Source organism: Halodesulfovibrio sp. (genome assembly GCF_025210605.1).
Taxonomy (GTDB): domain Bacteria; phylum Desulfobacterota; class Desulfovibrionia; order Desulfovibrionales; family Desulfovibrionaceae; genus Halodesulfovibrio.
Genome location: NZ_JAOARI010000024.1, coordinates 113486 through 171156 on the forward strand (window position 1 = coordinate 113486; position 57671 = coordinate 171156).

General features: G+C 44.8%; 40 protein-coding genes, 6 tRNA genes and 1 other RNA gene (1 of these 47 cut by a window edge). 29 read left to right on the forward strand and 18 right to left on the reverse strand.

The window, feature by feature from the left end; all coding sequences use genetic code 11:
* Window positions 1-362: 362 nt before the first annotated feature.
* The 3 genes from N4A56_RS09625 to N4A56_RS09635 are packed head-to-tail and all read right to left on the reverse strand — an operon-like array spanning window position 363 to window position 5949.
* A complete protein-coding gene (locus N4A56_RS09625; protein ID WP_295546843.1) occupies window positions 363-1580 on the reverse strand; it encodes a restriction endonuclease subunit S in 1218 nt (405 codons plus the stop codon).
* A gap of 1 nt (window position 1581) precedes the next feature.
* Window positions 1582-3150, reverse strand: coding sequence for a type I restriction-modification system subunit M (locus N4A56_RS09630; RefSeq protein ID WP_295546846.1), 1569 nt, complete (start codon window positions 3148-3150; stop codon window positions 1582-1584).
* An 18-nt stretch (window positions 3151-3168) separates the two neighbouring features.
* Window positions 3169-5949, reverse strand: a complete 2781-nt coding sequence (locus N4A56_RS09635; RefSeq protein WP_295546849.1) for a type I restriction endonuclease subunit R — start codon at window positions 5947-5949, stop codon at window positions 3169-3171.
* Window positions 5950-6384: 435 nt separating this feature from the next.
* Here N4A56_RS09635 and N4A56_RS09640 point away from each other — a divergent pair, with 435 nt between their 5' ends.
* From N4A56_RS09640 to N4A56_RS09665, 6 genes are all read left to right on the forward strand, one after another.
* Window positions 6385-6957 (forward strand): recombinase family protein, encoded by a 573-nt coding sequence (locus tag N4A56_RS09640; RefSeq protein WP_295546852.1) that lies wholly within the window; start codon window positions 6385-6387, stop codon window positions 6955-6957.
* Between the two features lie 440 nt (window positions 6958-7397).
* Window positions 7398-8027, forward strand: a complete 630-nt coding sequence (locus N4A56_RS09645; RefSeq protein WP_293669394.1) for a hypothetical protein — start codon at window positions 7398-7400, stop codon at window positions 8025-8027.
* The gene (locus tag N4A56_RS09650; RefSeq protein ID WP_295546855.1) at window positions 8018-9520 is read left to right on the forward strand and encodes a hypothetical protein; all 1503 of its coding nucleotides are present in this window, start codon (window positions 8018-8020) and stop codon (window positions 9518-9520) included. The genes N4A56_RS09645 and N4A56_RS09650 overlap by 10 nt, the downstream gene beginning before the upstream one ends.
* 83 nt (window positions 9521-9603) lie before the next feature.
* A complete protein-coding gene (locus N4A56_RS09655; protein WP_295546857.1) occupies window positions 9604-10371 on the forward strand; it encodes a DnaB-like helicase C-terminal domain-containing protein in 768 nt (255 codons plus the stop codon).
* A 44-nt stretch (window positions 10372-10415) separates the two neighbouring features.
* A complete protein-coding gene (locus tag N4A56_RS09660; RefSeq protein ID WP_295546859.1) occupies window positions 10416-11063 on the forward strand; it encodes a phage antirepressor in 648 nt (215 codons plus the stop codon).
* 79 nt (window positions 11064-11142) lie between these two features.
* On the forward strand, window positions 11143-11412 hold the full coding sequence (locus N4A56_RS09665) for a KilA-N domain-containing protein (RefSeq protein WP_295546861.1): 270 nt from the start codon (window positions 11143-11145) through the stop codon (window positions 11410-11412).
* A gap of 48 nt (window positions 11413-11460) precedes the next feature.
* Here N4A56_RS09665 and N4A56_RS09670 read toward each other — a convergent pair whose 3' ends face one another.
* From N4A56_RS09670 to rfbB, 5 genes are all read right to left on the reverse strand, one after another.
* Window positions 11461-12921, reverse strand: coding sequence for a site-specific integrase (locus tag N4A56_RS09670; protein WP_295546864.1), 1461 nt, complete (start codon window positions 12919-12921; stop codon window positions 11461-11463).
* Between the two features lie 110 nt (window positions 12922-13031).
* Window positions 13032-13391, reverse strand: a transfer-messenger RNA (tmRNA) gene (gene ssrA / locus N4A56_RS09675).
* 227 nt (window positions 13392-13618) lie between these two features.
* A complete protein-coding gene (gene lpxB, locus N4A56_RS09680; protein ID WP_295546866.1) occupies window positions 13619-14734 on the reverse strand; it encodes a lipid-A-disaccharide synthase in 1116 nt (371 codons plus the stop codon).
* Between the two features lie 12 nt (window positions 14735-14746).
* Window positions 14747-15694 carry a hypothetical protein gene (locus N4A56_RS09685; RefSeq protein WP_293668821.1) on the reverse strand — a complete coding sequence of 316 codons (948 nt, stop codon included), beginning with the start codon at window positions 15692-15694 and terminating at the stop codon, window positions 14747-14749.
* Window positions 15695-16053: 359 nt separating this feature from the next.
* Entirely contained in the window at window positions 16054-17076 is a 1023-nt protein-coding gene (gene rfbB / locus N4A56_RS09690; RefSeq protein ID WP_295546869.1) for a dTDP-glucose 4,6-dehydratase, read from the reverse strand.
* A gap of 364 nt (window positions 17077-17440) precedes the next feature.
* Here rfbB and N4A56_RS09695 point away from each other — a divergent pair, with 364 nt between their 5' ends.
* Both N4A56_RS09695 and N4A56_RS09700 read left to right on the forward strand, forming a co-directional pair.
* A complete protein-coding gene (locus tag N4A56_RS09695; protein WP_295546872.1) occupies window positions 17441-18223 on the forward strand; it encodes a sirohydrochlorin cobaltochelatase in 783 nt (260 codons plus the stop codon).
* Window positions 18224-18246: 23 nt separating this feature from the next.
* Complete coding sequence (locus N4A56_RS09700) at window positions 18247-19539, forward strand: hypothetical protein (RefSeq protein ID WP_295546874.1); 1293 nt, start codon at window positions 18247-18249, stop codon at window positions 19537-19539.
* A 597-nt stretch (window positions 19540-20136) separates the two neighbouring features.
* Here N4A56_RS09700 and N4A56_RS09705 read toward each other — a convergent pair.
* On the reverse strand, window positions 20137-22749 hold the full coding sequence (locus tag N4A56_RS09705; RefSeq protein ID WP_295546875.1) for a pitrilysin family protein: 2613 nt from the start codon (window positions 22747-22749) through the stop codon (window positions 20137-20139).
* Between the two features lie 207 nt (window positions 22750-22956).
* On the opposite strand from N4A56_RS09705, the gene N4A56_RS09710 reads away from it, so the two are divergent.
* Complete coding sequence (locus N4A56_RS09710) at window positions 22957-24603, forward strand: hypothetical protein (RefSeq protein ID WP_295546877.1); 1647 nt, start codon at window positions 22957-22959, stop codon at window positions 24601-24603.
* A 97-nt stretch (window positions 24604-24700) separates the two neighbouring features.
* Here N4A56_RS09710 and N4A56_RS09715 read toward each other — a convergent pair whose 3' ends face one another.
* From N4A56_RS09715 to N4A56_RS09735, 5 genes are all read right to left on the reverse strand, one after another.
* Entirely contained in the window at window positions 24701-24967 is a 267-nt protein-coding gene (locus tag N4A56_RS09715; protein ID WP_295546880.1) for a hypothetical protein, read from the reverse strand.
* Window positions 24968-25173: 206 nt separating this feature from the next.
* Window positions 25174-26271, reverse strand: a complete 1098-nt coding sequence (locus tag N4A56_RS09720; RefSeq protein WP_293668831.1) for a nitronate monooxygenase — start codon at window positions 26269-26271, stop codon at window positions 25174-25176.
* A 128-nt stretch (window positions 26272-26399) separates the two neighbouring features.
* Complete coding sequence (locus tag N4A56_RS09725) at window positions 26400-29297, reverse strand: PD-(D/E)XK nuclease family protein (protein WP_295546882.1); 2898 nt, start codon at window positions 29295-29297, stop codon at window positions 26400-26402.
* A gap of 2 nt (window positions 29298-29299) precedes the next feature.
* Window positions 29300-32500, reverse strand: a complete 3201-nt coding sequence (locus N4A56_RS09730) for a UvrD-helicase domain-containing protein (protein ID WP_295546885.1) — start codon at window positions 32498-32500, stop codon at window positions 29300-29302.
* Window positions 32501-32703: 203 nt separating this feature from the next.
* Entirely contained in the window at window positions 32704-34068 is a 1365-nt protein-coding gene (locus N4A56_RS09735) for an ATP-dependent 6-phosphofructokinase (protein ID WP_293668835.1), read from the reverse strand.
* A gap of 252 nt (window positions 34069-34320) precedes the next feature.
* Between N4A56_RS09735 and pdxA the strand changes: the two genes are divergently transcribed.
* From pdxA to N4A56_RS09750, 3 genes are all read left to right on the forward strand, one after another.
* Window positions 34321-35328 (forward strand): 4-hydroxythreonine-4-phosphate dehydrogenase PdxA, encoded by a 1008-nt coding sequence (pdxA, locus tag N4A56_RS09740; protein WP_293668836.1) that lies wholly within the window; start codon window positions 34321-34323, stop codon window positions 35326-35328.
* Between the two features lie 108 nt (window positions 35329-35436).
* Entirely contained in the window at window positions 35437-37107 is a 1671-nt protein-coding gene (locus N4A56_RS09745; RefSeq protein ID WP_295546888.1) for a hydantoinase/oxoprolinase family protein, read from the forward strand.
* Between the two features lies 1 nt (window position 37108).
* Window positions 37109-38254: a glycoside hydrolase family 3 N-terminal domain-containing protein gene (locus tag N4A56_RS09750; protein ID WP_295546891.1), complete on the forward strand. Its 1146-nt coding sequence runs from the start codon at window positions 37109-37111 to the stop codon at window positions 38252-38254.
* 224 nt (window positions 38255-38478) lie between these two features.
* Here N4A56_RS09750 and N4A56_RS09755 read toward each other — a convergent pair whose 3' ends face one another.
* Together N4A56_RS09755 and N4A56_RS09760 are read right to left on the reverse strand one after the other, a co-directional pair.
* Window positions 38479-39153 carry a VTT domain-containing protein gene (locus N4A56_RS09755; RefSeq protein WP_295546894.1) on the reverse strand — a complete coding sequence of 225 codons (675 nt, stop codon included), beginning with the start codon at window positions 39151-39153 and terminating at the stop codon, window positions 38479-38481.
* Window positions 39154-39244: 91 nt separating this feature from the next.
* Window positions 39245-39970: a glycosyltransferase family 2 protein gene (locus N4A56_RS09760; protein ID WP_293668841.1), complete on the reverse strand. Its 726-nt coding sequence runs from the start codon at window positions 39968-39970 to the stop codon at window positions 39245-39247.
* Window positions 39971-40130: 160 nt separating this feature from the next.
* On the opposite strand from N4A56_RS09760, the gene N4A56_RS09765 reads away from it, so the two are divergent.
* From N4A56_RS09765 to N4A56_RS09815, 11 genes are all read left to right on the forward strand, one after another.
* Window positions 40131-40207: transfer RNA gene (locus N4A56_RS09765), tRNA-Met, on the forward strand.
* 13 nt (window positions 40208-40220) lie between these two features.
* Window positions 40221-40297, forward strand: a tRNA-Trp gene (locus N4A56_RS09770).
* Between the two features lie 151 nt (window positions 40298-40448).
* A tRNA-Met gene (locus N4A56_RS09775) sits at window positions 40449-40525 on the forward strand.
* A 15-nt stretch (window positions 40526-40540) separates the two neighbouring features.
* Window positions 40541-40617, forward strand: a tRNA-Trp gene (locus N4A56_RS09780).
* A 153-nt stretch (window positions 40618-40770) separates the two neighbouring features.
* A tRNA-Met gene (locus N4A56_RS09785) sits at window positions 40771-40847 on the forward strand.
* A 127-nt stretch (window positions 40848-40974) separates the two neighbouring features.
* Window positions 40975-41051: transfer RNA gene (locus N4A56_RS09790), tRNA-Met, on the forward strand.
* Between the two features lie 404 nt (window positions 41052-41455).
* Window positions 41456-43132: an acetolactate synthase large subunit gene (gene ilvB / locus N4A56_RS09795; protein ID WP_295546897.1), complete on the forward strand. Its 1677-nt coding sequence runs from the start codon at window positions 41456-41458 to the stop codon at window positions 43130-43132.
* Window positions 43125-43424, forward strand: a complete 300-nt coding sequence (ilvN, locus tag N4A56_RS09800; protein WP_295546900.1) for an acetolactate synthase small subunit — start codon at window positions 43125-43127, stop codon at window positions 43422-43424. Before ilvB ends, ilvN begins: the two co-directional genes overlap by 8 nt.
* Window positions 43425-43762: 338 nt before the next feature.
* Window positions 43763-45856, forward strand: a complete 2094-nt coding sequence (locus tag N4A56_RS09805; RefSeq protein ID WP_295546902.1) for a hypothetical protein — start codon at window positions 43763-43765, stop codon at window positions 45854-45856.
* 58 nt (window positions 45857-45914) lie between these two features.
* Window positions 45915-46919 (forward strand): glycosyltransferase family 9 protein, encoded by a 1005-nt coding sequence (locus N4A56_RS09810; protein ID WP_295546905.1) that lies wholly within the window; start codon window positions 45915-45917, stop codon window positions 46917-46919.
* Window positions 46920-47091: 172 nt separating this feature from the next.
* The gene (locus tag N4A56_RS09815; protein WP_295546907.1) at window positions 47092-48717 is read left to right on the forward strand and encodes a diguanylate cyclase; all 1626 of its coding nucleotides are present in this window, start codon (window positions 47092-47094) and stop codon (window positions 48715-48717) included.
* A gap of 24 nt (window positions 48718-48741) precedes the next feature.
* Here the strand turns inward: N4A56_RS09815 and nadD are convergent, their stop codons facing one another.
* Both nadD and N4A56_RS09825 read right to left on the reverse strand, forming a co-directional pair.
* Window positions 48742-49425: a nicotinate-nucleotide adenylyltransferase gene (gene nadD / locus N4A56_RS09820; protein ID WP_295546909.1), complete on the reverse strand. Its 684-nt coding sequence runs from the start codon at window positions 49423-49425 to the stop codon at window positions 48742-48744.
* Window positions 49426-49664: 239 nt separating this feature from the next.
* The gene (locus N4A56_RS09825) at window positions 49665-50927 is read right to left on the reverse strand and encodes a glutamate-5-semialdehyde dehydrogenase (RefSeq protein ID WP_295546912.1); all 1263 of its coding nucleotides are present in this window, start codon (window positions 50925-50927) and stop codon (window positions 49665-49667) included.
* Between the two features lie 362 nt (window positions 50928-51289).
* On the opposite strand from N4A56_RS09825, the gene N4A56_RS09830 reads away from it, so the two are divergent.
* The 6 genes from N4A56_RS09830 to N4A56_RS09855 form a co-directional block, all read left to right on the forward strand.
* On the forward strand, window positions 51290-51958 hold the full coding sequence (locus N4A56_RS09830) for a tetratricopeptide repeat protein (protein ID WP_293668850.1): 669 nt from the start codon (window positions 51290-51292) through the stop codon (window positions 51956-51958).
* Between the two features lie 655 nt (window positions 51959-52613).
* Complete coding sequence (locus N4A56_RS09835; RefSeq protein ID WP_293668852.1) at window positions 52614-54152, forward strand: sigma 54-interacting transcriptional regulator; 1539 nt, start codon at window positions 52614-52616, stop codon at window positions 54150-54152.
* A 205-nt stretch (window positions 54153-54357) separates the two neighbouring features.
* On the forward strand, window positions 54358-54585 hold the full coding sequence (locus N4A56_RS09840; RefSeq protein ID WP_293668853.1) for a zf-HC2 domain-containing protein: 228 nt from the start codon (window positions 54358-54360) through the stop codon (window positions 54583-54585).
* Between the two features lie 34 nt (window positions 54586-54619).
* A complete protein-coding gene (locus tag N4A56_RS09845) occupies window positions 54620-55342 on the forward strand; it encodes a flagellar hook capping FlgD N-terminal domain-containing protein (RefSeq protein WP_293668855.1) in 723 nt (240 codons plus the stop codon).
* Between the two features lie 121 nt (window positions 55343-55463).
* A complete protein-coding gene (locus N4A56_RS09850; protein ID WP_295546917.1) occupies window positions 55464-57083 on the forward strand; it encodes a flagellar hook protein FlgE in 1620 nt (539 codons plus the stop codon).
* 87 nt (window positions 57084-57170) lie between these two features.
* Window positions 57171-57671 carry the 5' portion of a flagellar basal body rod C-terminal domain-containing protein gene (locus tag N4A56_RS09855; protein WP_295546919.1) on the forward strand. 1542 nt of this gene lie beyond the right edge of the window, so only the first 501 of its 2043 coding nucleotides appear in the window; it begins with the start codon at window positions 57171-57173; its stop codon lies off the right edge, out of view.

Genomic DNA, 57671 nt, shown 5'->3' on the forward strand with positions numbered 1-57671 from the left:
TCGTGAAAAGCTTAATATTCAGGATGCGGATACTGGCTTTCCAGAGGATTCAAAGTTGGAAATAACAGGTACGAACTGATGGGAGCCATACCCTCGAATTAGGCTTGCTCAACCCATCCGCAGAATTCTGTAAGGGGCGGAATGGTATTGGGCTCATGTCACTCTGGCTCGGTGCTACGTCTTTTTAGGTGGTGTTGCAAAGAACTTCTTAATAGTACCTGCTGTGTTGTGTATAGGCGTTGGCATAAGGGGGGAGCCTTTGGAAGTGAATAAGGTGGTGCTAACAGGCAATAAAAAAGCGTCTGGTAGTAACTCATGTAGCTACAGCCAGACGCATTATGTTTTGTATGGAAATGAGGAAGCTAAACAAACATTCCTTGTAGTAAGCCTTTCTTAAATTCTTTTATAGCTTCGAGTTGCTTGTCGAGAGAGTCAATTTTTTCGTCGATGTCTGAGAGGAAGTTGGTTATTTTTTCCTGCTCTGCTAACATAGGAATTTGTATTGGCATTTCAAGAAATGTTGCAGCATGAATTCTTTTTGCTTTTCGGCTTCCGTCAGCTTTCTCACCGAATTTTTTATAGAAGTTCTTTTGAGAAATTCTTTCCAGTAAAAATGCTGGAGAAGCTAAAGGTGAAATTTCAAAACAAGGCAAATCAACAGTGGATTCATATCCGTCTAATTCTTCGGGGATGATGCCAAAAGCACAGTTTAAGAAGTCCAGTTTGCTATATATGAACTGATTTTTTTTACGGACATAGTATTGTGTGTTTTCACTACCAGCGCGTACTTCATTCTTTGCAAATACACCATTACGCCAGAGCTTAACCGTAAGTTTTCTGGCATTATCTCCGGTACTACCTTTGATTTTACTTTCAGTAAGAATGTCTCCTACCGTTTTTTCTTCCCAATCAGGAAACGCATTGCCGTCATCGTCCTTGAAACGGATTTCTTTCGAGAATAGCTTCTGCATACAGCCTTTCTTGTATTGCTGCATACATTCCTTTTGCTTTGCTAAGTTTTCAATCTTAACATCTACGTCGGACAGGAAGTTTGCAATCTTTTCTTGTTCGAGAAGGGATGGGTGAGTAATTACGAAATTCTCGACATCTGCCTTTGTTATGTTAGGGTCTTTTCGGCTACTAGCCGCTACCCGTCTCCATTTTTTTACGTTGTGGTTGAGATAAGCTAACAGGAATTGGGGGATGATTTTTTTTGTGTCGAGAGTAATTCCTGAGATAGCTTGGTTTATGGCAGCGTCAAAATTTAAAAGCCCAGTACGACCAATTTGATTAAAACCTCCATACATGGCGATTAAGACTGTTCCTTTGGGAAGTAGTGAGCATGATGTTTCTTCAAGACCAAGTTCTGTAAGTGCTTCACTTGTGCTATGAATTATGCCGTTAGTTAGGTCTAGAGTTTTTAGCCAAGGTATCCCTCCTGTCTGAGTGAAGTAGATAGCTCCTTTACTACGAGAGGGAGTGGCACCGGATTTGATTTTTCCTATCTCTTTTATTTTGCTTTTTATCCAACTGTCGTGGAAGAGTGAAAAACGAAGCGAAGGAATATTTTCTTGTCCCATGCTATTCTCCCTTACACATAAATACAGGCGCAGGAATACCAAGCTCCTGACAATTTTTCAGGATACTGCTGTCTAAGTTTGCTGTAGCAGCTTGCAGGGTGTTTAACTCTGCAACTACAGCTGCAAGGTCTACAGGCTCTTCTTCTTCAAAGGTGTCTACGTAGCGAGGAATGTTGAGGTTGTAGTCGTTTTCTGCAATTTCCTCCATTGAGGCTATGTAAGCATATTTGTCTACATCCTTACGTTCTGTGTAGGTCTCAATAATCTTTTCAATATGCTCTGGGAGAAGTTTATTTTGTGTTTTGACTTTTTCAAAGTCATTGGATGCATCAATGAACATAATGTTGTCAGACTGTTCACGGCATTTTTTGAACACAAGAATACAGGTAGGGATGCTAGTGCCAAAAAAGATGTTTGCAGGTAAGCCGATAACAGCATCGAGCCAGTTCTTTTCTGTGATGAGGTATTTGCGGATAACACCTTCAGCAGCTCCACGGAAGAGAACTCCGTGCGGCAGAACTACAGCCATGGTGCCCTTGTCGTCGAGGTGGTAGAGCATATGCTGGACAAAGGCAAAGTCTGCTTTGGTTTTTGGTGCAAGCTTACCGTACTGAGCAAAGCGTTCATCAGAAAGGAATAAGTTAGATGCTGACCATTTTGCAGAGAAAGGAGGGTTGGCAACAACTGCTTCAAACTTCTTAGAGCCATGCAGTGGGTCTTCTAACGTATCCCCTTGCTGAATGTCGAACTGGTCAAACTTAACATCGTGCAGCAGCATGTTCATTCGAGCAAGGCTGTGGGTGGTAGAGTTGTTCTCTTGTCCGTAGAAGTGTCCAACATCTACATGTCCTTCACGGGCAATACGAAGCAGCAAAGAGCCAGAGCCGCATGTTGGGTCATATGCGCTGCTGATACGTGTTTTATTCTGCGTAACGATGCGTGCGAGAATAGAACTTACTTCTTGCGGAGTGTAGAATTCTCCAGCTTTTTTGCCCGCGCCGGATGCAAATTGACCAATAAGGTATTCGTAAGCATCGCCAAGAATATCGGCTTCACTGTCTTCAATGCGGAAGTCCAGTTCTGCTAGCTTAGCAAAAATTTTGCCTATCTTTTTGTTCTTAGCTTCAACGGTCTTACCAAGTTTTACAGAGGTAAGGTCTACATCATCGAAGAGTCCCATAAAGTCGTCTTCTGAGTCTTCGCCCTGAGTAGAGTCTTCAACCTTTTTCAAAGCCTTGGAAAGGTCGTCCAGAATGAACTCGCCTTTGTCTATCTGCTCAACGAAGTGATGAAAGAGGTATTCAGGCTCAAGAAAGTAGCCAAGGATTTTGATGGATTCGTCTTTCAACGCTTCCTGTAGTTCTTCATCGCCACTTTTCCATACTTCAGTGAAGGTCATGCCATCATCTTTGAGCACTTCGTTAAGGGTGTAATCAATCTTTTCAGAAAGGAACTTAAAGAAGATGAAGCCGAGGATGTAGTTTTTAAATTCATCAGGGTTCATGCTGCCACGAAGCTCGTCAGCGATGTCCCACAATTTTTGGTGCAGCTTGCGTTGTTCAGGACTCATAATGTGTGTCTCAATGGGTTACATTTTAAATTTATCAATAAGGGCATTCAGCATAGTAAGAATGCCTTTTTTCTTTGTTCTGCGCTTGAGTAAGCCAAGTGATTCAGTGAATGCTTCATCAAGGATAGATTCATCTTTTCTACCTGAGAACTCGTATTCATCTATAAAAGCACGGAGTTTGTCTTCATGCAGATTTTCACGCTTGGCGAGAGCTTTAAGCTCTTTTTGTTTTTTCTTTTCTAAGAACTTGGCAAAGTTGGTTTCGACGTCACCTTCAAGGTTGCTGTGTTTAGCAACAAACGCTTCCACAAGCTCCTTCTTGCTCTTAAGTTCATGAGAGTCATTAATCTTTTGAATGATAAAGGCTTTGTCTTTCTCGAAGCTCTTTGAGTCTGGATCGAGTTCATTAAGCAGTGAAAGAATGTAGTCCACGTTAATGTTATCTTTACGGAGCAGCTCAATTTCAAAGTCGATGTCATCAAGGACAGAAACTTTTTCAGCTTCAGCTCTGTTCACTACTTCGTCGTACAAGTCACGGTACTTGCTGGTGTAGTCTTCAACTTCTTGTTCGGTGATTTTTACATCGTCAAAGGTGAAGTCTACAAAGGAGGCAAGGCGTGTTTTAATACGTAGCAATGCTCGGAACACTTCAATAAAGTTCTTTTTGTCCTCTTCGCTTTGAAGGTCGTCAATGGACTCAAGCGTAGGGTAGGCTCCCTTTACCATCTCAATGAGCCTATTGAACTCTTCAAGGTGCTCTTCATAACTTTTCATGAGGACTTCTTCTAGCGGGCTTTTGTCAGAGAAAAGCGTTACCGCTGTGTCTACAGCCTTTTTAATAGGGCGGTAGCATACGACGTTACCGTGCTTTTTCTGTTCATTATACAAGCGGTTAGTGCGACTAAATGCCTGAATAAGCCCGTGGTGCTTGAGGTTCTTGTCTACATAAAGAGTGTTGAGCGTCTTGCTGTCAAAGCCCGTGAGGAACATATTGACCACAATAAGAATGTCAATTTGTTTTTCCTTCACACGTCTCGCTACGTCGATGTAGTAAGAGTTGAAGCTGTTCTCTTTGCCGCTGGTGGTGCTGAAGTTTGTGCCGAACTGGGTGTTGTAGTCCTGCATAAAGGATTCAAGCATGTCCCGCGAGCTTTGTGTCTTTTCTTCCCCAGCATATTCTTCAGGGTCTTCATTTGCTCCAAAAGAGAAGATAGTAGCGATAGTAAGGTCATGCTTATGCTTCTTGAACTCTTCGTAGTACTTAATGAGCACAGGAATACTTTTAACAGCAAAGATAGCAGTGAAGTTGCGGTCAAACGTTTTTCGACTGTGATTTGAGAGGATGTGGTCGGTTACAAGGCTGATACGTTCAGGAGCTTGGAAAATTTCCTCAGTATCAATTGCTTCTACTTCAGCATCGCTGTCGTCTGCGCTTTCGTTTTGCTTGAACGTCTTGATGTATTCAACACAGAAGCCGAGCACGTTCTCGTCTGAGATAGCATCCTGAATAATGTACTTATGAAGGCACTCGCCAAACAGAGATTTGGTTGTGTTCTGGCGGTGTCCGTCTTTATCCACTAAGCCGCCACTAGAGGCGTTTTCAGCGAAGATAGGTGTGCCTGTGAAGCCGTAGCACTGATGATTGGTAAAGAATTTTGTAATGGCTGTGTGCATGTCACCAAACTGAGAACGGTGGCATTCGTCAAAGATGAAAACAACACGCTTCTCTTTAACGCACTGTAGCACTTTGCTATGGCGTTCTGCGGAAATAGCACGGGTAAGCTTTTGAATGGTTGTAACAATAACTTTTTGTTCTGAGCCAAGGTGCTTAACAAGGCTGGACGTATTCTCAGAGCCAGACACAGAACCGTCTGAGAAGTGGTTAAACTCTTTTGTCGTCTGGTAGTCGAGGTCTTTACGGTCTACAACAAATACGACCTTATCTACTGTGCCTTTCTCTGCAAGTAGCTGGGCAGTCTTAAACGATGTAAGAGTCTTTCCTGAGCCTGTAGTGTGCCATATATAGCCGTTCTGTGCTGCTGCATCTACACTTTCAGAGATGGCTTCTGCTGCATAGAACTGGTACGGACGAAGCACCATAAGGCAGCGGTCTTGCTGGTGTAGCACAATGTACTTGGCAATCATCTTGGAGAGGTGGCAGCGTTCTAAGAAGCTATCTGCAAAATCAGAGAGGTTGTTAACTGAAGTGTTTTCTTCATCTGTCCAAGCGAATATTTGCTTGCTGCTCATGGACTTGTTGTTTGCAAAGTAGCGTGTATTGACTCCGTTGCTAACAACAAAAATTTGGATGTAGGCAAAAAGTGACTTTTCGTAGGAATCTTTTTTGTAACGACAAATCTGGTTGAACGCTTCTTTGATTTCCTTGCCACGGCGTTTAAGCTCAACTTGAACAAGCGGTAGCCCATTAATAAGAATAGTTACGTCGTACCTGTTCTCGTATCTGCCAGCGTGGTTGGTCACTTGGTTAGTCACTTGGAAGCGGTTTTTGCACCACTCCTCGCAGTCTAAGAACTCGATATAGATAGTCTCGTTGTCACGGTGTAGCTCAAACTTATCTCGAAGTTTTAAAGCCTTCTTGAACGTACCGCCACCATCAAGGTGGGTAAGAATGCGTTTGAACTCTTCGTTCGTGAGAGAAACGTTATTGTGCTTTTCAAGCTGCTCTTTGAAATTAGCTTCAAGAGCGTCAAGGTCGGGAATGGTGACTTGCTCATACCCACAGGAAGAAAGCTGTGCGATGAGATTCTTTTCTAATGCTGCTTCTGATTGCGTACTCATACGAATCCTACATAGTTATAACTGATATAATTAAGAGAACGCAGGCAGATTTACAGGCAGCTAAGGCTTTGTCAAATATTGTGATTGAAAAATAGTAAAAATTTCTTTTGGGTTATACGTATAAGAACTGCCGCCAAATCTCCCCCATGCGGTGTCTACTGTCCTTGGCAGGGTAAATCTAATTGTGTCTTGAGGTCAGCGTGAGCATATGCTGAATCTTTTTTTGTAATAAGGAGGGTAGAGGGAAATTAGACGGGAAGGGACATTTGGGTTCGGTTGGCTAGTGAAAGCTGTCAGGGCAACCTACACCCTGCCTTGACACTTCATGGTTGACACTTTTCATATCTATACGTGTCCAACTCACGTTGTCAAAATGCCAGTTTGACATTTTTTGTCAAAGGTCATAGATGTTGCCTTGACACTTTGGAGGTAGTCATGAGTCACCACATTGCATACATTCGAGTTAGCTCTATTTCACAGAATACAGAACGCCAGCTAGATGGGCTTGAGTTTGACGCTACATTTGAGGAGAAGGTTAGCGCGAAGGATACAAAGCGACCAAAGCTTAAAGAATGCCTTGAGTATCTCAGAAAAGGGGATACGCTACATGTCCACAGCATTGACCGTCTTGCACGAAACCTTCAAGACTTACTCTCTCTCCTCAATTCGCTGCTAGACAAGGGCGTGACCGTAGAGTTCCATAAAGAAGGATTAAAGTTCACTGGCAAGAACGACCATATGCAAAATCTTCAGCTACAGATTATTGGCGCGGTAGCTCAGTTTGAGCGAGAGCTGATTAAAGAACGTCAGCGAGAAGGTATCGAGTTAGCAAAACGTGCAGGAAAATATAAGAAGCCAAAACCTAAGGCTCTGACAGATAAACAAGTCATGGATATTATGTCACGAAAGGCTTCTGGAGAATCAATAGCCTCGCTAGCCCGTGAATATGGGGTTTCAAGGCAAACCATCTACACAAGTCTCAACCGTGCAGATTTAAACGGCAGTTAGCACAAAGGAAAACACTCTATCCTTTTAATAAGGTCGCAACAATGTTTGACATCAGGCAGAACTAAGCCAAGATACATGTAACCACCTATTTCCCCTAGCTATTTGAGGGTGAGACATTTTTTTACTAAATTTTAGTTCCGGAAAAGTTACGGGAAATGCACCGCATCACTCGTCCGTGAGTACGAAGTATCGAGGTAGACCATCTACATAAACCTAAGCAGAACTTACTGGATTAGCAATACATACTCTCTCATCAATCTTGGTGGGAGAGTATTTTTGTGCCTATACACACGCTAGATTCTAGACCTAGTGGAAATGCTTTCATGAGTTTGCAATGAATCTTTTAGTCGTGTTACAGCCGTTAGATTCTCTGCCCTGATTTATGTCCCTGCTTTTGTCTGCTGGGGGTCGGGGTGAATAACTATAGCTATGGACACACTATGTCATCAACAAACACTGACACCGCAACCATGGAAGGGCGTCTTTTTCGAAATGCAATGCGTGGCTGTATCAACTGTGGGGCTGAGCGTTCTGGATTCTCTAAGTACTGCGACAGATGTAAAGGACTTATGTACCGATGGGGGCACACCTCAGGACGCGCTTTAGAATGCTCTGAGTACACAAAAGAAAGGGATTACACACTAAACCTCATAAAGCAGAACTACGAGCAGCACGAAGGACTACAGCAGTCTGTCAAGATGGTAGACACTTGGCTTGAAAGAGGAGCCTTTCCATTATTAGCCAACCACTCAGCAGAAGGAGTAGACGGGCGAAGCTTGTTTACAGAGCTTGCTGCGGTCTACACGTTTCACGCTGTTAACCCTGTAGCACGTAACTTTATGGGAGGATGGGAGGCTCTATACATTCAGTTAGCACAAAGAGCCATCGCAATGGTTCCCAAGTCTAAGCGAGCTTGCTGGGCTACCCCTCCAAAGAAACGTGACCTCGGCTACGCTTTCTTTATCTACCTTAAACCTATTTTCATGAACATTGCTTCAAGCTATGGAGAAAGTCTTCGCAAGCAGGCAACACTTAAAACGCAGATGGAGGAGCCGTTTTCATGTGTGTAGCTCAGGTTGAGACAAGCGAGGAATACGCAAAGCGTGTAGCTAAAGCCAAAGACCTGCACCGCTCGTTTCCTTTGATGAAAACCTTATGGAGTGAATCCGACGAGGTGCGACAGCTAACAGAAGTCTTGCTAGAACAAGTTCGAACAGTGAAAGCTCGCAAGCGATTTAAAAAGGATAGCTACGAGAACAACCTCATTGTCCTGATTGGCAACCTAGTTAAAGCTTATACGTATGATAACATGTGGGTTGCCTATTCAAGGTCGCCTAGAGGCTACAGAGATGCTCAACGATACAATCCTGCAAATGTCTCACGCAACATGGCACAACTCACTACAGACCTTGTGGAACTTGGCTACTTAAGACAAGAAATTGGCACAGAGGTAGGGTTTCAAAAATACTGCTCACGGGGAAAGGCTACCTCTAAGCTCTTAGCATTATGGAAGTCCTACGGAATAACCTACGACCTATTTCATGAACATCCAGAAAGTGAGCTTCTACTTCTCAAGAACTTTAAGACCAAGCAGCCACTCTATGTCGACTATGAAGAAACTAGCGAAACGCAAGCTATGCGTAACAATCTGATAGAAATCAACAACTACATCGAAAAGCAAAACATCTCCTTAAACATCAGTGACGATACATTCGAAGAGATGATTAAAGGGATGGAAGAAAAGGAAGAGAAGAAGAAAGGCTTTATTTCATGCAGAGCTAAAGTTGCTTTTGATAGAATTCGCCTTAAGCGCATTTTTAACAACTGTACCTTCAATCACGGAGGTAGGTTCTACCATGCGTGGTGGCTTGAAGTCCCTAAAGAGTACCGAAAGCATATCACCATTAATGGACATGAGACTAGAGAGATTGATTACTCCACTCTACATCCTAGCATCCTATATGCTTGGAAAGGGTTATCTACTCCTACTGCCCCGTATGGAATAAGTGGTTATGGCAAAAGACTACGTCCTGCTATCAAGCTTGCAATGCTTATTATGCTCAATGCTAACTCTCGCCAAGCGACACTTAAAGCAATACGCAACAAGCTTAAAGACACCTTCGAAGAGTTCGAAGACTCCCAAATGGTTCGTAAACTTCATGACGCTATCAAAAAAACTCATGCTCCAATTGCAGAGTATTTCAACTCAGGCATCGGGGTCGAGCTACAGCGTATTGATTCAGACATAGCGGAACGTGTAATGATGAGGCTCAATGGACTACGCCCCACGGTAGCTCTACCTGTACATGATAGTTTCATAGTTCCAGCATATGCTGAAGAGTTTGCAAAGCAGGTTATGCTTGAAGAGTTTGAACGAGAATTGAAACAAACAACTCAGGTAGATTCGAAGATTGATAAGAAGACGAAGGCTATTCGCAATGAGCTTAAGAGTGGCACGCTTCGCATTCCTACTACCCTCGACATTGGAAGTATGATTGATAGTGGTGATAGTAGGTGGATATGGGAGATAGATATGGAGGAGGGGGAGGGTATGGCTATATAATAGGTATACTCTATGTCATTACCGGACTATTTAAGAAGCTGTCCGTAAAAGGCTCTCAGGGAATTTCCTTGGGAGCTTTTTGTTTGGGTGAACTCTGGATGTTCACAGCAGGTTCTGGCATCGGTAAATCCACAGTAGTCAATGAGATTGGCTACGACCTCCTTATGAGGCACGGTGTAAAGCTCGGCATTATGGCTCTCGAAGAATCGGTGAGAGACTCTGCTGACCGCTACATCGGAATCCAATTAAACAAGCGTGTAGGTCTTACACGTAACGGCATCTCTCAAGACCAGTACAAGAAAGCATGGAAGACTTCTCTCGGTAACGGGAAGGTATGGCTCTTTGACCATTGGGGTTCGACTGACATTGATAACCTCATGGCAAAGCTACGCTACATGCTTGTAGGTCTTGGTGTAGACTTCCTTATCCTCGACCATATCAGCATCGTAGTATCCGATCTCGATACCATTGGCGAAGGCGAACGTAGGATGCTCGACGTTCTTATGACTCGTCTACGCTCCCTTGTAGAAGAGACAGGGAAGACCATCATTGCCATTACACACCTCAAGCGTTCCGACAAGAAATACAACGAAGGTGGTCAAGTATCCCTTACCGACCTACGAGGCTCTGCTTCTATCGAGCAGTTGTCAGATGTTGTTGTGGCTCTTGAACGTGACCAGCAGGGAGAGAACCCAAACCAAGCAGTAATCAGAACATTGAAGTCTCGACCTACTGGACGAACGGGACTCGCTGACACCATTCAATACAACCCTGATACGGGTAGATTACTACCTGTGGATGAGGAAGCCCTCCAACACTTCGAGAGGGAAACAGATAACGACGACTTCTAAGGGAGGCTCATTAACGTGGGTCTCTCTTTTTTAATGGAGAATTTATGAACGAGATTATGAAGAGCTTTGAACACGAATACTTTGGAGAAATTAGAACCCTCACTAAGGAGGGTGAACCTTGGTTCGTGGCGAAGGATGTGGCGTTAGTACTTGGGTATAGCAATCCTCATGATGCAATCCGAAGGTTCTGTAAAGGGGTGAGCGAAACACGCACCCCTACAGCCAAGGGTATGCAAACAATGAAGATAATCCCTGAACGAGACCTCTATCGTCTCATTATGCGCTCCCGCCTACCTCAAGCAGAACGCTTCGAAGAATGGGTAGTAGGCGAAGTACTCCCGTCCATCCGTAAGCACGGTGGCTACCTCACTCCTCAGAAACTCGATGAAGTTCTGGACGACCCCGACACTCTCATCAAGCTTGCTACGAACCTGAAGATAGAACGCCAAAGGAGACTTGAAGCAGAAGCCCAACGACTCGCAACGGAGTCACAGCTTGAAGCCGTTCAGCCTAAAGTAGAATTCGCAGAAGCTCTTGAAGTATCCGAAGATACCATTCTTGTACGAGAATTGGCGAAGCTTATTCAGCAGACTACCGGATACAAGACGGGTGGGAACAGGTTCTATAGGTGGCTTAGGGATAATGGGTATCCAGAACTACTTCCAGACTGGAGGGCAGAATGCTCAAGTTAAAGGAAGCCTTAGTAGCCTTCTTAATATCCTTTACCACAGCCTTAGCACTCTTCTTTATTTGTAGAATTTGGAGCTAACAATGAAAAGACAAGTTGAACTCACCTTCAATGGTATTACGGCTCTTATCGAATCAGACGATGAGGGCTTTTTTAATCTTAAAGATATCTGGAAAAGTTTTAAGCTCCCAGATTCAAAGCGTCCTCAGAACTGGCGTGATGAAATGAGACGAGTCTTAGAGAATGACGCAAAATTGCGTCATTATGGAAAGGGTAGAAATTCGAAGTTGTTGGCTGACGAAGATGCAGTCTACGCCTACGCCGGATGGGTACAACCTGAGTTTGCCTTTTGAAGAAACGAGTCAATTAAAGCTAGGGATTCGGTTCTGCTTGCGTATGGCTCATATGTCAAATCTTAGGCTAGTTAAATCGAGTTCTTCATCAAAAGTAATGAACTGTGTAACTGTCTTGTACAACGTGCTCACTTTGAACTCATTGCCGTAACGTTTGTACGTCTGGCTGTTCGGCAGGTCATGCCCCATCACATAGTGCAGGCACACTTCCTCTACACCTTGCCCAAGCTTCTGTTTCAAGTGGTCAATCACGGTATGTCTGAAGCTGTGGAAGTCTTTTTTATCTGTGCCTATACCACTGTCAATACCGCACTTGCGGCGGTAGCCAATGTTTCTACTTGCCTTACCATCTCCGTTAAACCAGCGAGAAATACGTTGTCCGTAGCCGTCCCTATGAGGTGTAATTTCAGGGAATAGGCGGTCATGTCCTTCAGAGCGTAGTTTCTCTACGTACTGTGGAAGGCGTAGCTTCTCTGTGAGGAACGGATGTAGCGGAACTCTACGAGCTGCGGTGTCGTTCTTCAGCTTTTTGTCAGGCGTGTTTAGGTTGTTGCTTATGAGCCAGATACCGTCCTCTTGGTAGATGTCATCTAAATGCAGTTGCGCTATTTCATTCACTCTCATGCCTGTGAAGAGGGCTATGAGAGGTGACCAGAACTGGAATGGTTTAGCGTGTGTTCCCTCTCTATACTGTTCAGAGTGTAAGAGCTTCTTTAGCTCCTCAGTCGTGTATGAGCCACGTTCTTCACTAGCCTTCTGTTTCTTTTTAAACGCTTTGTTAGCGGCATAGTTTTCTTTCACGTAACCGTGTCTTTGAGCGTAGGAGAGCAAGCCTGAGAGCTTGCCTAGATGTTTGTTAGCAGTGGTTAGAGACATCGGAGTGCAGTTCATATTCAATAGTTGCTTAATACTTTTGCCACGGTACTTCACGACCTTTCCACGGTTTGCAGGTAGCTTAAGTAAGGCTTCCTTGTAGCTGTTAACAAGGTCATGGTTAATCTCACTACAGGCTACTTTTTCTCCTGCGAAGTCGAGGAAGAGTTGCAGGTTTGCTCTAGCTTCCTGAGCTGATTTCTCTGTCCAGTTCTCACGCTCGTTTTCGGCACAGAACTTATGTACTACGTCTTTCAGCAAGATGCCTTTGGGTTTCTTAGGCTTAGCTTTAGGACGTTGTACAATGGTTGTAGGTGTAGGAAAGAAGGCATTAGAATCCGCTACAGGTGCAATGAGCGAGGCGGCGGGGGGAAGTTTCGCTAGCAGTTGGTCTATATATGACTTCAGAGAATTTTTTATCTGATTTTTATCGACGCTGCTTTGAGAGAGCCGAGTCTGCTCAAAGAGTAAAGACGTTGCGGCGGCAAGTCTCTTAGCTACACGTTTAGCATCTCGTTTACGGATAGTGCCAAGTGAGTAGCGCATCTCTCTGATGCCAAAAACAGGACGTAGGTCTAGTGGAATAGTTCTTCTGAAGTAGTGTGCTGAGGCTGTTTGAAAGAGATAATTAGCCACTTGAGGTGCTCCCAAAATGTACTAGAAATGTACTAAAAATACATTTTGGGGCTACTTATAGATACGCAAAAAGCCCTAACCACCAAGGATGATTAAGGCTTTCTTTAGCTTGGTGGAGGCGGCGAGAATCGAACTCGCGTCCGAGAATGGTCCACTCGAAGCTTCTACAGGTTTAGTTCTGGATTAATTTATCTTACCGTACGCTTTGCCCCAGAACAGGCGACGTAAAGCCAGTTCGCTGTATAAGTTTCGCCTCAGTTGCAGCAAACGCCTACTGAAACTAGTCGGATAGGGTTTTGTCATTCTCTAAGTCTATCTGACGTCAACAAAGAGAACGTGACAGTCAATTAAGCTGCCATTGCGTATTCGTAATCGTTTGCAATTACTTTAGTGCCGCTTTTTACGAGGCCAGCGGCGCCTCGACCTGCAACTCCGGTTTCTTCTATCCCCGTCGAAACCAGTGCGCCCCCATGATTTGGGAGTATCTGCTTTACGTGAGTTAACACTGAAAACAGATAGTTTAGTGTGCGTGACGATGTGTTTTTTGTAAACTAAATTTCGTCACGCAGGCGAAGTGTTTACGCCTTTTCATGTGCATCTGCAAGCACAAAGTATTGTATTTCTATGCTCACTGATTATATCAGGCTCTTTTCTTACTATAATACAGTATTTCGAGTTGTCGAGAAGACGCCGCAAACTATTTTGATAAATCTTCAATAATGAGTTTTGCTGCCCTGTTAGCTGCTCCGGGTTTTCCTACTTTAGAACGGAGCACTTCCAAATCTTTGCGAATAGCGTCGAGTTTACCGGTAGTGTTAATCCAAGCCAGAGCGCGTTGTGCCACAACATCGCCATTTGCGTCTTCCTGCAATAATTCTGGAAAAACTTCGCGGTTCATAATCAAGTTTGGAAGTCCAACATATGGAACTTTTATGATTTTAGTACCCAGGAAAAACGTTAATTTCGAAAGCTGATACGTGATGAGCGTTGGAGTGCCGACCAGTGCGGATTCCAGTGTAACTGTGCCTGATGCCGCGATGAGCATGAGACAGCTCCGCATGAATGAGTAACGGTTTTCTGGTGAATGAATTTGTAATGGAACAGGTGAGGTCCATAACTCACGCAATCGTTCTTGTGAAATCCCCGGAGCTTGAATGCAATGAAATTCTAGCTCGGGATTTTCTTGAACCATAATCGATGCCGCTTGGGAGAATTGGGGCATTAATGCCTCTATCTCTTTTTTGCGGCTACCGGGTAAGATACCGATTTTGTTCTTTTCAGGGGTGATGTGGTCGATTGATGCCCAGTCAATCACATCCACAAGCGGGTTGCCTATGTAGTCAATCTCCATGTTGAACTGCCGGTAGAATTCAACTTCGAATGGAAGAATAGAAAATAATCTCTTAACGTGTTTGGCAATAAATTTGGCTCTACCTGTGCGCCATGCCCAAAGCTTTGGCGAAATGTAATAGTAGACAGGGATGCCAAGATTGTATGCGTATTTAGCAACACGAAAGTTGAACTCGGGCGCATCGATAAGGATAACAGCATCCGGCTTGCGTTGAGCTAGCTCGTGCTTGATTTTGCGAAGCATTTTTAAAATATCGAACAACTTGCCAAAGACTTCTGTAAATCCCATGACGGAAAGGTCTTCAACACGTAGCACAGCATCCAGACCTTTGGCGCGCATTTCCTGCCCGCCCATTCCACAAAACTCGGTGTCAGGCGCAATGGCAGCAATGGCTTCCATAAGCTTTCCACCATGCAAGTCGCCGGAAGTTTCTCCAGCGTTGATCCATATTTTTTTTCCCATCAATAATCCTTGTTAATCCACTTCAGCGGCAGCATTTGCTGGCTCATTAGAGTAAAAACGCATCATTATTCCGACAAAAAGAAGCGCAAAAAGTAGGCGTGTCCAAAATGTTCCACCCATATGTGCGCCAAGAAGCATCATTAATAATGTATCTTCGATAAGAGCGTGTGCAAGCCCCATGAGTGTGAGCGATGCAAAGACATCTCTTTTGGATAACGCACCGGATTTTACTTCGTGAATAATCAGCCCGCCACCATACGTAATGCCGAGCGAAAGTCCAAGAACAGTGAGCGTGGCAGCGTTTTTACCAATACCTATTGCTTCCAGAACAGGTTTGAGCACGTTGTTAAGTTTTTCTGTTATGCCATAATATGTGAGCAAACGCATTACAGCAAACAGTGTGAGAATAATGAAGAAAAGGTAGAGCAGGTTGTTTGCTTCGTTGAGTGCCCATGGAATAATGCCAGCGTCCGGCATTTGTGGTTCCCAAAGGATTTTGCTCGGTTCAGCCAATAAACCGGTTTTTGAGAAAACAAAATGCATTGTAAAGCCGATTAAAAATGCAGAGAGCATGCGAACTGTAAATTGACCGATCATGGACACACCGCATTTTTGGGCAACTTTGCATTCTACAGGAAGGGAGTGTGCGATGAGCATCATTGTTGCCAGTGTTGTAATTTGTGCAACGCTCAATGGATCCATTGTTGGCACCATTGATATGTAGACAATGAGTCCGCTGTACAAGTTAACAATAATAGAAGTTGCCCACACAAGCCCCATTTCAGCAGGAAGTCCTGCAATACTCATAATCGGTTTGAGCGGTACCGCGAGGTATTGTATGAGATCAAGCTCCTGAAGCAGCTTAACAATAATAATGACTGGAATCATAACCTTATACAAATCAAGGCTGGCGGAAACAGCGTCTTTTACGAGTGTTTTGCATGAATTAACAAGGTTCACAGCAGTATCCTTTCAACTGAATCAAAAAGGTGGGTGAGAAGAAATTGAAATGACAAAAGAGGGCATGTCTCAAAATCAAAAAATTGTTGCTGGAAAACTGGTTGTAATGGCAGATGACATGCACGCCTCAAAAAAAATTATCGAAGTATCCAACACGTGTTTTATGGCTACAGAGTGAGTAAATACTCGCATGTGGTGCGTCAAGAAGGAATCGTAAAAAGAAAAAAGTTGCCTACTCAACATATTGCGAGAACACCTAATAGAAGGACTAGGTGTCACCTATCGGAATAAGTACGCCACTGGAATATTGATAGTTCGTTTTCCAGTGGCGTGCTTGTAATTGTCGTAAGTCTAGAACGTTATGTATCGCCATACCATTTTTTCATAAATTCGCGGTACGCGCCTGACTGAACATCTTGCAACCAGTTAGTATTGTTGCGGTACCAATCCAAAGTTTCAGCAATACCGCGTTCAAAGGAATATTCAGGCTCGTATCCAAGCTCTTTTTGGGCAAGCGAGTAGTTCATGGCGTATCGCTTGTCATGCCCCGGGCGATCTTTGACAAAAGTAATCAGGTCTTCAGATTTCCCAAGGTCACCTAAAATAGTGCGGATAACATCAAGATTTGTGCGTTCAGCATTGCCACCAAAATTATATGCCTTGCCAGCCTTTCCCTTCATAAGGGTGAGGTGCACGCCTTTGCAATGGTCAGAAACATGAATCCAGTCGCGGATGTTCATGCCCGTACCGTATACAGGTAGTGGCTTGTCAGCAGATGCAAGGCTGAACATTAATGGAATAAGCTTTTCTGGAAATTGATACGGACCGTAGTTGTTGGAGCAGCGTGTAATGGAAACATTGTATCCGTACGTACGGTAAAATGCATAGGCAAGCATGTCCGCTGATGCTTTGGAAGCAGAATATGGGCTACTAGGATGAAGCGGTGTTTCTTCGGTGAAAGCTGGATCGTCAAGGGAGAGATCGCCGTAGACTTCATCTGTGGAAACGTGAACAAAGCGCTCAATGCCTGCTTTGCGTGCCGCTGTCAGCAGTACCTGTGTTCCCATGACATTAGTCGTAATAAACGGAGAAGGGTCATTGATGGAGCGGTCTACATGAGATTCAGCTGCAAAGTTGATAACAGCATCAATGTCGTATTTTTCAAAGATAGTGTGAATTGCGTCTGCGTCTGCGATGTCTGCATGCTCGAAGAAGTAGCGACTGCCGCCGAATTCTTTTTCAATAGACTGTAAATTTAAAAGGTTTCCCGCGTAGGTGAGCTTATCTATGTTGATGACATTGATGTCATTGAAAGTATTAAAGATATAGTGGATGTAGTTTGAGCCGATGAAGCCGCAACCGCCCGTAACGAGTAAGTTCATAAAAGAAACCTCTTAAAGGAAGAATAAAATTTGTGCTGTTGTAACGAGAGATACAATCAAGGTCAAATTAGAAGATGAATGTATAAAAATATAAAATTTCAAGGTAGATAGTGTGGTATTCTTATGATGATGCTTCAAGGTGGTGGTTGCGACTCAATTGTTTTTTACAATTGGTTGCTATGCGTGTTGTTTCCTATGAGTACCAACTAGGAGCAATTACGGATAATCTTGCTAATTGCGCGTAGATTAGATATTTTCTTTTGTTCAAGTTTATTTATTTTGATTTGTTACTTTCAGCTTCTGGCAACGTGTATCCTATTTTCGTTGTTTCCATTCACCACCAGACTTAATTCGGCGTGTGTATATGAAAAAAGGTATTTTACTTGTGGCATTTGGCGCTAATAATTTGCAGGCGCATCAAACTCTACGCCTGCTTGATGAGCGGGTGCGCATGCGTTTTGAGGGAGTAAATGTCCGCCTTGCTTTTACTTCAGAGCTTATTCGCGACCGCCTTGCTGCTCAACGAGTCAAACGAGACTCTGTTGTGAAGGCACTGGAGAAGATGGCTTTTGAAAATTATACGCATATTGCAGTGCAATCATTGCATATTATTCCGGGTGTGGAATATGAAGATTTATGCGCACATGCCAATGCGCTTGTTGAGTCTGGGCGGTTACAAAACGTGTGTGTAGGTGCGCCGCTGTTGGATTCCGAAGAGGATATAACACAAGTTGTATCCGCCATTATGCAACATTTGCCGCCAAGCCGTAAGCCGGAAGAGGGTGTTGTGTTTATGGGGCATGGTTCTTCTCACGAGGGGGATTCTTGTTACGATGCTGTGTATCAGAAGCTGCAACAAATAGATCCGAATATTTTTCTGGGAACTATGGACGGAAATCATACGTTGGAACATATCTTACCAGAGTTGAAGCGTAGAGAGCTAAAACGCGTCTGGTTGATGCCGTTTTTATCTGTGGTGGGACGCCATGCACGTAATGATATGGCTGGCAGTGACGACGATTCATGGAAATCACAAATCGAAGCAGCGGGTATCCGCTGTACTCCGATGGTATTGGGCTTGGCTGAGTATCCTGCATTTGTGGATATTTGGCTAAACCATTTGGAAGCAACATTAATACGATTGTAATGTGGCATAATTGAGAGGGTGACATGGTGAGTAAAAGAGTGTTGGCAAGCGTATGCATGGCAACATTACTAATAGGAACTCAGGCTGTAGCAGAAAATACGGGGGTAGATTCTGCTGTAAACAGCACTGTAAATACGACTGCGGTTATAGAAGAAGATTTAAATACAGAAGCATCGCAGATACAACTTATTGAGCAGGCAATTCGTGATGTAGAAGCACAATTGCAAAACGAAAAAAAGCACAGTTCAAAGATTTCGTACAAGGCTAGTAAAGAAAGCAAGAGACCTGCCAAAAAAATTTCTACTCCCGTGTTGAGTAAAGTTTCGTCTTCTTTTCAGTATCAAGGACAGCATGCTACAGCGCAGAGTCAGGGGCGTGTGCGGACTGTGGACAGTCGTCCAGCATTGTATAGTGGGGGGATAGAACTTTCAGAAAATTTACCTGATACCCCGCTGACGTTCGACGATAATTTTCATTTTGATACGGTCGCATCGTACGAGCCTGGGTTCATACAAGAATTCCCAAATGGCGCTGTTAACTGGCTTTCAGGCGTAGTTACTGCCAGAGGCGAAAGCTTTTCAACAGGACTTGAGGTAAGTAGCCGTCAGGCACGTCTTAAAACAGTCCGTGCTGCGACCATTGAAGCTCGGAAAAATTTGTTCGAAATTTTAAGTAAGATACCTGTGACGGACACCTTGCGTGTGCGTAATATCTTGCGTTCTGACGAAGAAGCTATGCAGTTTATTCGTGGTGACATGCAGAACTCACGGGTCATGTTCTCCCGTTTTACAAAAGAAGGGAACGCGACTGTTACCGTAAGTATAAAACTGCGCGATATGCTTCTTGAAAAGCTTATTAGCAAACATGTTTCTTTTCACCGTGTGAGTGATAATCCGTACTCGGCTGTTAACGCTGTAGCTGAGTCTATAGAAAAGGCTGGTTCAGCTGAATCAAACACGGCAATGGCACAGCCCACTGCATATACAGGGTTGTTGGTTGACGCTCGTGAAGTTGGGATAACCCCTGCGATTACCGTCAACATTGTTGATGAAAAAGGACAGGTGCTGTACAGCCCTCGTGTTGTTAACCGTGCCGTAGCGCTGAGAAACGGTATGGTAGAATATGCAGGAACATGGGAAGAGGGCATTGCTTCCAAGCGTAGCTCTTCTAACCCGCTGGTCTTGAAAGCGCTTAGAGCCAAAGGCAAAGCGCGGAGCAATATTGTGATTTCTGAAGAGCAAGCGGCGTTGCTTCGACAGATTAACAATGCAAATAAGTTCCTTGAAGAAGGGCGTGTCGTTGTTGTCTGTAACTAGCTAGCAACGTTTGTTTGTGCTTTTATTGTTTCCGACGGGCAGGGAGATAATCCCCCTGCCCCCCTATTATTCGAGGCAAACCGTTCTTTTGATCTCATATTCGGCTTAGTCGCCATGTGGCTTTTATCGGTTTAGCGTGTGATGCGAATAGAGAGTTTGCTTTTGCGTAAGCATCACACCCTTAATCGGGTCAAGGGGGATTCCCCCTTGCGGATGCAAGGCAGCGCCTGCCCCTCGGAGAGCCGCCGGAGGCATATATTAGGTCTGTGAACAGGTAAGCTAGCGGTGCTTTTTTTGGCTCCGACGGGCAGGGAGATAATCTCCCGCACCCCTATTATTCGAGGCAAGCCGTTCTTTTGATCTCATATTCGGTTCAGTCGCCATGTAGCTTTTATCGGTTTGGCGTGTGATGCGAATAGAGAGTTTGCTTTCGCGTAAGCATCATACCCTTAATCGGGTCAAGGGGGATTCCCCCTTGCGGATGCAAGGCAGCGCCTGCCCCTCGGAGAGCCGCCGGAGGCAATCAAAAAAATAACAAAAAAGCGGGTGAATCATAACGATTCACCCGCTTTTTATTTGAAGTAAGTGGTGTGGAAACTACGGTGCGACGCGCAGAATGTATGCACTATCCGGCTTGAGATATTTTTTTGCAATCTCTTGAACATCTGCCGGAGTAAGCTTTTGTGCCTGCTCTACGATGTCCTTGTTGTAGCTCAACGGCAAGTTTGCTGTTGCCAGCCCTGCTGCTTCGGAACTGCGGCTGCCGAGGCTTTGATGCCCACGGTAGTACTGCCCGCGCATAAGGTTTTGTCCACGCTTAATCTGTTCTTCGGAAAGAGGGTTTTCTTGAATCTCTTTAATGATTCTGCGGAACCCTTCCATTGCGGCTTCTTCTTTTTCTGGCTCTGTGCCTATGTAGAAATAGGTAAAGCCGGTGATGGTAGACTGCCAGCTGGATGCGGTAACTGTGTAACCAAGACCATGTTTGTCACGCAGATCGTTAAAAAGTAAACCGCTTTGTCCTGCCAGAATAGTCTGCATAAGCTCAAGACCGGCAGTATCTTTGTCGGTAAGTGGCACTGTTTTGAAAATCATAAACAGGTGTGCCTGATTTCGATCTTTGAGCGAAATAGACTTAGTACGATCTGTATTCCATGTAGGAACGAATTTTTCAGGACGTTTTTCGGTTGGCTTCGGCAATTGTTTTGCAAACTCGATAATTGCGTCACGGTCAAATTCACCAGCAACTGCCATAGTCCACGGCATGGCTTTTTGCTTTTGCCAGAACTCTTCGACATTATCTTTCGTGAATTTTTCTACCTGTGCTGGAATACCTGCATGGTAGTAGCTGTATATAGAGTCGGTAAACAGGAATGGGAAAAGGTTGCGTGTTGCCAAACCAAGAGGTTGGTCTTCACGTAATTTGATTCCTGCAACTTGATCTGTTTTTTCACGATCAACTTCTTCATCAGCTAACGCAGGGTTCTGCACCATCTGTGAGAAGAGTTTTAGAATGTCACCAGAGAAACGTGCTGGGTAGCGGGCGCTTACAGAAAATGTTCTTCTGCTTGCTGAGGCTCCAATGGATGCGGCGCGGTCTGCAAGGTATTCTTCAATGGCAGGGGCATCCATAGAACCTGTGCCTTTTGTAAGAACGCGTGCTGAAAGAACGGATAATCCTTCCTGACCTTTTTCAATAAGACTGTCGCCGCCCATAAAGTCCATATCAATGGCAACATACGGTAGCGTGCTGTCAGGGATAAGAATAAGCTGACGCCCTTCGCCAAGATCAATCACTTCTCTTTTGCCAGCAATGTCTTCTTCAACAGCCTGTTTTTTAGCTGTAGCTTCCGGTGCCCATATCTTTACTACCTGTGCTGTGAGTGCTGTTTCACTTACCGTGTTGCCGTGTGGGGCAAGTACAGTAGCTTGCAGGCGCTCAGGCTTCAGATAGGTATCAATAAGCTTTTGCAGCTGCTCGTGGTTAACATTCTGTATTTCTTCAAGGTAGTTTTCTTCACCTTGTTCTCCGTCGAAGAAGAACTCGAACATACCAATTTTTGAAGTAAGACCGGAGAGAGTTTCTTTAGCGCGGAAGAGTGAGTCTTCAAGGTTAAGACGCACACGAGCGATGTCTTCATCCGTGAATTCAGAGGCTTTGAGGGTGCTTAAATCTTTGAGTAACTCAGCCCAGAATTCATCAACGTTATCGGCATCAAGTACCGCTGTAATGTAGATAAGACCGGCGCGCTCGAAAGAATAGGCGGAAGCGGAAATGGAATCCACAAGCTGTTTTTCATACTGATATTTGCGATAGAAAGGAGATGTTTTATCGCCGCCCAAAAGCTGAGCCAGCATGTCGATGCCCGTAGTATTTACGTCATCAAAGCCAGGGATAGGAAATGAGACACCGAGGTAGACTTTATTCCATTTTCCTTCAACAACCTGCACGGTAGGACCGGTTATATCCAGCTTGTTAATATCAACAACGGCTGGCGGTACTACGTTAGCAGTGTTTTCAAGGTTGCCGTAAAGTTTTTCAGCTTCAGCGAGTACAGCGTCTTTATCAATATCACCGCACACTACCAGCAGCATTTGCTGTGGCTGATAATGTTTTTTGATATAGTTTTTAATATCTTCACTAGTAAAAGAATTAATAGTGTCGCGATATCCGATAATAGGCCATGCATAGGTGGTGCCTTTCATGGTCTGTTGTTGCAGCTTTTTGAAAAGAAGACCAAACGGACTGTCTTCGCCGCGCTCAAGTTCAGCAATAATAACTTTTTTTTCTGACTCAAGTTCTTTTGGATCGATTGTGGCAAAAAATGCCTGATCGCGCAGAACGGAGAGTCCAGTTTTCCATGCGTCAGCGGGTAAATCTGCAATGTAAACAGTGTAGTCAAAGCTAGTAGCAGCGTTAAGGTAGCCACCTAGTTCTTCAATACTTGCAGCGATTTCGCCCTTTGCATAATTTTTAGTGCCTTTAAAAACCATATGTTCAAGCACGTGACTGATACCGGCTTCTCTCGGCTCTTCGTAGCCGGAACCAGCATGCACATACAGTCTTGTGGAGACGAGCGGGAATCGTTTGTCTTCCTGAATCAAAACTGTAAGACCATTTTTAAGTTTAGTCACCGTTGCCGCAGATGCTGCGGTTGCAGTGCACATCATAACTACTCCACAAAAAAGAATAAGAAGTCGTTTGAACATTCCATGCCTCCTAAATTGCCTAAGCAAAAAACATGTTCAACGGATAGTGTACGCATTGGTTTCAATTTGGCAAGGAGAACCATCGGTTGTGACATACAGGTTATAGTGGGGCTACGCAAGTTGTGTGTACATTGAGTTGATAACAGGGTATAGTACCCCGACCTATCGTATGCCGAAGGTATTTTTTCCATATGGAGTGATATTTGAATGCTGGATACGCTTGTTGGAACGATTCTGACAGACGCACGAACTGTACTTGAAGATTTGGATCCTTTCCTTTTGGATTTGGAAGTATCTGCCGAACGCGCAGATTCTGCACTGCTTTCTACAATTTATAATACAACCCCGTTACTTTCTAACTGCTTTAATTTGCTAGGGCTGACAGAAGCTGTCGCTCTAGTTGATTTGTTGCAGCTGGTGACCGGGGCATTCCGAAAAAAACTTTTATCACTTTCATATGTTAATATTCGTGAAGTAATCCGTGCTTTCAGTGCGCTTGTAGCCTTTCTTGATAGCGCAGATTCTGAAAAAATTTCTATTGCGACAAGTGCGTTGAACGACTTGATTGCGACCACTTGGGCAGCTGATGCAAAAAATATGTTGGCAACACATACACTGCGCGACCCGCAAGGGAAGGTAGCGTTTTCTGTTGCTGGCTATGTTTTGCAGGATGAGCTTATGCAGGAGTTTTCCTGCTATGTGCTTGAACTGGATGACAGCGGGCAATTGGCTGGCACACAGTTTACCCCGTTTTCCCTGCTACAGTTTTTGTATAAAAGTGGACAGGTGCTTGGTGTACAGTTTGCGTCACCTGAATCCGGCGTATACCTGCACGTTCTCTATGCAACTGTATTGACAGCGGAACAATTGCAAATGGTGCTTGATATACCTGAAGCATCTCTCCATCTGATTCCTTCCGCGGCATTTAATTCTCCAGAGCCAGCATGGCAGGCATCTTTTATTGCAAAACGAGGTGGAGAGCCGACTGTTGTTAATGATATTGCCGAGAAGGCGTATGTGAGTGAGCAGCAAGTAGTTCATCGTGATAATAGCGATACCTTACTGCCGAATAACTTTCATGAGCCTACAATTACTGAGCCATATAAAAAAGAAGCACCATTGCCATCACAAGCTGGCACACTTGATACCCACGAAAGCGAACAAAAAGCTGAGCCTGAACAAGCTCAGAACATGCAGCATGGGGTTGAAGTCGTTGATAGCAGTAAGGGGACTGCACAGCTTTCTCAGTCTATCGATTCTGCCGGTCCCGTTAGTGGGAGTGATAAATTTTCTCAGCTTGAAGCGGAGCTTGAAGGTGAGTTGTTTGAAGAAGCTCTTTCTGCTGGAATTCTTGCTCGGTCACTTGATAAGGCACAGCAAGAGTTACCTGAACGGGTGGAGAGTGTCGCAGAAAAGGGTGCATCATTAAATGTTGATGCAGAAGCCGTTGTAAACGGGGGAGCTGATACCGCATCAATAGAGCAGGAGAGCGAGTTACAAATACAGACTGCTCCTGTTGCCAACATGTATGGCTTTGATTTTACGCGGAATAAAAATAAAGTCGTATTGTATGTTTCAACTATTAATGATGAAGTGAAAGCAGAGCATCTGCGTGCAGCATTGCTTGAATTATTTTCAACACAGGTTGATGTCGAATTGGTATTGCGAGAATCAATTCGCGGAAATCTCGAATTATTGCAGCTGTTATTGTCAGCGGCAATGACGGCCGGATTACGCCGCCAGAAGTTTTGCGTTACCGGCGAAGCCAAGGACAGTGTGGCTTCGTTGCTGACAGGCTGCGGTATAACCGAAAATGTTTTGAAAGCCCAAGGGATAGCGAATTTTTTGGACTAGTGCATTGATGCCATAAGAAAAGGCTGCCGTTGGTCATACGCTTGCGTCCCCCGCCGAATGCGTATGTGGCAGCCTATGGAGTGGTGTCATATAACTTTTAATTGCACTCAGTGCCTTCGCTACAATAACTAAAAAGAAATTGTCCTATTTGCGTGCCCAGATGTACGCACTCAATGCCACTGAGACATTCCTTTGCTTCATCCGGCTCAATATATGTTATGAGCTTGTGTTGATGCTTGGCGAGCTGAGCAACCCAGGCGTTTTTTTCCTTATCAAAGTGGACGGACAGGTCTATGCCATGTTTCGTTATCTCTGGATAAAACGACAATATTTTCTCGCGTAAATCTTTAGGGGTAATTAACATGTGTCAGCTCCTTTTCTTACTCTAAGCATAGGTTAGAGGTTGATGCTGCACAATGTTACAGTAGTAGAATATCACCTCGAAAGGGCATGATAGGTTTGCATCACCTTTTAATGATGAGCAATTTTTGTATACGCTGATTGCAGAAAATAACGAAAAAAAGCCGTGACCAGATGGTCACGGCTTTTTCTGTTAACAGAAAGGGTGTTCTACTTTTTGATAGATAAGAATTCAGTCCGTAAAGAATCAATAAGTTTCTTAACCGGAATAATTTCTTTAATACGGTGTACGTTTGTACCGGAGAATGCGAATCCGCGAGCAAGGTTGCCTTTTTTAGCGTTGAGTAACGCTGAGGCAATGCAGTACGGGCTTTTTTCGTGTGCACAATTGTGAATGCACTCGAAGATGCATTTAAACGGTTTTTTGAGTCCCTCGCGGGAATCTTCTACAAACTTGTTTTTAAGAGCACGTCCCGGAAGTCCTACCGGGCTTCGAATAACGGTGACGTCTTCTTCTGTAGCTTCAACATACGCCTGTTTAAAACGGTCGTCAGCATCACACTCGTCTGTAGCAACAAATCTGGTACCCATCTGTACCCCTGCTGCACCCATGTCGATGAATTTTTTAATGTCTTCACCGGTATAGATGCCCCCAGCAGCGATAACTGGAATGGTTTTTCCTGATTTCTCTTCAAATTCTTTAACCGTATCGATAACTTCGCTTACTACTTGTTCAAGCGCAAACTCAGGTTTTTCGAGCTGGTCAGCTTTAAATCCAAGATGTCCACCGGCTTTGGGTCCCTCAACCACAAAAGCGTCCGGCAGGTAATCATACTTGGAAGCCCATTTTTTACAAAGAATCTTAGCAGCACGAGCTGATGAGACAATAGGTACAAGCTTAGTGTGAGCCTTTTCCTTGTGTTCGTCGTAATACTCTTTCAAGTACGCAGGTAAATCCAGCGGAAGTCCTGCACCTGAGAAGATTACGTCGATCTTTTCATCAAGAGAGGTTTTTACGAGGTCGGCAAAGTTTGTAAGAGCAACCATAATGTTTACTCCGAGCACCCCTTGGGTCATCTCTTTTGCTTTACGAATTTCTTTACGCATAGCACGGATGTTTGCTTCCATAGGGTTTTTGCCTACGTCTGGTTCTCCCATTCCGATCATTGCGCCAGCGATAACTCCGATGCCTCCCTCATTGGCAACGGCACTAGCAAGTTTGGAAAGAGAAATCCCAACGCCCATACCTCCCTGAATAATAGGAGTATTGGCAACAACGTCACCAATCTTCAAGGTAGGAAATGACATGATTCAGTCCTCCAAATGCGGCGCTTCAATTCCGCATTGTGATTATATGTACTGCGCGGTGTCTCGCAGTCGGAGTACAGCAGTTAGTATGGACATACTGCACTCAATTATTTGCTTCGAGTTATTCTTTACACAGAACAGCCCGCAGTGCAAGTGCACCATTCACAATGTCGACCTTTTCGCGGTCGAATAACTGGTGATTTTTCGATGTGGCGCAGCATGAACTGAAGAATTAACGGGATATGTGTCGTTATAATTTCGTCATGAAGATCATCGTCAATTTTTTCAAAAAAGAGATGTTCTTTACCGTCTTTTTTTAATTCAACCCAACCGGCATCACATGAAGATGTCAGTTGAGGGTTATGCATCATGTACAGGTATGCGGGCAACTGAAGGTTAACAATCTTATCCGCAAGTTCGTGTAACGGGTCTTCAAGCTCACCGTCCCATGTGCGGATTTGTGCCATCAAAAATTCATCCTGCCACAGATCATTATTAGGCTTATGGATGCTGCCGGTTTTGTAATCAATAACCACACGGGTGTTGTTGCGAATATCTATGCGGTCTGCAATTCCAGAAATAGAGCGTTCCTTTTTGCCGACACCAATAGTTTTAATAAGTCTCTTTTCAAGGGAGTCAATTTTTGCCATCGGCTGATTTTTAAGAAAACGGCGGAGGCGTTCTTTGCCCGCGGTTTCCAACATAATAAAGGAGTCGTATGGGACTTCCTGCTTTATGCTGGAGTCATGCAGCATTTCAACAAAAAGGCGTTGTAGTGGTTCTGGGTCAAGTTTGCTGAAATCTGTTTCTTTGTGCAGGTATCCCGTGAAGAATTTTTCTAACACTTTATGAAACAGGTCGCCGATGGCGGCGAAGTCTTCGGTTTCGTTGACTTCATCAACAGGACGCAAGTTGCCAATGCGCTCAAGATAAAATTGCATTGGGCAATTCAAATATGTGTTGAGTGCAGATGGGGAAACAGGTTTGGATAAAAAAGATTCAATCATCGCATTGATCGCGGGAGTGCGCTCAATTATGTGATCTTCTTTGTGGATGCTGCTCACAGGATAGCTGATACCTTGCAACGGGGCGTCACCTGTTTCCAGCAGTTTTCCTTGTTTGCATTCTTCTTTCCAGAGCAACTCTTCGACAAAACGGGAACGGATATGTTTCTCTTCAAAAATGCCGCTGCGTTCAGAGCCTGCCTGATAGAGGACGTGTACGTTTGTTGCACCATGGATGAGGCGGTAGAAGTTATACGCAGCTACACTCTCACGATGCCGTGCATCTGGCAGTCCCAGCATAGCGCGCAAGCTGTCTGGTAAAAGCGGGTCGTTTCCGGGAAGTCCCGGTAATTTGTTTTCTGTCGCATCCAGAACGTAGACATTTTTAAAGTGTAACAGGCGTGATTCCAGCATACCGAGTACTTGCAGCCCCGTCAGTGGGTCAGCTTCGAAAGGCACGCGCTCGCCACGGATGATTTCTCGCAGGATTGTGAAGAGTACCCCTTGGGAAAATTCCTGATTTGCAAGGGAGCATTCGCGTAAAGAAGGAGTAACTTTACGCATGATGCGGTACATGGACTCCGCATCAATAGGGAATCGTTCCCACAAGTTGCCGCCATGCTCCAAGAGTACGGTGCACAAGTCGGAAAGGGCTTTAGAAAGCTGTGCTGGAGTTGCAATATCTTCCCATGCAGTAATGGCACATGAAAGTACATCGTTCAGCAACGTCTTCATTTCTTCTTCAGAAGCAGCAGCATTTTCGTCCCGCGTGAATGGAATAGTGAACGGAGTTGTGTAGCTTCTGCCTCTACGCAGTTCTTTTTCCATAGTGTGCAGAGTAACACCAAAAGGACGTTCTTCTCCGATGGTCAGCATTTTAATGTATGGATGACGGATAAGAGAGATGATGTCTTTCCAGTAATAGCCGTCCGCCCGCTTGTTTTCCTGAAGATGGAGTACCACTTCCAGTAACTGGAATAAGTTAGAACGCCATAGCGGGTAGCCCATAGAGATGTTAACATCTTTACGTGGAAGATGGTGCAGAACAGGCATCATAAGCCCTGTATCGGGGAGGACAACGGCAGTGTCGCTAATAGAATCCTGTCCTAAAAGTTGTTGCTCCATGGCATCAAGCTGAGAGTGAAGGTCAAAGCCTTCATAGAGCTGTAAATTCTGTTCGCGTTCTTGTGGGACTTCGCAGCACTCAGTGCTTGCAGTCCATTCGGTAATCCACTTTTTATGTTCCCGACATGCCCAGTGAGTCTGACCACCTGTGGCTAATTCCGCATCGGAATGCAGCATAATGGTTGCACCATATTCAGTGTGCAGAATGCGGAACAATTCTTTTTCAACGCCTGTTAACCCATAGAAGCCAGCAACATAAATTTTCTTATGCAGCAAGCTCATAACTGGTTTGGAACTTTCTTTCAGTAGTTGCAGAACGCGGAACGCATCATACCCGGGGGTAGTCCAGCCGCGCTTGTCCAGTTTTTCTGTGTAGGCATCGTGGATGCGTCCGAGTTGTCCCAGCAGAATAGAAGCAAAAGGAACAACTTGACCTTCCATATGATAGTAATCTTCAGGTGTTTTATTCTGGTTGAAAAAATCTTCCAGCAAGGAGTTAAGGCGCATTCCCCACGGGAAAAAGCGTTGCGGGTCATTAAGTGGCAATGACTGTAATGGACCAGACGTGAACGTATCCTTTTTATTAATGTCCTGAATGCACTCCATAAGCAGACCGACACGATCAAGAACTTCAATCAGGTGCGGCGGTGTCGGTTCCAGTTCGCTGCGAAGCATTTGGAAAACATCACTTACCTGAAAGATTTGCGGCATAAGAAATGGTTTTGGCAATGCTTGGTTGAACCGCAGGCTGTCAGATAAATATTTACGCGGGCGTGAATGCGGAAAAATAATCAGCGCATCACCCGGGTTGTTGTCGGTATCAGAAAGCACCCGTTCCATAAGACCGGAGATAAAATCGTTCTGCCAAGGGATAATGACAAATGGTTTAGCATGCATGGTTAGGCTCCGGTGGAAAGAGTAACGTCTACGGTTTCGCGTGAATCAAGATAGATAATAGTGCCGTGCAGTGTGCAATGGTCATAGGCTGGCATAGCATTCAGTAAATTGAGGTAACGGCGTACCTGCTGCTTATGTGCAGGATCGTGACCGCCTGTTTTGTATTCAACAATGGTGATGGCATCCGGCTCCCGCACAAGTAAATCTGCTCTGTGCTGGTTTCCGTGCTCGTCCATAATGCCTTGTTCCGGTCTGCCGAAATGCTGCCATGTTGTGAAGTCTGGTAATGAGGTGAGCCACAGCAGCATGTCGGCAAGCTCTTCTTCGACTTCTGCTTTGTTCTCCATCGGCAGTGGATATTCACGCATACCGTGCTGAATGGCTCTGTGCACGTCTTCACGTGGGTTATCTAACACATGCAGATGCTCAAGGCAGGTGTGTACAAGAATCCCTCGGCGGCGTTCATCGAAAATAATTTCTTCAAGCGGGTTACGGAAAATTTTCAATCGTGGGAGCCAGTGCATCGGCTTCCAGTCGAGAACTTTTTCGTGTTCAGGAAGCATTTTGTTCTGCGCTGCTTCTTCTGATGTGGATTCCGCGAGCATACTTTCGGGTACTTCGCCTATGACGATGCGTCCTTTTTCATCTATTTTGTCCTGATAATCAGCTAGCAGAACCCGTAAGCTTTTGAGCAACGGCGAGGTTCGCTCGTGGGTTGGCGTTGCCGTAATGACTGCATGTAATTCCTCAACAGGGCGTGTCCATGCAACATAGAGCAAGTGCAGTTGTTCGCGTGCATCTTTGCCGACAGCGCGATAGTAGTCGTCACCTAACTCTTTACATTGCGGGACAAGAATATCCTGCCCGTTGAATGTAAATGCCTCTTGCCCTGAAGGGCGCTGCTGCATTTGATGATGAAACGGAATGACAACAACAGGGAATTCCAACCCTTTTGACTTGTGCATGGTGAGGATGCGGATAGCGTCGAGGTTTTCCGGCATCGGTACTTTTTCTTCTACGCCGCCATCTTGCCAGAAGGTAAGAAACGCAGAAAGGGAACGTAGTCCGTTTGTTTCCGCTGAGTGCACAATTTCTAAAAATCTTCGCAAAAAGATTTCATCCTGCGGGAAGCGTCGGAATACATCGAAGTGTTCGAATCCTTCTCGGACTGTGTCGTAGGCACTCATCAGTCCGGCTTGAGAGTAGAATGGTGCAATCCACTGTTCCCACGCTTCTGGATACTCTGCTTTAAAAGCGTTAAATAATGTTCCTTTGCGGGGGCGTGCAAGCCAGTCATCCAGCTCTTTTCTGTCTATTCCGGCAAGGTCACCGAAGAGTTCTGTGCCGCTGATAACAGACCAGAATGCAACATCATTCAGTGGATAGTCGAGGAACATGAGTAAGTTAACCATCTGCTGAATGACAGGGTGGTCAGAGAGGCGCAAGCTGTTTTCAGTAATAATAGGGAAGCCCCATTCTACAAGCCAGTTCGCGAGCTTGTTCGCTTCAGTGTTGGTGCGTACCAGCACAGCGATATCGCGCAATTTGCGGCGATGCTTTAGGTCATCAACAAAAAGTGTTTTAAGTTCTTTGTGGACTGATTCAAACAACGCCTCAGTGTTTTCTGCTTCAATATCGTAAAGGGTGACAAGTCCGCCACTACCTTGCTTGTGCGGCGGGACGTTTTGTGCAGCACCTGAAAATCCTGCAACGATTTCATCAGCAAGCTCATCAACAACAGCAGGGGAAGCTTTACCTACCAGATCGTTCGCGATGCGTTTTGCGGTATCTGCATCTTCGAGACGCGAGAAAATGTCGTTGTTGAAAAGCACTACGTTTTCAGAGCTACGCCAGTTGTTATCAAGCGTTGTGCGGTCAGGGTTGTCTGCAACAGCTTGAATAGCATCTTCGTTCAAAATGCCGTCAAAAAGGTCAGAATCACCGCCACGCCAGCCGTAAATTGCTTGCTTAACGTCCCCTACATAGACAACCGAGCCTTCTTTTGACAGGCATTCAACAGCCAGAGGCTCGATGGCGTTCCATTGAGTTTTGGATGTATCTTGAAATTCATCAATAAGCAGGTGTGTAAGGCGTGACCCCATGCGGCAGAATGCTTCAGAGGCTGCATGCTCTCCACTGAGTACTTTTTGGGCATAGATAGGCCATTGGGAAGCTGGAATAACCCCTTTTTCCCGCTGAATGTTTTCTACTTCAGCTGCAAGTGGTTCTGCAATGTTGATGAATGGCACCAGTTCAAGGGCTTTGCGTAGAATAGCCCCTTGTACTTCGAGCATACCGAAAGCTGCGCACATATCGGCGTATGCTTTATGTAATTCGGCAGAAGCTTTTCCTTTGGATGCTTTTAATACGCAGTCGTCAATGGACGGTTTTTTTGCGTATGTCGCAGAAGGAAGTTTAGAAGAGAAGATAGAAAGAGCTTCGCATTTATCCAAAAATTTCGTGAAGTTTGCAGCAGGTTTTAAACCTTCTTCTGCAATAAATTTACGAACAGAGGTGACGCAGTGTGTCAGCTCTTCATGGAGCAGAACAAGCCAGCTACGTAATGCATCTCCATCTACGTCAGGCAATACACCGTGCTCAAGACGATATTGTATAAGAGTATGGACTTTTTCACGTAAACGATCTTTAGGAACAAAACCGTTCATGTCTGTATGAAATAGCAAAGACTCACAGGCTTCTTTCACTAATTTTCTTTCGTTACCACCTTGCGATGCGCGAATAAGCATTTGGTCGTAAAGTGGGTCAAAGAGTACTGCATCGTCAAAAATAGGCTCAAAATCAGGTGGTAAAGAAAGATCAAGCGCACCAAGACGTACCAGCATGTTGAGTAAGCTGTCGATAGTTCGAATGTTTAATGAAGAGTATCGCTGAAGCAGACGATTAACCCAACGGTGAGCATCCTGAGGATTCCATCCCTGTGCAGGGTTTGTCGGGTCTGTTTGCAGTGCACATTCTTTCAAAGACCGAATGACGCGCTCCCGCATTTCTGTTGCTGCTTTGTTGGTGAACGTAACCGCGAGAATCTCATACCAGTTGAATGAGCCATCAGGATTGGCAATAGCGCATGCGGTGTTTTTTTCTTGCCGTTCATCCTGCGCGGCTCCTGCCAGCAGTTCTAAAAATTGGCGCGTAAGGGTGTACGTTTTACCGGAACCGGCAGCAGCTTTTATCTGTTGGAGCATGGTGGAAAGTCCAGATTGGTTATGGTGCAGAGAAGGATACTGTGGATAGTTTTGTTGTTGTACCTAGAGAATCATTCTTAGGTACTGAACAGGTTTAATTGTAAATCTCAAGAGATGCTATGCAGGTTATAACACATGGAAAGCGCCAACCTTGCGAGACAGGTATCCCTCAAGGTTGACGCTATTGGTTATGCACAAGCGTTTTAAACGTCGTCAAAATCACCCGGTTCTGGAATGAGTGCTTTGTGCTGGAAGTCAATAAGGGTGGATTGCCCTGTGGATTCCATAACAGCACGCCAGTAGTCGGACTGCGTGTTCAGCTTGCGACGCTTGCGGGTTACGAGACGTAATGGAAGATGGACGAACCTGTCCATAAGTTTTGATACAACCATTGCAGTTTTCCCTGCCATAGCAGCGTGAACCGCGTTTTGACCAAGGAATCCGCAGTATACTCTGTCGTTAGCATTGGCTGGGACAGAACGGATAATGTAACTTGGATCAATAAGCTTGATTGTATACGGAATATTTCGCTCAGACATGTAAGTGTGAATTTCCTTTTTCAGGAAACCCATAATGTCACCAAGTACTTTGTTACCGGATGCGTCGGTCATATTTGTGTCAGAAATCAGATGTTGCCCTGCGCCTTCTGCCACCACGATAACGGCATGCTTACGTGTTTTAAGACGCTGCTCAAGGTTATCGAGCAAGCCGCCTTCACCATGCAGAGCAAACTCTTTTTCTGGAATAAGTACAAAGTTAACTTCTTTTAATGATAACGATGCATGGGCGGCAATAAAGCCGGATTCACGCCCCATAAGCTTAACCAGACCGATACCGTTTTTGGAACCCTGAGCTTCGGTATGGGCACACTGGATAGCTTCGGTTGCCTTATCCACAGCAGTTTCAAAGCCGAAGGTCTGCGGAATAAAGTCGATATCGTTATCGATGGTCTTAGGCACGCCGATAACGGAAATTTTGAGCTTGCGGTTGGTTACTTCATCCACAATGTCGTTTGCTGCCTTCATGGTTCCGTCTCCACCGATCATGAACAGGCAGTTGATATTAAGGCGCTCCAGTGCATCAACAATTTGCTCTGTAGACTGAGGACCACGAGAGGAGCCGAGGATGGTGCCGCCAAGCAAATGAATGTGGGAAATCATTTGTGGGGTAAGTTCCACAACCTCGTGTCCGTATTCTGGTATAAAGCCTTCCAGACCGTATTTAATGCCAAGCACGCTGCTTACATGGTAGTTGTGGAATGCAGCCATAACAATGGAGCGGATGACTTCGTTAATGCCGGGGCAAAGTCCGCCACATGTAACAATGGCGCATTTTGTTTTTGGGGTATCAAAGAACACATGCTGGCGCGGTCCTGCCTTTTCAAAACAAAGCGGAATAGGATCATCAGTGATTTCTTCGTGGAGTTCGTTGTCCAGATAAAAATCGACACCGCGTTCGTCTGTTTCAAATTTGCATGCAGCAAGCGGAGAAGGGATTTTAGGGCATCCCAATGTAGGAATAACTGTAGAAATATTCAAATTTTTATAGCGTGCGCGCTTTTCGGGCATAGGGACGCTCCTTGCAGGTGTCTGGTTAAGGCGTATGTTGTATTGTAGACCATAATGTACAGTGTGTTCTGCTTTAGGGCAACTTAGCAAAAAAAGCATACGTTCGTTTAGAAAAGTACGTTGCTTCTGGACAGGCAGAAAGAAAGCGCCTAATTTTATCCCGCATTTCTGAAAGTGGCTTATTCTGTAGAGTCTTGTCCTGCACAACAGGGCATTGTCATAGACTGACTATATACTTAATTCGAGTTTGTTATGCCAAAAAAAACGCTTCTAATTACCTTGGGTGATGCAAACGGACTGGGGCCGGAGCTTGCCTGCCGTCTGTTTGGTGAAGATATATTCATTGCTGCAAAACGTCCGATTATTATGATCGGCTCTGCTGCTTCTTTGTTAGTACATGCCGAACGACTTGGGATGGACCCGTTTTGGGAAACTATTGAGTCTCCGCGGGATATTACATCAAAGGCATATGGCGTGTATTTGTATGAGCCTGCATCAATTCGTGATATTCCCGTAACTGTGGGTGAAGTAACGAAAGAGGGCGGCTTTATTGCAGGTGAATCATTACAGGCTGCTTGTCAGTGTATTACCGATGGTATTGCCACAGGAATGGTGACACTGCCGTTACATAAAGCAATGTTGCAGGAAGCTGGCTTTGATTTTCCTGGGCATACAGAATTTTTAGCTCGCTATGCAGGGCTTAAGGATGATGAAGTCTGCATGCACCTGTGTGGTGAAATTCTACGGGTAAGCCTCGCTACAACACATCCTCCTTTGCGTGATGTGCCGGATATGATTACTGAAGAGCGACTGCTGCGTACATTCCGGTTAACCGATGAGTTCATGAAACAAATTGGACATGGTGAGCGACCAATTGCAGTGTGCGGGTTGAATCCACATGCAGGAGAATCTGGTAAAATTGGTACGGAAGATCAGGAAATTGTTATTCCCACTGTCAAAAAGGCTCAGGAAATGGGAATGAACATAGAAGGACCTTTCCCTGCTGATACCCTGTTCCATAAAGCAGCGCGTGGTGTGTATTCTGCTGTTGTGGCAATGTACCACGATCAAGGGCTTGCTCCGCTTAAATTACTTCATTTTTCAGAAGCAGTGAACGTAACACTCGGCTTGCCGTTTGTGAGAACTTCCGTCGATCATGGCACGGGCTTTGATATTGTCGGAAAAGATATCGCGCTTACCAATAGCTTTAGAGAAGCTGTGCGGCTTGCTATTTTGATGCTGGAAGGCGACGAGCTGTAATCCATTTTTTGTAGTAGAATTATATGAGCAGGCAATGCACGGTACTTGGCATTGTCTGCTTTTTTTGCATACATTGTACATCCTAACTACATATTGCAGGAGGAAACCATGCTTATTGGTATTGATGTCGGTGGGACACATACTGACGCTGTGGCAGTTGAAAGTGGGAACGTGGTTGCCTCCGGAAAAGTGCCGACAGAACACGACGATTTGTTATCGTCTGTATTGGGTGCATTAGAAATAGTGCTGGACGCGGTTTTACCGGAAGATGTTACGCGGCTAAACTTATCGACGACTCTTTCTACAAATGCCATCGTTGAAGGGCGCACTGACGAAGTCGGTGTTATTGTTTCTTCAGGGCCCGGTATAGATCCATATAATTTTCAGACAGGTAAGTACTACTTCCCTGTGTCAGGCTCGATTGACCATCGAGGGGAAGAGATAGCCCCTGTTGTTGCAGGTGAAGTTGCTGAAGCTTTTGATACTTGCGTTGCGGCGGGCATTTCTGCATATGCTGCGGTTGGTAAGTTTTCGACACGTAACCCGGCTCATGAGGAAAGCATTGCAAGTGCATTGGCAGAAAAAAGTGATGTGATCTCTCTAGGTCATCGCTTTTCCGGTCAGTTGGATTTTCCGCGTCGTATTGCAACTGCGTATTATAACTCGGCGGTCTGGCGAATGTACAATAACTTTGCGGATGCGGTTGAAGCAGGCGTTCGCGCTAAAGGCATAACAGCCCCTGTGAATATTTTAAAAGCAGACGGTGGCACTATGCCTCTCGAGCGCTCCCGCGAGTTGCCTGTTGAGTCTATTCTTTCAGGGCCTGCTGCCAGTGTGATGGGTGTACTGGCACAGCAACGTGTAGATGCCGACACTGACGCCCCGCATGATGATATTCTTATTTTAGATATCGGTGGCACAACTACAGATATTGCGTTGTTAGTCGCAGACACGCCGCTTGTAGAAAAGGATGGTATCGCCGTAGGGAGTTTTCCGACTCTTGTGCGTGCGTTAAAAACTCGTTCTATCGGTATCGGTGGCGATTCTGAGCTACGCTATTCCGCAGGAGCGTTGCGAGTTGGGCCTAAGCGCAGGGGAGCGTGCATTGCAGCTGGTGGTGAATCCCCCGCGTTGATGGATGCGCTTATCTATTGTGGTCATGCCGCGTTTGGTGATGTTGATGCCAGTCGTCAGGGGATAGAGACATTTGCTGCTGAGTGCGACATGGAGCCGCTGGAACTAGCCGAATCTGTAATCAACCTTGCAGTTGAAACAATATCACGCGCAGTGCATGACTTTATCGCAGAAGTGAACAGCACTCCTGTGTATACTATTCGGGAAATGCTGCATGGAAATAAACTAACACCCGCTCAGGTAAGCATTATGGGAGGACCTGCCGAGTCGTTCCAACAGTTACTGACAGACGCGCTTGCTTTGCCAGTACATACTGTTCCGCAGTTTGCTGTTGCTAATGCTATTGGTGCCGCGATGACAAGACCAACTTTCGAGTTGGAGCTTTTTGCTGATACGGAAGCGCAGACTCTTTTCATTCCTGTCATGGGCGAAAAACGCGCTGTTTCTGCACGGTATACGTTGACTGATGCTGTGCTGGATGCAAAAGAGGCTTTGATTGAATATTTCAGACAGCGAGGGCTGGCTGTTGATGTGGATGATATTCAAGTAACTGAAAAACAGTCATTCAATATGGTTGGAGACTATGGTACTGTCGGGAAGAATATCCGTGTGAAATGTCAGATAACCCCGGGAGTTGAAATATAGTATGCAAAAAATTTTGGCGTACTGTGTGTTGGTTGTGTTGCTTGTACTACAATCTTTTGCAGCACAGGCTGAAGAAGCCGCTGCGCCGGAAGTTTCTTTGAAAACTATGGTCGGGCAAATGGTCATGGCTGGTTTTCGGGGAGAAGGAGCGACGTCTGCGCATGTGCTACTGCGTGACATCAAACAGCATAAAATCGGTGGTGTGATTCTATTTGAAAAAGACGCCCTGAGACCACAAGCGGTGCGGAATATTGTGAGTAAAGAGCAAGTGCATGATCTAGTAACGATTTTGCAGGACTGCTCTGAAACTCCGTTACTCGTGGCTATAGATCAGGAGGGCGGAAAAGTGTGCCGCTTTAAACCGGTACACGGGTTTGCGGGAACTCCTTCTGCACAGAAATTAGGGAAAAATCCTGTAAGCGAAGCTTTTTCCGCAGGTGAACAGACAGGAGCTTTTTTACATCAAGTTGGAATTAACTTGAATTTTGCACCAGTGCTGGACGTTAATATTAATCCGGAATCTCCTGTCATCGGTGCAGTGGAGAGAAGCTTTAGTGATGATCCGGCAAAGGTTGCCATGTATGGGCATGCGTTTGCTCAGGGTATGGCTCGCCATGGTGTTATTGCGGGATATAAGCATTTTCCGGGGCATGGAAGTGCGTTGACTGATTCCCATAAAGGATTACCAGATGTAACGGAAACATGGTCAACACGAGAGTTAGTTCCGTTTATAGAATTATTAGATAAAGAACCTGCACATGTGATTATGGTAGGGCATCTTTATAACCGTAGCCTAGATACGGATTGCCCAACATCGCTTTCGTATGCAGTTGTTACCGAGCTTTTACGTACCCAGTTGAAGTATAATGGTGTGGTCGTTACGGATGATTTGCAGATGGATGCCATTATGAACGAATATTCAATCGAAGAAGCGGCAGTAAAGGCTGTGCAGGCGGGATGTGATATTTTGCTTGTCGGGAACAACATGGAATATGACCCAGATGTTGTTTGCAAAATCGTGACAGCTGTAACATGGGCAGTACATAACGGTGACGTAACTCTAGAGCGAATAGAAGAGTCGTATAACCGCATTAAGCAGCTAAAGCGTAATGCTGGCTTGCTGGTAGAGAACGTCGTAATGCACTAGAGCGCATTTTAATACAAGAAAAAGGGTGGAGCCAATAGTTTGGTTCCACCCTTTTTCTTTGCGGATACTATAAACACACTTTTGTGAGAGCAAATTTCTGTAGCCTGTTGGAGTGCACTCAAGGAATTCTTTTCCTCGCTTCACTCTGATTAGTTGAAGCTGGGGTCATATCATCCACAGCTTGGCTATATTCAATTGCTCTTTGGTGCAGTCATTCTGAATCATCAAGCGTCTTGCTCTAGCTGTGAAGAAAGTGCTCGATATTTTTTGTATAAGCGAAGACCCAGCGCAGAAGAAAGCACAAACAACGTTGCGCTGACACTTGTGCGGAGTACTGGTTCTACCGTTACGCCGCTTCCCAAAAGTGAGAATATAATGGTTTGCGGCATGTATCCCAAGGATGAACCGGCAACAAATGGCAGCGGGCGAATGTTGCTTACACCGGCGACTACGTTGGTTGCAAGGTTGCTGCCTACAGGCAGTAAACGCACGATAATTGCGGTCTGGAACGGTGCGTTTTCTAAAAAGCTATTAATGCCTTGCAGATGGTGAGGGAATCTTCGGTTGATAGTTTCTTGTCCCAGAAGGCGAGCTATCCAGAAGCAGCATACACAGCCGAGCGTTACGGCAACGATGGCAGCTAGAAAGCCCTGTACGGCGCCAAAGGCATATCCAGCACAAAAAGCAGACAACTGTCTTGGAATTCCCATTCCCGTGAGCATAGCGGCGAGTCCGACAAAAAGGAGCACCCCTTGGAGTCCTGTATTTCGGATATATGTGTCCACCCACTCAGGTTCAAGAACCTCAGCGATGCCGAGTTTGCGTAGTGTAAGAACAACGGCAACCAACAGTCCAATGACTGCAAGGTTGATAAAAACTTTTTTTTGATTTGAAGCCATAATTTTCCCTGCATTGACGAAGCCGAGCATCAAGCAGTTGGTCTATGAATATAGTTGAAGCGCATATGCAATTAGTGCGCTTGAACGCATGTTATACGTTACGATCTTTAATTGAGTAGCGGAAGTGTCGGCTCTGCATCCAGCGGATAGCTAACAGGTCGAGAAAGGTTGCTTTTGCTCGGTCGATGATTCCGTATTTTGATTCACCATGCTGACGGTGTCTGTGATTAACAGGAACTTCAGATACGGTTGCACCCTGCATTTTCATAAGCGTAGGAAGGAAACGGTGCATGCCTGTGAGCATTGGGATTCGCTGAACCATCTGGGTATCCATAACTTTAAGTGAACAGCCTGTATCTTTAACAGTTTCGCGGCTCAGCTTGTTACGGATGGAGTTGCCGATTTTGGATGCAACTTTTTTCTGCAAAGTGTCCTGACGCTTATGACGCCAGCCTATGACCATGGTGTAGCCACGTTCGTACTCGCGCAGAAGATTAGGAATGTCCGCAGGGTCATTCTGTAAATCTGCATCAATAGTGATAACAACATCGGTGTCAGCAGCATCAAAGCCAGCTTTAAATGCAGCGGACTGACCGCAGTTGTTTTCAAAAGCAAGATATTTTGCTTCTGGATGCTGTTCGCTTAAAGAACGGACAACTTGCAGGCTGTTGTCGGTGCTGCCGTCATCAACAAAAATTACTTGCCATTTTTTGTCGGTTGGAGCCAACGCTTTATGTATTTCATCGAAGAGTAACGGGAGATTATCTTCTTCGTTGAACACTGGTACAACTATAGATAAGGAATTAATATTTGTCATGCGCATGGTATAAGGTCATTGGTGCTGCTTGTAAATACGGAGAGAGTATATTTCGTGGGGCAGAGTGCTTTTTTGGAGTTTAATTGCGTAAAAATTAAAATTAATTGCAAAGTGCTGTTGACAGGCTCCGCGAATAGGCATAGAAGCTCTCTCACGATGACGCGGGGTGGAGCAGCTCGGTAGCTCGTCGGGCTCATAACCCGAAGGCCGCAGGTTCAAATCCTGTCCCCGCTACCAATAAAAATGATTCAGGGGTGTAGTTCCAACGGCTAGAACGCCGGTCTCCAAAACCGGATGTTGGGAGTTCGAATCTCTCCACCCCTGCCATTAACTTTTCGTTTAGTATTTTGCATTATATTGATACGAGAGTAAATGGTGATATAAAGAATACAGATTCAGAATAGTTATCTGAATCTTTTTTTTGTGACTTCGCAATGCAGCAATACTTGCAGTTGTTGTGAAGAACAGTTTATGATGACGCGGGGTGGAGCAGCTCGGTAGCTCGTCGGGCTCATAACCCGAAGGCCGCAGGTTCAAATCCTGTCCCCGCTACCACATAAAAGATGATTCAGGGGTGTAGTTCCAACGGCTAGAACGCCGGTCTCCAAAACCGGATGTTGGGAGTTCGAATCTCTCCACCCCTGCCACTATATTTTGTACATGTTAGACGGTGACTGTGTTTTTTTACATGCATACGGAATAGCTTGTACGGCTTATGATCTTCTTGTAGATCATCATTGATGATTACTTAGTTGCTGTAGACGAGACAGTAGCTATTTAGAAGATGCAAACTATGATGACGCGGGGTGGAGCAGCTCGGTAGCTCGTCGGGCTCATAACCCGAAGGCCGCAGGTTCAAATCCTGTCCCCGCTACCACATAGTCTCAGGCTTGGAGATGAACAAGTCTTTGTATGTGCTCTGAGTGTTCGGTTGGTTAAAAAAGATTTATTTTAATTTTTATTGACGGACTGTTAGGAAGGGCATACAAGTTTTTTCACGATGACGCGGGGTGGAGCAGCTCGGTAGCTCGTCGGGCTCATAACCCGAAGGCCGCAGGTTCAAATCCTGTCCCCGCTACCATGATTATATAAGGTTCAGAAGTAATTCTGAACCTTTTTTTTTGCTCAAATCACAACGGACAGAAATTGTTTGTTTGCTCAATGTGTTCAATTAACTGAATAAAATCTATATGTGTTGACAGCAGCTGTACATGCGGTTAACACATATATTAACAAGTTTGTAAAAAGCAGAGAGCATTATGTACAACGCACCTTCGACAACTAATTTTACCGTTACTGGCAACACGTTGCTAGTCTCCGTTGTCGTCGTCAATGTCGTCAGAAACGTCATGAGGAATGTCGTCGCGTTGTAACGGTTTTGCATACTTAGTAAGAATGACTCCGCTAGCGCTTCGGCCCGGCGGATTTTTTTATGATCCAGAATCTCCGCCGGTAATGAACACTTGGATCAGGGCAGGAAGAGCAATGCAAGAAATGACCGGCGCTGAATGTACGGTTCGTCTTTTAGAACGGCAGGGTATTACTACTGTTGCAGGTATTCCGGGTGGAACTAATCTGCCGTTGTATGATGCATTATCACGTAGTGAAAAAATTACGCATATTCTTGCTCGCCACGAGCAGGGAGCAGGCTTTATAGCGCAGGGAATGGCACGGACAACAGGCAAGCCTGCGGTGTGTCTGGCAACTTCCGGTCCCGGTGCTACCAATCTTTTAACCGCCATAGCTGATGCCAAGCTGGATTCTGTTCCGCTTGTATGCATTACAGGGCAGGTTCCAACTCCACTTATCGGTACGGATGCTTTTCAGGAAGTAGATACGTACGGTATGTCTATTCCTGTTACAAAACATAACTTTCTTGTACGCTCTGCCGGAGAGTTGCTTACGGTAATTCCCGAAGCATTCAGGATCGCAGCTTCTGGTAGACCGGGACCAGTTCTTATTGATATCCCGCGCGATGTGCAGATGGAAGAGATCGCATTTGATGCGTTTCCTGAGCCAGCCATTGCGGATGCCCCGCCTGTTGTTTCTGATGATGAAATTACCAAAGCAGCACAGATGATTAATAGCGCTGCCCGACCTGTTTTGTGGGTTGGTGGTGGTGTGGTTGCAGCAAAAGCGGACGCTATTTGTAAAAAAATTGCGGAAACTGCTTCCATGCCTGTGACAATGACACTGATGGGGCTTAGCGCTGTTCCTCGCGATCATACATTAAATATCGGTATGCTTGGGATGCATGCAGAGCGCTACACCAATATGGCAATGGAAGGCTGTGATTTGATTGTTGCTGCGGGTGTACGATTTGATGACCGTGCTACAGGTAAGGTTAATGAATTTTGCCCTAACGCCAAAGTTATTCATATTGATATTGACCATTGCGAGTTGGATAAGCTTAGGTCTGTAAGTCTTGGGATTCTTGGAGATATTCAGGATGTATTCTCAAGGTTACTTCCGAAGCTGGAAGCCAAGCCGCGGACAGAATGGGTTGGATATATTAAAGCTCTTAAAACGGCTTTTCCTCCACATGCACCACAGGACAGCGGTTTTGATTCCCCGCAAAAATTTATACGCCTTGTGGGTGAATTGTCGGATGATTCTACTATTGTAACCACTGATGTTGGTAAGCATCAGATGTGGACTGCCCAAAGCTACCCTTTCACAGCGGGCAGCCAGTGGCTTACTTCCGGTGGCTTAGGCACTATGGGATTCGGTTTACCCGTTGCAATTGGTGCGGCTCTTGCGGAGCCTGACAGAAAGGTGCTTTGTTTTAGTGGTGACGGCAGTATTTTGATGAATATGCAGGAGCTTGCCACAGCAGTAGAGCACAATGTTAATGTTACCGTTGTTCTGCTTAACAATCAGTGCCTTGGATTGGTACATCAGCAACAGGAATTGTTTTTTGACGGGAATGTTTTTTCCTCTGAATATCCTGTAGCGCTTGATTATGTGACTATCCTGCGTGGTTTTGGCTGGCATGTATGCGATCTTGCGGAAGATTGTAACGAAGACATTTTGGCGCAGGCGCTAGCAACAAACGGTCCTTGCCTTATTCATATGCCAGTAAGCAGAGAGGAAAAAGTTTTGCCAATGGTTCCTCCGGGAGCAGCAAACAGGGTAATGATTGGAGGAGATACAAATGGCTAGTCATCCACGTACTGTTCTTGATATTTTGGTAAATAACCATGCGGGGGTCATGGCGCATGTTACTGGGCTTTTTTCGCGCCGTGCATTTAACGTAGAGGCTATTTTGTGTCTTCCGGTAGTGGATAGCTCAACGAGTCGAATATGGTTGCTCGTGAATGAAGATGGCAGGCTAGAACAAATGATGCGGCAAATGCGCAAGCTTCAGGATGTATATGAAGTAAATGCATGCGCTGAATATACACAAGTGTTCACAGACTTACATTCTGTCATGAATACTGATTCAGAAATATAGCTGTTAGAAGTTGTACGCTTTTCATTTTCGGTTAGATACAGAGGTGATTGATCTACTTGTGATAGATTACCTTTCTAGCTTTTGAGTTCTGCGTGCATTGATTACATACCATCCTATCTTTTTTTGAGAGAAAAAATTGTAAGCATTTTCTATTTTTGAAAATACTATTGTTCAGATGTTGCACCAAAAAGCATAGGGACATTAAAATTCCGTGTATGAGAACCATCATATACGGAATTTTGTTGTATTGTGACCTGCCAGAACGAAAGCTTATGTTTGCCGAAGTTTGAGAACTTGGGTACATATCTCTCGATGCATTTTTACGTTCGGAGTATTTCATGCGAATAGGATCTAAGCTCGCTGCAGGATATGTACTGTTGCTGGGGTTGATGGGGACACTTGTTTTTTTGGGGATTGATGGCGAACAGCGTTTATCGGAAAATTATGATACGTTGGCACGGCTTTCCCGTTTAGAAAGCAGCATTACAATGATACACAAGACTGCGCTTGCTGGTGCAGGGCATGATGTATTGCTGGAACTTAGCGATGAGCTTGCAAAAGAGCTTAAAGAAGTTAATTCAACAAAAGGCTCAAATGAAGCAGCCATAATACGCCGTGCGGAACTTGCAAATATGGCGTATAAGGAAAAATTAGGGGCACTTAAATCCTTATATTCTGGGATCAATCGTTATACAGAGCTTGCAAAAGAAAATGTAAATAACATTGCCGAAGATGTAGAGCGCATCGCAGCGATTCTTGCAGATCAACGTGTTCCTTTGCTCAGTGCTTCGTCATTGGATGCTCAACGTAAACGAGATGAGCGTCTTGCCGCAATGCAGAAGAGCGTTCAAAATTTGCAGGTTACGTTGCGACTGATGGAAACATCTACTAAAAAAAGTGATTATGATACTGCGAAAAATGATGCAGGACTGCTATTGGAGAGTTGTATTGCGTTACGCACAAGTCTTCAGGCTACAGACCTGCTTGTACTCGATAGAGCAACTGTCGCAGTTAAAAATTTAAATGCAGATTTCATTCAGCTTGGGCAGCTGTATAATAGAATTTTTGAAGTTAATTCGAGCACAAAATCTGGTCTTTCCGACGTAAAAGTTGCAGTGAAACAACTCGCAGATGCCCAGCGGGATACATTGTCATTTATCCGTGAATCCTCCATCCTGCCTGCAGTAGCAATTATTGCCAGCGCAGTGATTGTTGCACTTATTTTTTATCTGATAATCCTGCGTGCTTCAGGAGGCTTTATTGCCCGTGTTGAGCAGGCTGTACATGGATTGACTACAGGGGAGATGCCTCCGTCTTCCGGTAAGGCATTTGGCAATTCTCATTTGGAAAGTGCATTGCTGGCTGCGTGGAGCAAGGTTGCTGAACAGGCAAAAGCCTTGGAGCAAATCGCGGAAGGAAAGTCTGTTGTTGATCTGGAAAATAAACTCGGACTAGATGCCGTAAGCCGTGCAATTAATGATGTTGAAAATACACGGCGTGAGATGGAGCAAACCCTGCGTGACTGTCTCGAATCCGTGAATCAGCCTGCAACTGGTTCTGCATCCGAGATGTTGCAAACGCTGAAAACGTGCGTGTACGATTCGTATACGTCTCTTGCAACTGTAACGGAAAAAATTCAGCATCTGGGACGCTCCGGTACGGCATTGGAAAAAGGGCTAAGCAAGGCAGCCTCGCACAGTGAGCAGGCTTTTTCAACATTGCATAAAGGTAAGTCTTTCAGTGAAATGGCTTCGGCTGTTTCGGCAGCTGTCGATGGTGCTGCTGCACCCGCAAATGATTCTAGCAATACTGTTGCGGAGCTTAAAGGGCAGTTCAATGAGATTGAGCGCGCTATAAAAGTAATGGGCTGGCAGGTAGGAAGTTACGAAGACGTTGCGCGTAACCTTGAAACATTGGCTATCAATGTTAATGTTGAGGCTGCGCGTGTTGGAGCAGATACAACTGCAATGGGGACGATTGTTGAAGAAATCCGTGCCCTGTGTGCAAAATGCCGCCATGCTGCGGAAGCAAGTGATAACGGAAAAACGCTTAGCTCCCGAGCTCTTGATAGAGTTTTTGGCGCATTAGATTTGCTCGAAAGTAAAAAGCCTTCTTCGGTTTCAGCAGTAGATGGGGATGCACTTAAGCGTGCTGCACAAGTGTTGGGACAGTTGGAAAGCGTTGAGCTTGCGCTGACTGCTATCTTCACCAAAGCCACCGTATCTTGTTCTGAATTTGTGAATGAAGCGGAAGCCCTTGTTTCAGTTGTTGAAAATGCATCAGAGACTTCTGCTAAATTGTCTGAAGAGCTTGCAGAAACTGCCGCTGAGGATGTTGCAAAAGCTGTGGCTGAAGATAGTCCTATTGTGCTGACAGAACAAGTTACAACATTTGATGATGGTGTAACCGAGCTTCCAAAGCTCGATTTGTAATAGAAAACGTAGATGGTTAGGATGTGGTTTACAGGAATATATATGGTAGAGCTTGAAGATGAATGTACCGAATAACTGGGTAGTCATGCGACTGAGTGCACTAGGCGACGTAGTGCTCACAACAGGCGTGTTGACGTATCTGCATAACAAATACGGATGGCGTTTTACCTTTCTTACATTGGAACCTTGGGCAGCTGTATTGAAAGGGCATCCGGCAATTGATTCCATAATTCCTATTAAAAAAGAGCAGTTGCGCTCTGGGAAAGAATACACCTTTTTTAAGCAACTTGCAGAAGAACATGAAGGCAAAGGACTGCTTGATCTGCACGGAACCATGCGTTCCAGATTTCTTTCGTTGTGTTGGAAAGGAGCAGTGCGCCGCTATCCGAAGTTTTCGATACAGCGTAGATTATTTCTACAGACTGGTGGAAAACTCGGTGGAGAAAAATTACTGCAATATAACGTTCCACAACGGTACGCGCTGGCAGTGGAAGAAGTTGCTCCTACTCGGCTTGAATTACTTCCACAGCTATTCTTATCTCAGGAAGAGTTGCAAAAGGGGCAGTTGCTTTGCGAGCAAGCCGCAGGTGGCAAGCCTATTGTAGCCTTACATCCGTTTTCAACGCATCCTAACAAAGCATGGTTTAGCGAATCATGGAGAATGCTCGCTGCAAAGCTTGTTGATTCAGGAGCACACGTAATTGTCATTGGGGTCGGCAATTCACCGGTACCTGAAGGAAAGGGAGTGACAAACTTAACTGGAAGAACCAGCATCCGTGAGACTTGCGCTGTTCTGAAGTACGCCAAAGCGTTGGTTACTGGTGATTCTGGACCTATGCATCTTGCCAGTGGTGTGCAGACGCCTGTAGTCGCGCTATTTGGTCCTACCCACAGGGCTTGGGGATTCTTTCCGGAAGGGGTGTCCGACATCGTGGTTGAAGCTGATGAAGAATGCAGACCTTGTTCTCTTCATGGGAAAAAAGTTTGTGATAAAGATCAGGCGTGTATGCAATCAATAGAACCACAACGAGTCTTACAAAGTGTCCTTTCACTGCTTTCATAATGTTATTCTACTTTTGCAGGCATGATTTTTATTTATTTCAATAGGGGTTTAAAAAAAAGGATGAATCGATTAAGACTCATCTGGTTTTAATGAAAAATTGTTTTTTGTAGTAGCTGAAGATTCAGTTTAGCAAGAGTGCGTTTGTGAGAGTAGTGATAATAGGGGATGCTTCATGGCAGTCACAGGCAACACGATGAATTGTCTTTTGGTACTTGAACATGATGCTGAGGCTGTGTTGGGCAGCATCAGGCATCTGTTGGATGAAAAAAAATATAGTGTGCGACAAATTGGAGCATCTATAGAACAGTTGCTCGCTGTCTACAGGGGGGATCCACGTTCAGTTTTTGTGGCTAATGTGGATTGTGACAGTACAGTACACTTTCTTAATCAGATGGCACAAAGCGAGGCTTGTTCGCATTTGCCGATTATTTGTTGCTCTGCAACCTTCAAAAAGGCTGAGTTTTACCGAGAACAGCTTTTTCAGCCCTTTGCCTATCTTCCTCTTCCTTGTCCTGATGTGATGTTTGAATGCACACTGGAATCGGCATACAACTATAGTGCTGTGCAAGTCCGACATAGTTGTGCTGTGGAAAAATATACACTTATCGCGCAAAATATTTCAGAAAGTGTCGTCTTTTTGGATACATCATGGCGTATTGATTTTGCGAACGAGCATTTGAAACAGTTATTGGGTTGTAGTGCCCCTTTGCAAGGGGAGCATATACAAACTTTCCTTGATACAGAAACGGTTGCCCGACTTGAGTCTGTATGCAGCAAGCTGGGTGAAAATTCGAAACAAAGCTTTCAGGGCTATGTGATTACCTCCGAAGATGAAATGGTGCCTGTATGGTTTGCTGTAAGTGAGGTTGCCGGTTGTGAAAATCTGCTTTGTGTAATGACAAACCTTGAAGAAAACTTGCAAGCGGAAGCTGCGTTGCGAGAGGCTGAGGCGAAGTATCGTGCTTTGTATCAGAATGCAGCTGAAGGCATGTTCCGCATTGAAGAGACTGGAAGAATTATAGAGGCAAACGCAGCTTTTAATAAAATTTTTGGATTTGAAATTTCTGACTGGGCAACAGTACCTACAAGTTACAATCTTTCTGAGCGGTTTGTAACTTCGACTGATTTTATTAAACTGATGGAACAGGTGCAATCTGTTGGGCGTCAGTCAAAATTTAATGCTCAGTTGATGCGTTCGGATGGGACACCTATATGGGGAGAGATTTCTGCTCAGTGGAGTGTTGATCCTAAAAATCAAATTCCGTATGTGGAAGGTATCTTATCAGATGTAACTGAGCGGCGGCGTGTTGAATTGGACTTGCAGCATAGAGCAACTCGTGATTGCCTGACGGGTGTTTTTAGCAGACTTTCATTTACAGAAAAGTTGCATTCAATTTTTGCAAGTGCTTGCTACGAGAATACGCGGTTTGCTGTTTTGTATCTTGATTTGAATGATTTTAAAAACGTGAATGATACCTACGGACACCATTCCGGCGATATTGTTATTAAAGAGCTTGTTGGTCGGATAGCAACTCAGATTCGGGAACGTGATGTTTTCGGGCGTATTGGTGGTGACGAGTTTTGTATTGTGCTCGAAGATATACGCTCAACCAAGGATGTGGATGCAGTTGTGGATAAAGTCCGAAGCGTTGCTGATGCTCCCGTTCGAATAAACGAAGAGCATTCAGTCAGTGTTGGATTAAGTGTCGGTGCTGCTATTTTTCCAGAAGATGGCGATTCTCCGGAAGTCTTACTGCAACGGGCAGACAAGGCTATGTATCAGGAAAAGCGCAGCTAACCGGTGAGATCTTCGCCTCCTGCATCAGGAGCAGTTTTGAGCATCGCCCCAGCATTCTGTAATAATATCGGCATAGTCATGCATGATTTTATGAACGCTGTCAGGAACTAGGTACGAAATGTCACGATCCTGCATCCACCGTTCTCGAATAAGTGTGGCGGAAACGTCAATGCGTGGCTGTTGCAGGAAGTAGATGCTGTGATCTCCTACAGTATATCCAGCTGTAATGTTGTCTGCGGGAGCGAGTGCGGTATGTTCCGGCCAATATTGTGGGCAGAGTGTATTGAATTGTTTCTCGTCGGCATCAGAGCGTGCCAGTACGATGATGTTCGTATGCTCAATAAGCTCTAAGCCTCTATGCCAGTCTGCGAGCGTAGGTAAATCGATTGACCCCATAATAAAAAACAGCTCGCAATCCCCTTCTTTTTTTTTGTAGTCTTGAAGAGTGTCGTATGTGTACGAAGGACCGGAGCGTTCTGCTTCTAATTCATTCACACGAAAGTCAGGATAGCGGTTGATTGCAGCACGAATCATACGATTGCGTAGCTCAAAAGACAGCAGTCCATTTTCTTTTTTATGCGGCGGTGTGGCGCATGGTACAAAGTCGATGCGGTCAAGATTAAATGCTTCCTGAACTTCTACCGCAGGGCGAATATGCATAATGTGAGTGGGGTTAAATGTTCCCCCGAGAATAGCAATACGTTTCATAATTAGCTTATCTTGTTTAATGTTATGGGGATATGCTTATTAATGTATGTGAGACTATACCATGTGATACTGTGCACTGCCAAAGGAAAAAAGGACAAATTCCTATTAGTTACGAAATGGTTAGCTGCTGTCGTAGATAGTGGTATACTGTACGATTAGATGGTCATTAATGGCTTTGGTAATAAAAAAAGGATGAAGCAACATGCTTCATCCTTTTTTTATTACGTATCGATTGGAGTTTATTGGCGAACTTGACCTTGACCAAAAATGACGAATTTAGTCGTAGTGAGTTCTGTTACGCCCATTGGGCCGTATGAATGCAGTTTAGATGTGCTGATGCCGATCTCTGCTCCGAGTCCAAGCTGTCCACCATCATTGAAGCGGGTAGAGGCGTTTACGGAAACACATGACGCATCAACTTCGCGCATGAACTTCATCGCGCGCGTGTAGTCTTGTGTGCAAATAATTTCTGTATGGTTGGAACCATGGTCGGCAATGTAGTCTTGTGCCTCTTGCATGGAATCGACAATTTTTACTAGAAGAATAAGGTCGTGGTATTCTGTTCCTGGATCAGCTTCAGTCATAGCGACTGCATGCTTGCCGAGCAATGGGAAAGAGGTAGGGCAAGCACGGAATTCTACAGAGCGCTGTTCACCCAACTCTTCAGCTACCATAGGCAAAAATTCTTCGGCAATGTCTTTGTGAACAAGCAAGCCTTCCAAAGCGTTACAAACACCCGGACGCTGAGTTTTACCATTGATAATGATATCAAGTGCTTCAGTCAGGTTCGCACTTTTATCAATAAATGCATGACAAACCCCTTTGTAGTGTTTCAATACCGGCATTGTCGCCAGTTCTACAACAGTACGGATAAGGGTTTCGCCTCCGCGAGGAATTATGACGTCAATGTGTTCGTCAAGCTTGCACATTGCTTTGATCGCTTCACGATCTGTAGTCGGAATAACCTGCACACATTCTTTTGGCAGTCCGGCATATTCAAGAGCTTCATGAAGAAGCTTTGCAAGGGCAATGTTGGAATTGATTGCCTCGGAGCCACCACGGAGGATGATTGCATTGCCTGCTTTCAAGCAAAGAATACCGGAGTCAATGGTAACATTCGGACGGGATTCGTAGATCATAGCAATTACGCCGAGTGGAATCCGCATTTTACCTACCAGCATACCATTAGGACGCTGCCACTGCGTTTCAATTGCACCAACGGGGTCATCCATGTCGGCAATAAATTCACAAGCGCTAGCCATTTCGGCAATAATTGCCGGAGTAAGACGCAAGCGATTGAGTCGAGGGGCATCAAGACCCTTTTCTTCTGCTTTGGCAATATCAATTTCGTTTGCAGCAGTAATCTGGTCTTGCTTTTCAGTAATAAGCTCAGCAAGGCGTTTTAGTGCTTTTGACTTCATTTCCGGACTGGCAGCAGTAAGTTTGCGCGCAGCAACGGATGCTTTTTGTCCCATCTCTTCTAACAGTTGATAAGTATCCATATGTCCTCCGGCTAGGTATCGGAAAAAGCCTGTAACAGTGGGGCTTACCGAATGATATGTGATTTGCGCAGGTCAGCACGCAAGGAATTTTCAACGATGTTCTCTAGCAGTTGTTTCGGTACATTGAATCAATTGCTTTTACCGTAATTTTTAGAAATACCTTTTTGAAGTGTAAACTGCAAGAGACTCACAGGTAAGTACAGGCAAAATAGGCAATGCATTATATTTAAATAATGGTGCATAAAATATGAGACAAAGTACGATGTGACGGTATAACATACAATATATTTTGACAATTTCGTCACATGGTTTTACAAAAAATTGTTTTCAAATGGATACTGAGAACACGTTTAGGAGCGAACATGGTCGATCACAAAGAACACGAATCCTCATTGCTTGTAGACTCGTTGCAAAAAAACATTTCGCAGGAAGCAGCACCGTTACTCAATTTTGTTCTGAAGCATGTTAAAGCTATTGCCTTTGGGCTGGTTCTCCTTACGGGAACGATAGCAGGTTTTGGTATCTATAATTATGTGCATGAAGGAAACATCGCAAAGGCACAGGAAACATTAACAGAGCTTACATCAGCGCCATTGAATGAAGCGCAGCTTGCAAAGTTAAAAAAATTCGCGGAAACATCCCCTGTACAGGTTCGTCCTGCTGCGTTGCTTGCCTTGGCAAAAGCATCCTTACGAGCAGAAAATTATGCTTCTGCGGTAGATGCATGGGGAACATTGCAGGCGCTTAATATTGAGAGCATGCGTGACATAGCTGGACTTGGCAAAGCAGATGCGTATGCCCGAATGGGTGATTACAAAAAAGCGCAGGAAGTGTTAACCCAGATGCTTTCTTCAGCGTCTGAGGCGTATAGATTGCCTGCCAAGCATCAGCTGGCTATGATGGCAGAAAAAAGTGGAGACGTAAAAACGTCTATAACATTATATAAAGAGCTTGAAAGCGTTGTTCCGCCAGCAAATAAGGCTTTTTATAGTCATAAGATAGCTATGTTGAATCTCAAGCTTAAAAATTAGCGATAAAACGGAATAGATAACCAGTGCAGCAAGGTGCGGTGCTGTTCTGGGTATTTGTATGATTTTATTGATAAAGTTTTTTTCGGAATTACGAGTTTTCGAGAAGGTGTCCTCAATGATGATATTCTTTATGTCCTTTGGTTAGTGGGGCGGGGTTGACCTTGGGGGGGCTGCTGAGTAAGAGATGCAAACGATTATTGTGCAGCTGTTTGTCATGATAGTGAATAAAAATTTAGTACATGCTCCGTTGTAGAGCATATGCTGCATGATATCAAAGCTAACAACAAATTTTACGGCAATATTTTTTTGTTGATTGCGTCCAGCATAGAACATGTTTCTTCGGTAATAAATACAGCCTGTTTTTTTGAGGATACTGTATTATGACTGCTCGGGACATGTGTATAGAAAGAGTGCATGGTTATGCGTGCTGGGGGAATTGCAAGAGGGTGTTGTCCGGTTCATATACGCACATAACATTCGTCACCATGCGAGCGTTATGTTGAAGCAGATACCACCTTTTCTGCTAAGCTAATGATAATTGCTGAACCCGTTCCGGAATGCTGTATTTTTGATACATCAGCTGGGCATGACCGGAGCTTAGGAATCAAATTACATGACTGTTACTACGTTACAAGATGACAAACTGCAGCCTTACATGGGTACCCTTCAGTGCATTGTTTCTGAGCTTGGCTCCCAGAAACCCTTCCAATCTACACTGAAATCTTTGTTGCAGACTTTGTCTGAGAACCACAACTTTAGAAGACCACACATTGTGATCTTTGATCCGGAAACTCGCACCCTTAAACTGACTCTTGCACATGGTCTTGATTCTGGTAGTGCTATTGAGTACGAACCGGGGGTAGGGGTAACAGGGCAGGTATTTACCACCGGTTCTCCCGTGATTGTTCCACTCATGAAAGATCATCCAGCCTTCTTGAACAAAGCCTTTGGTCGTACGGATGAAGAACTGGCAGATTTGGCATTTATTTGTGTGCCGATTACTGTTCCTGGTAAGGAAGGTTCTGCCGGAGAAGTTATAGGCACACTTAGTGTTGATTTGCCAAGTGACACTGCCGAAAGCCTTGAGGGACAGACTCGTTTTCTGGAAGTAGTTGCCGGTATGGTTGCAAACCATGCTACGTACTTGCAGGAAGAAATTGCCCGCCAAACGCATATGATGGCACAAGGTCTTGGTGGTGGTGAGTTAGCTGAGCACCCTGCTGTTTCAGCTAATATTATTGTTGCGTCAAAGTCCATGAAGCTTGTGCTTAATCAAGTTTCACAGGTTGGTCCTAGCCGAGCTACGGCACTGCTTCGCGGTGAGTCCGGTACTGGTAAGGAACTTCTTGCCGAGGCAATTCACCAAGCAAGCCCGCGTCGAGACAATCCGCTTATTAAACTTAATTGTGCAGCGTTGCCTTCTGAACTCGTAGAAAGTGAACTGTTCGGGTATCAGAAAGGTGCATTTACCGGTGCTGTTCAAGATAAAAAAGGGTTATTCGAGCTTGCGAATAACGGAACCTTGTTCCTTGATGAAGTTGGTGAATTAAGCCCGACAGCGCAGGCAAAAGTGTTGCGTGCAATTCAGGAGCAGGAAATTCAGCGACTCGGTAGTGAAAAGACGTTGTCTGTAGACGTTCGTCTTATTTGCGCAACACATCGTCCTTTGGAAGAGCTTGTAGAAAAAGGTGAGTTCCGCGAAGATTTATACTACCGCATTAACGTGTTCCCGGTGTTTATCCCACCTCTTCGTGAACGCCGTGAAGATATTTTGCCGCTTTCTGAACATTTCCTTTCTACATATGCAGAAGAGTATGAGCGTAATATTAAACGCATTTCTACTCCAGCTATCGATTTGTTGATGCAGTACCATTGGCCGGGGAACATCCGTGAGTTGAAAAACTGCATCGAACGTGCTGTGCTTGTGTGTGATGAGCAGGTTATCCGTACGTATCATCTCCCGCCTTCTTTGCAGACAGCGGAAAGCACCGCGACAGACTCCAACCTCTCTTTCTGTGAGGCTGTAGCTAAGTTTGAGCAGGAACTTCTTGTAGATGCTCTTAAAAAAGCTAGAGGAAATATGTTGCAGGCTGCGCGTGATCTTCGTGTGAGCTACCGTATTGTGAACTATAAAGTTAAAAAATACGGCATCGATGCAAAGAAATTTGCTGTAACACGGGGGCGCAACCGCTAGTTCCTTTACATTCATAAAGTTTATTTAAAGAGTCGTAGAAATACGGCTCTTTTTTTTGTTCCTAACGTTTTGAATTTACGATTCTTTTCTAGAACTTAAAAGATTGAAGATAACTTTAGATATCTTTAGATAGTGTTAATGGATGATTGGGGCATCTGCCACCGTACCTATAGGTGAATACGCCAAGAAGTAAGGAGCATTTCTAATGAAACCGAAAAAATCTTCAAGCTGGCTCGAACTGGTCTACGGCGGAACCATTGAGGAAGGGCTTTCAACAAGCAGGGAAGCTTGTCCCGGACACAATGATGTCGCCGCTTATCTCGATAAAAAACTTCCGGTAGCTCGCAGAAAGGAAGTGGAAGGGCACATGGCTTCATGCCGCGAATGTCGTTCCGAGGTTCTCGAGTTACGAAGAATTTTGTCATCCTGTTAATCGCACGTCACTAATCTCAAGGAGGAGAAAACACATGCAAGTATCTACAACACAATATATCAACTCAACGCACTCCCGCGACATGTCTGCTAAAGAGCCGAAAAGCTCTCTCGGTAAAGATGACTTTATGAAACTTTTGACAACGCAGATGTCCAATCAGGATCCGTTGAAACCGACTGACGATACGCAGATGCTTGCACAGTTGGCGCAATTCTCCTCACTTGAACAACTTTCAACATTGAACCAGACAGCAACCACAGCAAATACTGCTCTTGGTGCTATTAATGTTACAGGCGCTGTTAACTACATTGGAAAATCTGTAGTTGCCGGTGGCGATTCTATTACCCGTGGTAGCTCAGATTGTAGTCCTGTTTACTACACCCTGCCTGAAGGCGTTGATAGTGTTAAGGCACACATCTATGACGCATCTAAAAGTATTGTTGATACTGTTGTTCTCTCTGCAACAGGTGAAGGTGAACATGCCTTTACTTGGGATGGCACTAATCCAAAAGGTAAATTGCCTGAGGGTAAATACACTGTCGGTTTTGAAGCTCGCGATAAAAACGGCAAAACTGTTAAAGTTGGCTCGAAGGTTGCAGGTAAGGTTACAGGAGTTACTGCTAAAGACGGTAAGACTGTTCTTGAACTTGAAGGCGGTCGCACTGTGAACCTTATAGATGTTCAACGAGTCGAAGAAACAAAGGCTGTTTCCAGCGATTCTGATAAAAAAACTAGCGAAGAATCCGCAGCAAGTTAACTCAAAATACTACACTGAACATACTGAATCGGCAGCATAATTTGCCTGCCGCCTTAGTAAAATGAATTAAATTTATCGGCAAATTTTACCTACAGAATTATTGCTTTTCAGGGAGATAATCATGAGCGTTATGGGATCTATGTATACAGGCATTTCCGGACTTACTACTCACGCAGAACGTATGTCAGTACTGGGCAACAACCTCGCCAACACCAGTACTGTTGGCTTCAAGAGTGGTACAGTTCAGTTCGAAGATCTCTTCTACTCAAGCCGTTCGCACGGTGCGTCAGTCGGGCAGATTGGTCACGGTTCCCGCGTATCATCTATTTATCAGGATTTTTCACAGGGCGCATATGAAAACACAGGCGCTGTAACTAACGTAGCCATCGGTGGTCGTGGCTTCTTCTTAGTGAATGACCCAATTAATGGCTCAGAGTACTACACCCGCGCTGGTGACTTTAAGTTTGATAACGAAGGTTTTCTCATCAACCCTCAGGGTATGAGAGTGCAGGGCTGGGCTGCTGCTGATAGCTCTACAGCTGTCGTTAAAGGAGCTGTTGGCGACCTTCAGATTGATTCTTTCCAGTCTGAACCTAAAGAAACAAGCAAGATGTCCCTTTCTCTTAACCTTTCAAACAAAGCAATTGATAAAGCAAAGCCAACAACACCAGGTACTGCTGCGAACGGTACTGACTTTTTTGCTTTGTTCTCAACATGGGACGCAAAAAGTTCACCAGCTAAGCCGCTTGGTGACGACAAGTACTCCTACCAGAAAACAATGAAAGTTTTCGATAAAACCGGCTCTGCTCATGAAGTTACCGTATACTTCGATAAAGCTAAGACAGTAAGCGGCGAAGATACTTGGGAATACATTGTTACGTGTAACCCGAATGATGATGGTCGCCCAAATATGATGACTGGCTCTCCTGCCACCAATACAAGAACGAAAGGTCTTTTAATGGCGGGTACAATTAGCTTTAGTAACACTGGCGCAATGAAAAATATGTCAGCATATACATATGACGCTGGCGCTGCTGGCACTGCTGATCCAGATTCAAAAGATAACTGGAAAGCTGCTACCATGAGTGAAGATGGTTTCCCGATTTTTACAGCAAACTTTCTTCACTTAGAAGATGTTAACGATACTGATGATAAGGCTGCTGATGGTGCAAGCCCTGAGTTGATTGCACTTGATTTTGGGTTTAGCTCCAAAAATGCAAGCCGTGCATTTGAAAACGCAGCTGAAACTATGACAGCAGTTGAAGCAGATGGTACCAAACTCGCAAAGATTAATGATGTAGACATTAACAAAACTAAAAAGTCTGCAACTTCGTTTTCAATTGCGTCCACAACACACAGCATGGAGCAGGATGGCTATACTGCTGGTTTCTTGCAGGAAATTACAATTGATAAAAACGGTGTTGTTGGCGGACGTTATTCCAATGGTCAAAAACAAGAAATGTTTGTTCTCGCCTTGGCGGATTTTGCAGATAGACAGAGTTTAAGCCTTCAGGGTGGTAACCTCTATGCAGAAAGTTCTCAGTCCGGGCAGGCTGTAGTTGGACGAGCTAATACAGGTCGTTTAGGCAATGTGTCTTCAAATACGCTGGAACTTTCCAACGTAGATATGTCACGCCAGATGGTAAAACTGATTTTAACTCAGCGTGGTTATCAGTCTAACTCCAAGGTTGTGACTACGTCAGATGAAATGCTTCAGGAAGCAATTAATCTGAAACGATAGTTGTCGATAGATGTGCCGCTGCTGAACTGCAGTAGCGGCTTTTAGAATGTAGCGGCACACCCCAGTCTGTTAAGAGGAGCACACGAAATGTCTATTTATGATCTTATGTCTATCGGCAACAATGCAATGATGAACGCAAAGCTTGGCATCAATGTTACAAGTAACAACATGGCTAACGCGGACGTCAAAGGTTACTCTCGTACAACCGTTAATTATGTCTCTCGATCCCCTTTGGTGCGGAACAGCTTACAGTTTGGCACAGGGGCGGAAGCAGAGAGCCTTCGCAGGCATTACAACTACTTTGTTGAGCAGCAGTACCTAGCGTCGCATGGTCAACAGCAGTACTGGAATGCTAAAGCAGAAACATTGTACAGCGTAGAGTCATTGTTCAAACAAGGTGATAAAAATTACGGACTTTCTGTAGCTCTTGATAAATACTTCAGCAGCTGGAACTCTCTTACTCAGGATGCTGATAGTTCTGCGTACCGCATGGAATTGAAAGAGTATGCAAAAACACTTTCAACAATGCTTCATACAATGAGTAAGTCATTAAAGCAGGAGCTGCAAGCAACAGACAAAGCAATTGAA

What these genes read in the sequence shown, in the direction of transcription:
- N4A56_RS09625 (WP_295546843.1), bottom strand. Translation starts at nt 1,580, where the DNA reads ATGGGACAAGAAAATATTCCTTCGCTTCGTTTTTCACTCTTCCACGAC.
- N4A56_RS09630 (WP_295546846.1), bottom strand. Translation starts at nt 3,150, where the DNA reads ATGAGTCCTGAACAACGCAAGCTGCACCAAAAATTGTGGGACATCGCT.
- N4A56_RS09635 (WP_295546849.1), bottom strand. Translation starts at nt 5,949, where the DNA reads ATGAGTACGCAATCAGAAGCAGCATTAGAAAAGAATCTCATCGCACAG.
- N4A56_RS09640 (WP_295546852.1), top strand. Translation starts at nt 6,385, where the DNA reads ATGAGTCACCACATTGCATACATTCGAGTTAGCTCTATTTCACAGAAT.
- N4A56_RS09645 (WP_293669394.1), top strand. Translation starts at nt 7,398, where the DNA reads ATGTCATCAACAAACACTGACACCGCAACCATGGAAGGGCGTCTTTTT.
- N4A56_RS09650 (WP_295546855.1), top strand. Translation starts at nt 8,018, where the DNA reads ATGTGTGTAGCTCAGGTTGAGACAAGCGAGGAATACGCAAAGCGTGTA.
- N4A56_RS09660 (WP_295546859.1), top strand. Translation starts at nt 10,416, where the DNA reads ATGAACGAGATTATGAAGAGCTTTGAACACGAATACTTTGGAGAAATT.
- N4A56_RS09665 (WP_295546861.1), top strand. Translation starts at nt 11,143, where the DNA reads ATGAAAAGACAAGTTGAACTCACCTTCAATGGTATTACGGCTCTTATC.
- lpxB (WP_295546866.1), bottom strand. Translation starts at nt 14,734, where the DNA reads ATGGGAAAAAAAATATGGATCAACGCTGGAGAAACTTCCGGCGACTTG.
- rfbB (WP_295546869.1), bottom strand. Translation starts at nt 17,076, where the DNA reads ATGAACTTACTCGTTACGGGCGGTTGCGGCTTCATCGGCTCAAACTAC.
- N4A56_RS09695 (WP_295546872.1), top strand. Translation starts at nt 17,441, where the DNA reads ATGAAAAAAGGTATTTTACTTGTGGCATTTGGCGCTAATAATTTGCAG.
- N4A56_RS09700 (WP_295546874.1), top strand. Translation starts at nt 18,247, where the DNA reads ATGGTGAGTAAAAGAGTGTTGGCAAGCGTATGCATGGCAACATTACTA.
- N4A56_RS09705 (WP_295546875.1), bottom strand. Translation starts at nt 22,749, where the DNA reads ATGTTCAAACGACTTCTTATTCTTTTTTGTGGAGTAGTTATGATGTGC.
- N4A56_RS09710 (WP_295546877.1), top strand. Translation starts at nt 22,957, where the DNA reads ATGCTGGATACGCTTGTTGGAACGATTCTGACAGACGCACGAACTGTA.
- N4A56_RS09715 (WP_295546880.1), bottom strand. Translation starts at nt 24,967, where the DNA reads ATGTTAATTACCCCTAAAGATTTACGCGAGAAAATATTGTCGTTTTAT.
- N4A56_RS09720 (WP_293668831.1), bottom strand. Translation starts at nt 26,271, where the DNA reads ATGTCATTTCCTACCTTGAAGATTGGTGACGTTGTTGCCAATACTCCT.
- N4A56_RS09725 (WP_295546882.1), bottom strand. Translation starts at nt 29,297, where the DNA reads ATGCATGCTAAACCATTTGTCATTATCCCTTGGCAGAACGATTTTATC.
- N4A56_RS09730 (WP_295546885.1), bottom strand. Translation starts at nt 32,500, where the DNA reads ATGCTCCAACAGATAAAAGCTGCTGCCGGTTCCGGTAAAACGTACACC.
- N4A56_RS09735 (WP_293668835.1), bottom strand. Translation starts at nt 34,068, where the DNA reads ATGCCCGAAAAGCGCGCACGCTATAAAAATTTGAATATTTCTACAGTT.
- pdxA (WP_293668836.1), top strand. Translation starts at nt 34,321, where the DNA reads ATGCCAAAAAAAACGCTTCTAATTACCTTGGGTGATGCAAACGGACTG.
- N4A56_RS09745 (WP_295546888.1), top strand. Translation starts at nt 35,437, where the DNA reads ATGCTTATTGGTATTGATGTCGGTGGGACACATACTGACGCTGTGGCA.
- N4A56_RS09750 (WP_295546891.1), top strand. Translation starts at nt 37,109, where the DNA reads ATGCAAAAAATTTTGGCGTACTGTGTGTTGGTTGTGTTGCTTGTACTA.
- N4A56_RS09755 (WP_295546894.1), bottom strand. Translation starts at nt 39,153, where the DNA reads ATGGCTTCAAATCAAAAAAAAGTTTTTATCAACCTTGCAGTCATTGGA.
- N4A56_RS09760 (WP_293668841.1), bottom strand. Translation starts at nt 39,970, where the DNA reads ATGACAAATATTAATTCCTTATCTATAGTTGTACCAGTGTTCAACGAA.
- ilvB (WP_295546897.1), top strand. Translation starts at nt 41,456, where the DNA reads ATGCAAGAAATGACCGGCGCTGAATGTACGGTTCGTCTTTTAGAACGG.
- ilvN (WP_295546900.1), top strand. Translation starts at nt 43,125, where the DNA reads ATGGCTAGTCATCCACGTACTGTTCTTGATATTTTGGTAAATAACCAT.
- N4A56_RS09805 (WP_295546902.1), top strand. Translation starts at nt 43,763, where the DNA reads ATGCGAATAGGATCTAAGCTCGCTGCAGGATATGTACTGTTGCTGGGG.
- N4A56_RS09810 (WP_295546905.1), top strand. Translation starts at nt 45,915, where the DNA reads ATGAATGTACCGAATAACTGGGTAGTCATGCGACTGAGTGCACTAGGC.
- N4A56_RS09815 (WP_295546907.1), top strand. Translation starts at nt 47,092, where the DNA reads ATGGCAGTCACAGGCAACACGATGAATTGTCTTTTGGTACTTGAACAT.
- nadD (WP_295546909.1), bottom strand. Translation starts at nt 49,425, where the DNA reads ATGAAACGTATTGCTATTCTCGGGGGAACATTTAACCCCACTCACATT.
- N4A56_RS09825 (WP_295546912.1), bottom strand. Translation starts at nt 50,927, where the DNA reads ATGGATACTTATCAACTGTTAGAAGAGATGGGACAAAAAGCATCCGTT.
- N4A56_RS09830 (WP_293668850.1), top strand. Translation starts at nt 51,290, where the DNA reads ATGGTCGATCACAAAGAACACGAATCCTCATTGCTTGTAGACTCGTTG.
- N4A56_RS09835 (WP_293668852.1), top strand. Translation starts at nt 52,614, where the DNA reads ATGGGTACCCTTCAGTGCATTGTTTCTGAGCTTGGCTCCCAGAAACCC.
- N4A56_RS09840 (WP_293668853.1), top strand. Translation starts at nt 54,358, where the DNA reads ATGAAACCGAAAAAATCTTCAAGCTGGCTCGAACTGGTCTACGGCGGA.
- N4A56_RS09845 (WP_293668855.1), top strand. Translation starts at nt 54,620, where the DNA reads ATGCAAGTATCTACAACACAATATATCAACTCAACGCACTCCCGCGAC.
- N4A56_RS09850 (WP_295546917.1), top strand. Translation starts at nt 55,464, where the DNA reads ATGAGCGTTATGGGATCTATGTATACAGGCATTTCCGGACTTACTACT.